General features: G+C 53.9%; 65 protein-coding genes and 1 tRNA gene (2 of these 66 cut by a window edge). 47 read left to right on the top strand and 19 right to left on the bottom strand.

The genetic code is table 11. From position 1 onward, the window contains the following. The 29 genes from LF95_RS14870 to LF95_RS14740 all read left to right on the top strand — a co-directional run. Positions 1–143 carry the 3' portion of a GPO family capsid scaffolding protein gene (locus LF95_RS14870; RefSeq protein ID WP_073955811.1) on the top strand. 643 nt of this gene lie to the left of the window's left edge, so the window shows 143 of its 786 coding nt (coding positions 644–786); the start codon falls outside the window, past its left edge; it ends in the stop codon at positions 141–143. A gap of 40 nt (positions 144–183) precedes the next feature. Then, positions 184–1,191, top strand: a complete 1,008-nt coding sequence (locus LF95_RS14865) for a phage major capsid protein, P2 family (RefSeq protein ID WP_073955810.1) — start codon at positions 184–186, stop codon at positions 1,189–1,191. Continuing rightward, positions 1,191–1,850 (top strand): phage terminase small subunit, encoded by a 660-nt coding sequence (gene gpM / locus LF95_RS14860; RefSeq protein ID WP_073955809.1) that lies wholly within the window; start codon positions 1,191–1,193, stop codon positions 1,848–1,850. Before LF95_RS14865 ends, gpM begins: the two co-directional genes overlap by 1 nt. A 101-nt stretch (positions 1,851–1,951) precedes the next feature. Next, on the top strand, positions 1,952–2,410 hold the full coding sequence (locus LF95_RS14855) for a head completion/stabilization protein (RefSeq protein ID WP_073955808.1): 459 nt from the start codon (positions 1,952–1,954) through the stop codon (positions 2,408–2,410). Then, entirely contained in the window at positions 2,410–2,610 is a 201-nt protein-coding gene (locus LF95_RS14850) for a tail protein X (protein WP_073955807.1), read from the top strand. Before LF95_RS14855 ends, LF95_RS14850 begins: the two co-directional genes overlap by 1 nt. 2 nt (positions 2,611–2,612) lie before the next feature. After that, positions 2,613–2,807 carry an HP1 family phage holin gene (locus tag LF95_RS14845; protein ID WP_073955806.1) on the top strand — a complete coding sequence of 65 codons (195 nt, stop codon included), beginning with the start codon at positions 2,613–2,615 and terminating at the stop codon, positions 2,805–2,807. Continuing rightward, positions 2,807–3,019 carry a hypothetical protein gene (locus tag LF95_RS14840; protein ID WP_073955805.1) on the top strand — a complete coding sequence of 71 codons (213 nt, stop codon included), beginning with the start codon at positions 2,807–2,809 and terminating at the stop codon, positions 3,017–3,019. Before LF95_RS14845 ends, LF95_RS14840 begins: the two co-directional genes overlap by 1 nt. After that, positions 2,943–3,509 carry a transglycosylase SLT domain-containing protein gene (locus tag LF95_RS14835; protein ID WP_371440826.1) on the top strand — a complete coding sequence of 189 codons (567 nt, stop codon included), beginning with the start codon at positions 2,943–2,945 and terminating at the stop codon, positions 3,507–3,509. The genes LF95_RS14840 and LF95_RS14835 overlap by 77 nt, the downstream gene beginning before the upstream one ends. Positions 3,510–3,511: 2 nt before the next feature. Then, positions 3,512–3,898, top strand: coding sequence for a hypothetical protein (locus tag LF95_RS14830; RefSeq protein WP_073955803.1), 387 nt, complete (start codon positions 3,512–3,514; stop codon positions 3,896–3,898). Positions 3,899–3,944: 46 nt separating this feature from the next. Further along, positions 3,945–4,079, top strand: coding sequence for a hypothetical protein (locus tag LF95_RS23650; protein ID WP_256359961.1), 135 nt, complete (start codon positions 3,945–3,947; stop codon positions 4,077–4,079). After that, the gene (locus LF95_RS14825) at positions 4,063–4,488 is read left to right on the top strand and encodes a phage tail protein (RefSeq protein ID WP_073955802.1); all 426 of its coding nucleotides are present in this window, start codon (positions 4,063–4,065) and stop codon (positions 4,486–4,488) included. Before LF95_RS23650 ends, LF95_RS14825 begins: the two co-directional genes overlap by 17 nt. Next, positions 4,488–4,952 carry a phage virion morphogenesis protein gene (locus LF95_RS14820; protein WP_073955801.1) on the top strand — a complete coding sequence of 155 codons (465 nt, stop codon included), beginning with the start codon at positions 4,488–4,490 and terminating at the stop codon, positions 4,950–4,952. Before LF95_RS14825 ends, LF95_RS14820 begins: the two co-directional genes overlap by 1 nt. Positions 4,953–5,028: 76 nt before the next feature. Beyond that, entirely contained in the window at positions 5,029–5,490 is a 462-nt protein-coding gene (locus LF95_RS14815) for a phage baseplate assembly protein V (protein WP_073955800.1), read from the top strand. Next, positions 5,490–5,783 (top strand): PAAR domain-containing protein, encoded by a 294-nt coding sequence (locus LF95_RS14810; protein ID WP_073955799.1) that lies wholly within the window; start codon positions 5,490–5,492, stop codon positions 5,781–5,783. Before LF95_RS14815 ends, LF95_RS14810 begins: the two co-directional genes overlap by 1 nt. 3 nt (positions 5,784–5,786) lie before the next feature. Further along, the gene (locus tag LF95_RS14805) at positions 5,787–6,134 is read left to right on the top strand and encodes a GPW/gp25 family protein (RefSeq protein WP_073955798.1); all 348 of its coding nucleotides are present in this window, start codon (positions 5,787–5,789) and stop codon (positions 6,132–6,134) included. Further along, a complete protein-coding gene (locus LF95_RS14800; RefSeq protein ID WP_073955797.1) occupies positions 6,131–7,060 on the top strand; it encodes a baseplate assembly protein in 930 nt (309 codons plus the stop codon). Before LF95_RS14805 ends, LF95_RS14800 begins: the two co-directional genes overlap by 4 nt. Then, entirely contained in the window at positions 7,057–7,671 is a 615-nt protein-coding gene (locus tag LF95_RS14795; RefSeq protein ID WP_073955796.1) for a phage tail protein I, read from the top strand. The genes LF95_RS14800 and LF95_RS14795 overlap by 4 nt, the downstream gene beginning before the upstream one ends. Next, complete coding sequence (locus LF95_RS14790; RefSeq protein ID WP_073955795.1) at positions 7,672–9,840, top strand: phage tail-collar fiber domain-containing protein; 2,169 nt, start codon at positions 7,672–7,674, stop codon at positions 9,838–9,840. It abuts the gene before it with no gap. Next, positions 9,837–10,220, top strand: coding sequence for a hypothetical protein (locus LF95_RS14785; RefSeq protein WP_073955794.1), 384 nt, complete (start codon positions 9,837–9,839; stop codon positions 10,218–10,220). The genes LF95_RS14790 and LF95_RS14785 overlap by 4 nt, the downstream gene beginning before the upstream one ends. Further along, positions 10,217–10,714: a hypothetical protein gene (locus LF95_RS14780; protein ID WP_143182055.1), complete on the top strand. Its 498-nt coding sequence runs from the start codon at positions 10,217–10,219 to the stop codon at positions 10,712–10,714. The genes LF95_RS14785 and LF95_RS14780 overlap by 4 nt, the downstream gene beginning before the upstream one ends. Beyond that, positions 10,714–11,361, top strand: coding sequence for a hypothetical protein (locus LF95_RS14775; protein WP_073955792.1), 648 nt, complete (start codon positions 10,714–10,716; stop codon positions 11,359–11,361). The genes LF95_RS14780 and LF95_RS14775 overlap by 1 nt, the downstream gene beginning before the upstream one ends. Before the next feature lie 8 nt (positions 11,362–11,369). Next, positions 11,370–11,978: a DUF4376 domain-containing protein gene (locus LF95_RS14770; protein ID WP_073955791.1), complete on the top strand. Its 609-nt coding sequence runs from the start codon at positions 11,370–11,372 to the stop codon at positions 11,976–11,978. A gap of 26 nt (positions 11,979–12,004) precedes the next feature. Then, the gene (locus LF95_RS14765; RefSeq protein WP_073955790.1) at positions 12,005–13,177 is read left to right on the top strand and encodes a phage tail sheath protein; all 1,173 of its coding nucleotides are present in this window, start codon (positions 12,005–12,007) and stop codon (positions 13,175–13,177) included. A gap of 45 nt (positions 13,178–13,222) precedes the next feature. Further along, positions 13,223–13,738, top strand: a complete 516-nt coding sequence (locus LF95_RS14760; protein WP_073955789.1) for a phage major tail tube protein — start codon at positions 13,223–13,225, stop codon at positions 13,736–13,738. Positions 13,739–13,807: 69 nt separating this feature from the next. Beyond that, a complete protein-coding gene (locus tag LF95_RS14755) occupies positions 13,808–14,122 on the top strand; it encodes a phage tail assembly protein (RefSeq protein ID WP_083607700.1) in 315 nt (104 codons plus the stop codon). Positions 14,123–14,160: 38 nt separating this feature from the next. Continuing rightward, positions 14,161–14,298 (top strand): hypothetical protein, encoded by a 138-nt coding sequence (locus LF95_RS22985; protein WP_168173709.1) that lies wholly within the window; start codon positions 14,161–14,163, stop codon positions 14,296–14,298. Positions 14,299–14,315: 17 nt separating this feature from the next. Beyond that, positions 14,316–16,778, top strand: a complete 2,463-nt coding sequence (locus LF95_RS14750) for a phage tail tape measure protein (RefSeq protein ID WP_073955788.1) — start codon at positions 14,316–14,318, stop codon at positions 16,776–16,778. Between the two features lies 1 nt (position 16,779). Continuing rightward, positions 16,780–17,199 (top strand): phage tail protein, encoded by a 420-nt coding sequence (locus LF95_RS14745; RefSeq protein WP_073955787.1) that lies wholly within the window; start codon positions 16,780–16,782, stop codon positions 17,197–17,199. After that, positions 17,196–18,176, top strand: coding sequence for a contractile injection system protein, VgrG/Pvc8 family (locus LF95_RS14740; RefSeq protein ID WP_073955786.1), 981 nt, complete (start codon positions 17,196–17,198; stop codon positions 18,174–18,176). The genes LF95_RS14745 and LF95_RS14740 overlap by 4 nt, the downstream gene beginning before the upstream one ends. Here the strand turns inward: LF95_RS14740 and LF95_RS14735 are convergent. Both LF95_RS14735 and LF95_RS14725 read right to left on the bottom strand, forming a co-directional pair. Further along, entirely contained in the window at positions 18,169–18,819 is a 651-nt protein-coding gene (locus LF95_RS14735; protein ID WP_073955785.1) for a hypothetical protein, read from the bottom strand. The two genes, LF95_RS14740 and LF95_RS14735, sit on opposite strands and share 8 nt — an antisense overlap. Positions 18,820–19,286: 467 nt before the next feature. After that, entirely contained in the window at positions 19,287–19,733 is a 447-nt protein-coding gene (locus tag LF95_RS14725; RefSeq protein ID WP_073955783.1) for a helix-turn-helix domain-containing protein, read from the bottom strand. 106 nt (positions 19,734–19,839) lie between these two features. Between LF95_RS14725 and LF95_RS14720 the strand changes: the two genes are divergently transcribed. Further along, entirely contained in the window at positions 19,840–20,355 is a 516-nt protein-coding gene (locus LF95_RS14720; RefSeq protein WP_073955782.1) for a hypothetical protein, read from the top strand. A 3-nt stretch (positions 20,356–20,358) separates the two neighbouring features. After that, positions 20,359–20,598, top strand: coding sequence for an ogr/Delta-like zinc finger family protein (locus tag LF95_RS14715; protein ID WP_073955781.1), 240 nt, complete (start codon positions 20,359–20,361; stop codon positions 20,596–20,598). A gap of 191 nt (positions 20,599–20,789) precedes the next feature. Here the strand turns inward: LF95_RS14715 and LF95_RS14710 are convergent, their stop codons facing one another. The 4 genes from LF95_RS14710 to LF95_RS14700 all read right to left on the bottom strand — a co-directional run bounded on the left by LF95_RS14710 (position 20,790) and on the right by LF95_RS14700 (position 23,387). Beyond that, positions 20,790–21,185: a type II toxin-antitoxin system HicB family antitoxin gene (locus LF95_RS14710; protein WP_073955780.1), complete on the bottom strand. Its 396-nt coding sequence runs from the start codon at positions 21,183–21,185 to the stop codon at positions 20,790–20,792. A gap of 216 nt (positions 21,186–21,401) precedes the next feature. Continuing rightward, entirely contained in the window at positions 21,402–21,596 is a 195-nt protein-coding gene (locus LF95_RS22825) for a hypothetical protein (protein WP_143182053.1), read from the bottom strand. Positions 21,597–21,845: 249 nt separating this feature from the next. Beyond that, entirely contained in the window at positions 21,846–22,505 is a 660-nt protein-coding gene (locus tag LF95_RS14705) for a hypothetical protein (protein WP_143182052.1), read from the bottom strand. 363 nt (positions 22,506–22,868) lie between these two features. Beyond that, positions 22,869–23,387: a hypothetical protein gene (locus tag LF95_RS14700; RefSeq protein WP_073955778.1), complete on the bottom strand. Its 519-nt coding sequence runs from the start codon at positions 23,385–23,387 to the stop codon at positions 22,869–22,871. A 400-nt stretch (positions 23,388–23,787) separates the two neighbouring features. Between LF95_RS14700 and LF95_RS14695 the strand changes: the two genes are divergently transcribed. From LF95_RS14695 to LF95_RS14675, 5 genes are read left to right on the top strand one after another with little or no spacing between them, the layout of a single operon-like run. Continuing rightward, positions 23,788–24,057 carry a hypothetical protein gene (locus LF95_RS14695; RefSeq protein ID WP_073955777.1) on the top strand — a complete coding sequence of 90 codons (270 nt, stop codon included), beginning with the start codon at positions 23,788–23,790 and terminating at the stop codon, positions 24,055–24,057. A 1-nt stretch (position 24,058) separates the two neighbouring features. Further along, positions 24,059–24,322 carry a hypothetical protein gene (locus LF95_RS14690; RefSeq protein WP_073955776.1) on the top strand — a complete coding sequence of 88 codons (264 nt, stop codon included), beginning with the start codon at positions 24,059–24,061 and terminating at the stop codon, positions 24,320–24,322. Position 24,323: 1 nt separating this feature from the next. Beyond that, positions 24,324–24,620: a hypothetical protein gene (locus LF95_RS14685; protein WP_073955775.1), complete on the top strand. Its 297-nt coding sequence runs from the start codon at positions 24,324–24,326 to the stop codon at positions 24,618–24,620. Beyond that, positions 24,617–24,907, top strand: a complete 291-nt coding sequence (locus LF95_RS14680) for a hypothetical protein (protein WP_073955774.1) — start codon at positions 24,617–24,619, stop codon at positions 24,905–24,907. Before LF95_RS14685 ends, LF95_RS14680 begins: the two co-directional genes overlap by 4 nt. Further along, positions 24,885–27,548 carry a toprim domain-containing protein gene (locus LF95_RS14675; RefSeq protein WP_252509774.1) on the top strand — a complete coding sequence of 888 codons (2,664 nt, stop codon included), beginning with the start codon at positions 24,885–24,887 and terminating at the stop codon, positions 27,546–27,548. Before LF95_RS14680 ends, LF95_RS14675 begins: the two co-directional genes overlap by 23 nt. 29 nt (positions 27,549–27,577) lie before the next feature. Here the strand turns inward: LF95_RS14675 and LF95_RS14670 are convergent, their stop codons facing one another. Then, on the bottom strand, positions 27,578–28,138 hold the full coding sequence (locus tag LF95_RS14670) for an aldehyde dehydrogenase (protein WP_143182051.1): 561 nt from the start codon (positions 28,136–28,138) through the stop codon (positions 27,578–27,580). A gap of 247 nt (positions 28,139–28,385) precedes the next feature. Between LF95_RS14670 and LF95_RS14665 the strand changes: the two genes are divergently transcribed. Genes LF95_RS14665 through LF95_RS14655 form a run of 3 tightly spaced genes read left to right on the top strand, consistent with a single transcriptional unit; the run spans position 28,386 to position 30,261 of the window. Then, positions 28,386–28,574 (top strand): hypothetical protein, encoded by a 189-nt coding sequence (locus LF95_RS14665; RefSeq protein WP_073955772.1) that lies wholly within the window; start codon positions 28,386–28,388, stop codon positions 28,572–28,574. Then, on the top strand, positions 28,571–29,653 hold the full coding sequence (gene xerC, locus LF95_RS14660) for a site-specific integrase (RefSeq protein ID WP_083607699.1): 1,083 nt from the start codon (positions 28,571–28,573) through the stop codon (positions 29,651–29,653). Before LF95_RS14665 ends, xerC begins: the two co-directional genes overlap by 4 nt. Before the next feature lie 38 nt (positions 29,654–29,691). Further along, positions 29,692–30,261 (top strand): hypothetical protein, encoded by a 570-nt coding sequence (locus LF95_RS14655; protein WP_073955771.1) that lies wholly within the window; start codon positions 29,692–29,694, stop codon positions 30,259–30,261. Between the two features lie 126 nt (positions 30,262–30,387). On the opposite strand, the gene LF95_RS14650 is transcribed toward LF95_RS14655, so the two are convergent. From LF95_RS14650 to LF95_RS14635, 4 genes are all read right to left on the bottom strand, one after another. Continuing rightward, positions 30,388–30,464 (bottom strand) — tRNA-Ile (locus LF95_RS14650). A 107-nt stretch (positions 30,465–30,571) separates the two neighbouring features. Beyond that, on the bottom strand, positions 30,572–32,686 hold the full coding sequence (gene rpoD, locus LF95_RS14645) for an RNA polymerase sigma factor RpoD (protein WP_073955770.1): 2,115 nt from the start codon (positions 32,684–32,686) through the stop codon (positions 30,572–30,574). A gap of 110 nt (positions 32,687–32,796) precedes the next feature. Next, positions 32,797–34,671 (bottom strand): DNA primase, encoded by a 1,875-nt coding sequence (dnaG, locus tag LF95_RS14640; protein ID WP_073955769.1) that lies wholly within the window; start codon positions 34,669–34,671, stop codon positions 32,797–32,799. 125 nt (positions 34,672–34,796) lie between these two features. Then, positions 34,797–35,252: a GatB/YqeY domain-containing protein gene (locus tag LF95_RS14635; protein WP_073955768.1), complete on the bottom strand. Its 456-nt coding sequence runs from the start codon at positions 35,250–35,252 to the stop codon at positions 34,797–34,799. A gap of 367 nt (positions 35,253–35,619) precedes the next feature. On the opposite strand from LF95_RS14635, the gene carA reads away from it, so the two are divergent. From carA to LF95_RS14615, 4 genes are all read left to right on the top strand, one after another. Beyond that, positions 35,620–36,786 (top strand): glutamine-hydrolyzing carbamoyl-phosphate synthase small subunit, encoded by a 1,167-nt coding sequence (gene carA, locus LF95_RS14630; protein WP_073955767.1) that lies wholly within the window; start codon positions 35,620–35,622, stop codon positions 36,784–36,786. 84 nt (positions 36,787–36,870) lie between these two features. Next, entirely contained in the window at positions 36,871–40,113 is a 3,243-nt protein-coding gene (gene carB / locus LF95_RS14625; protein WP_073956303.1) for a carbamoyl-phosphate synthase large subunit, read from the top strand. Positions 40,114–40,224: 111 nt separating this feature from the next. Next, entirely contained in the window at positions 40,225–40,698 is a 474-nt protein-coding gene (greA, locus tag LF95_RS14620) for a transcription elongation factor GreA (RefSeq protein ID WP_073955766.1), read from the top strand. Between the two features lie 102 nt (positions 40,699–40,800). Continuing rightward, positions 40,801–41,283, top strand: coding sequence for a GNAT family N-acetyltransferase (locus LF95_RS14615; protein WP_143182050.1), 483 nt, complete (start codon positions 40,801–40,803; stop codon positions 41,281–41,283). A 137-nt stretch (positions 41,284–41,420) separates the two neighbouring features. Here the strand turns inward: LF95_RS14615 and LF95_RS14610 are convergent, their stop codons facing one another. Next, positions 41,421–41,906 carry an Lrp/AsnC family transcriptional regulator gene (locus LF95_RS14610; protein ID WP_073955764.1) on the bottom strand — a complete coding sequence of 162 codons (486 nt, stop codon included), beginning with the start codon at positions 41,904–41,906 and terminating at the stop codon, positions 41,421–41,423. Between the two features lie 334 nt (positions 41,907–42,240). On the opposite strand from LF95_RS14610, the gene trxB reads away from it, so the two are divergent. The 4 genes from trxB (at position 42,241) to LF95_RS14580 (ending at position 49,744) form a co-directional block, all read left to right on the top strand. Then, positions 42,241–43,191 (top strand): thioredoxin-disulfide reductase, encoded by a 951-nt coding sequence (gene trxB, locus LF95_RS14600; RefSeq protein ID WP_073955762.1) that lies wholly within the window; start codon positions 42,241–42,243, stop codon positions 43,189–43,191. 380 nt (positions 43,192–43,571) lie between these two features. After that, positions 43,572–44,480: a LysR family transcriptional regulator gene (locus tag LF95_RS14595; protein WP_073955761.1), complete on the top strand. Its 909-nt coding sequence runs from the start codon at positions 43,572–43,574 to the stop codon at positions 44,478–44,480. A 1,187-nt stretch (positions 44,481–45,667) separates the two neighbouring features. Next, a complete protein-coding gene (locus LF95_RS14585; RefSeq protein WP_073955759.1) occupies positions 45,668–47,020 on the top strand; it encodes an adenylate/guanylate cyclase domain-containing protein in 1,353 nt (450 codons plus the stop codon). 2,253 nt (positions 47,021–49,273) lie between these two features. Then, positions 49,274–49,744, top strand: coding sequence for a Dps family protein (locus LF95_RS14580; RefSeq protein WP_073955758.1), 471 nt, complete (start codon positions 49,274–49,276; stop codon positions 49,742–49,744). Positions 49,745–49,844: 100 nt separating this feature from the next. Here LF95_RS14580 and LF95_RS14575 read toward each other — a convergent pair whose 3' ends face one another. The 7 genes from LF95_RS14575 to LF95_RS14545 all read right to left on the bottom strand — a co-directional run. Continuing rightward, the gene (locus LF95_RS14575; protein WP_073955757.1) at positions 49,845–51,128 is read right to left on the bottom strand and encodes an amidase family protein; all 1,284 of its coding nucleotides are present in this window, start codon (positions 51,126–51,128) and stop codon (positions 49,845–49,847) included. Between the two features lie 41 nt (positions 51,129–51,169). Then, positions 51,170–51,853 carry a DUF2848 domain-containing protein gene (locus LF95_RS14570; RefSeq protein ID WP_073955756.1) on the bottom strand — a complete coding sequence of 228 codons (684 nt, stop codon included), beginning with the start codon at positions 51,851–51,853 and terminating at the stop codon, positions 51,170–51,172. Between the two features lie 135 nt (positions 51,854–51,988). After that, positions 51,989–53,269: a TRAP transporter large permease gene (locus LF95_RS14565; protein ID WP_073955755.1), complete on the bottom strand. Its 1,281-nt coding sequence runs from the start codon at positions 53,267–53,269 to the stop codon at positions 51,989–51,991. Then, complete coding sequence (locus LF95_RS14560) at positions 53,266–53,814, bottom strand: TRAP transporter small permease subunit (RefSeq protein WP_252509773.1); 549 nt, start codon at positions 53,812–53,814, stop codon at positions 53,266–53,268. The genes LF95_RS14565 and LF95_RS14560 overlap by 4 nt, the downstream gene beginning before the upstream one ends. A gap of 56 nt (positions 53,815–53,870) precedes the next feature. Further along, positions 53,871–54,923 (bottom strand): TRAP transporter substrate-binding protein, encoded by a 1,053-nt coding sequence (locus tag LF95_RS14555; RefSeq protein ID WP_073955754.1) that lies wholly within the window; start codon positions 54,921–54,923, stop codon positions 53,871–53,873. A 39-nt stretch (positions 54,924–54,962) separates the two neighbouring features. Continuing rightward, on the bottom strand, positions 54,963–55,817 hold the full coding sequence (locus LF95_RS14550) for a putative hydro-lyase (RefSeq protein ID WP_073955753.1): 855 nt from the start codon (positions 55,815–55,817) through the stop codon (positions 54,963–54,965). A 125-nt stretch (positions 55,818–55,942) separates the two neighbouring features. Beyond that, a protein-coding gene (locus LF95_RS14545) for a LysR family transcriptional regulator (RefSeq protein ID WP_073955752.1) crosses the window boundary here: on the bottom strand, positions 55,943–56,085 show its 3' portion. It continues 745 nt past the right edge of the window; only the last 143 of its 888 coding nucleotides appear in the window; the start codon falls outside the window, past its right edge; the stop codon is at positions 55,943–55,945.

The following is a 56,085-nucleotide window of genomic DNA, read 5'->3' as shown; positions in this document are numbered from 1 at the left end:
AGGATCATGAAGCCCTTCAGGCGGAAGTCACCAAGTTGAACCAGGTCATTACCGATCTGACGGAAAAGCTAGCGCAAGAACCCGCCAGCCCGGGTCGCGCCAAAAGCACCGGTGCCGCATCCGAAAATATGACCGACTGCTGATCCGCAGCCTTCCAATCTTCTGTCACAGAACGGAATTCAGATGAAAAACAATACCCGTAACATGTTCAATGCCTATGCCGCGCATATCGCGCAACTGAACGGTATTGACGATGCCACCACCAAATTTTCTGTTGAACCGACCATTGAACAGAAAATGGAAGACCGCATTCAGGAACAGGCGGACTTCCTGCAGGAAATCAACATTGTTCCTGTTGATGAAATGTCCGGGGAAGTCATTGGTCTTGGTATCGACAACCCGGTCGCGAGCCGCACCGATACCACGAACAAGGATCGCAGTCCGCGCCCGGTAGGCAGCATGGCGCGGCGCACCTACACCGCCAAGAAAACCGATTTCGATACCTATATCACCTATAAGCAGTTGGATACCTGGGCAAAATTCCCGGACTTTCAGCCGCGCCTGCGCAACAAGGTCATTGAACAGATTGCGCGTGACCGCATGATGATTGGCTTTAACGGCCTAACGGCAGAGCCTGAAACTGATCTTGCGTCGAACCCGTTGCTTCAGGATGTTAATACCGGCTGGCTTCAGCACATTCGCAACGATGCGGGAGAGCGTGTCCTTGACGGCATCAAAGTTGGCGATGGTGGTGACTATAACAACATGGATGCCTTTGTGTTCGATGCAGTAAACGAACTGCTTGATCCCTGGTACCGCGACGATAGCGGTCTGGTTGCCATCACGGGTCGCGCCCTGCTTTCCGATAAATATCTTGGCCTGGTCAATGCTAACGACAAGCCGACGGAAAAAATCGCGCTACGCACCCTGATGTCAAATAAAACACTCGGCAATCTGCCGGGTATGGGGGTGCCGTTCTTCCCGTCACGGGGAATCCTGATTACCAAAATGTCGAACCTGTCGATTTACTGGCAGACCGGTTCGCGCCGTCGCCAGATTGCCGACAACCCGAAACGTGACCGCATTGAAGATTTCAATTCGGTCAACGAGGCCTATGTCGTCGAAGATTTTGGCGCGTGCGCCCTTCTCGACAACATCCTGTTGCCAGATGGTGCCGGGGGTTGGAAATAATGAAATCCCCTGCACGCAAACATTTTGAAACAACCCTTGCCGCAAAGCAGGCAGCCGCCCCGAGCGGGGCCGCCGCCGTCCCGGCAGAGGCTGGTATTGCGGCAAAATTCCGCGCCCTTCTCGCCAGCCATAAGGCAATCCTGAAAGCCATCCAAAGCAGGGTCGAAAAGGCAAACGTCAAGGCGGAACTACTGCCGGAATATGACAGCTATATTGACGGGGTGATGACCGCACAATCTGGCGCACAGGATGATATTCTCGTCACGATCATGTTGTGGCGGCTTGATACTGGCGACATCAATGGTGCGCTTGAAATTGCCGCCTATGCCCTGGATTCCGGCATGACAATGCCAGAGGGCTTTAATCGCAATATCGCGACCACCATCCTTGATGAAATCGCGGACAACGAACCCGCGATCGAGCAATTGCCTGCCCTGCTTAATGCGATCGAACTGACGAACGGGTTTGATATGCCCGACGAAGTCCGCGCTAAAGCCCATAAGGCGGCGGGCACCCTGCTGGCAGATACCGAACCGACCAGTGCGGTGAACCACCTTAAAACCGCCCTGCAATTCAATCCGAAATGCGGGGTTAAAACCCTGATCACGAAACTCGAAAAACTGATTGCTGACGCCGACACAAAACCGGCTGACGCCTGACCAGGTCCCCCCGGCGCGGCGGCGGCGCGAATATCGGTCACAGATTTATCTGTTGCCCCTTATTTGGCCGTCGCCCGCCTCCCCTTTGAGCGGGCAGCGCCATGACCAGCTTCATCCCATCGGGCAACCCGAATACGAACAACAGCACGATCGAGAATGACGGATTTTTTCCCGACATCGATCTTGATGACATCCGCAACCGCACAGGCCTGACCGATATTTTTACCGACATGCAAATCGCGACAGCTACGCGGGACGCCATGATCGAAACGAATTCGGTTCTGTCACAGTGGCGCACAAGCCAAGTGGCCGAAAGCCTTGCCGATGTGCCAGGCGCAACATACGGCAACACACCTGAAAAGGTTCACCTGTATCTGACTGCGATTTCTGCCCGTGTACGATCTTTTATGGTCGATACGACACGCGACTATGACAGCACAAAATCCGGCCATGATCGCGCCGATGCCCTGGAGGCAACGTCTGATCGCTGGCTTCAGGCATGGAATGAGGCCTTGTCGCGTCTTATGGCCAGAAAGCGGACTGTCGTGGAATTGATCTGATGAAAACCGTTCGGGCACAGCAAAACGATACTGTTGATCTGATTGCCTTTCGCCATTTCGGCGACAGCACAATGGTTGAAGCCATTCTTGAGGCAAACCCGGGCTTGGCCCGTTTGGGCATTCATTTGCCCCACGGCACCGAAATCAACCTGCCAGACCGCAAAGTCACACCGTCGCGTGGCGTCAACCTATGGGATTGAAGATGGATAAAACGACGATCACCGCCTACGCGGCATCGGGGTCCGGCTTTCTGGTGGGGCTATCGACAAACGAAAAACTCGCAATGCTTTCTGCCGTGGTCGCCATCGGCACCTTTATCGTCAACTGGATTTACAAGCACCTGCATTACCGCCTGGCTCTCAAAGCCGCGAACCTGAAAGCAGAAAGGAAAACGTGATGGAAAACATTATTGCCACGTCATTTGGCATGAAATTGCTGCTTGCCACCATCGCGTTCATTTGTATGCGCATAGCCCTTTGGCTTCATAACCGCGCTATCGGTTTCGACCTTTCCAACTGGCTGGAGAAAGCAAATGATCAGGCTGTTTCTGATTACTATGGCCGTTTTCATTTGGGCGTCTGCATCATGTTTGGCCTCATCCTTTCCTGACAAATACGACACGGATTTTCGCAGTGCTGCTGGCCGTTTTATGCCCGGCGTAGATTGGCGGCTGCTGAAATCGCAATGTTTTCAGGAATCACGATTTAAAACCGGGGCCATTTCGCCCGTTGGCGCTATGGGCCTTTGCCAATTCATGCCCGGTACTTGGGACCAGATTGCGGGCGAATTGGATTTTCCGGCAAATGCGTCTGCCTTCGCCCCTGAATTGTCGATCGAGGCGGCGGCCTACTACATGGGGCGGCTCCGCGCACAATGGTCTGCGCCGCGCCCCGAAACCGACAGGCACAGCCTGGCGCTGGCCAGTTACAATGGTGGCCTTGGCAACATTTTGGCAGCCCAGGCCAAATGCCAGGGCGCAAATGGCTATGAACAAATCATTCATTGCCTGCCGCAAGTCACCGGCGCACACAGTCGCGAAACCATCAATTATGTCGATCACGTCTGGCGCTACTTCAAAATCATGTTGCTGGGGGACTGACCATGCCGGGGCTCGCAATTTTGCGATTAGCCGGTGCAAACTGGAAACTGCTTGCCGGTATCATACTGGCAACCACCATCGGTTTCCTGTGGTTGCGCCTTCAAACAGTCAATGCCCAGCTTGAAGCGAGACAAGCCGATGTGCGCGAACTTCAAAACATCAACCGGTCAAACATGGCCGAAATCAGCCGGTACGAAGCGGACAAACGCCGTAATGACGCGGCGATCATCGCCGAACAGACGCGCCGCCAAAAGGTCACATCCCAGCTTGATGAATTACGCAGGGAAATTGCCAGTGCGCCGCGCAACGGGTGTGTTGGTCCTGCTGTTCACGGGCTTATTAACAGCCTGCGCAACGCCGATGCCGATCACAAAGATCACGTACGTTAAGCAGAATATCCCCGTTGAACTGACAGCATGTGCGCACCGGCCAGCAATGCCGGCCCCGCCTATTACCGATGCCAAGGTGGCAAATCTGATCGTCGATCTGATCGAAGCCCACGACGACTGTTACGGCAAAAACCGGCGCATTCGCGCATTACAGGAAGGCAGACATGAAAAAACTGACTGATGCCCGCAACTTCCTGCTGAAATCGGGTCTCGGCATTAAGGCAAAGGAACTTTTGACCTTTGCGGAAAAAGGCACGGTTCGATGCCTACAGGGCGATAGCACGACAAACACAAATTTTCAGATCAACTATGTCGCTCACCTGATCCTGACCGACTTTGCCGGAAACCCCGAAGACCTGCTTTTTCTGATGACCAAATGGGTCGATGAAAACTGCCCGGACCGTGACCAGGACGCCCTTGAATTTCATGTCGATATCATCAACACCAAGGCCGCAGATGTGTCGATCAAGGTCAATCTAAGCGAAACAACTGTTGTTGTGTCGGAAGACAACGGCACCCGCCTTGATTACCAGCGCGATGCCGATGTGCGCGATATTGATATGGCCACCTATTTTCCCGGTCTGACGTAATGGCGCAAAGCGAATTCAATGGCTTTGAAAGGTTTGATGCCTGGATAGAACAGGCCATCGCATCCCTGTCCCCGGCAGGGCGGAAACGCCTGTTACGCGATATCGCCCGGGAAATCCGCAAGCGCAACCAGCAACGCATTACCAAACAACAGGATCCCGAAGGAAAGCCCTGGGAGCCGCGCAAACGCGACAGCGAAGGTAAAATACGCGGGGCGAAAAAAATGATGCTGGGCTTTCGCAAGGCGCGTCGCATGCAAATGACGGCCACACCGCAAGGCGCATCGGTAGGCTTTACCGGCAAAACCGCTGCAATCGCAGCGGTTCATCACTTTGGCGCGGTTGATTATGTCGAGGCAGGCGGCCCCCGCATCAAATATCCCGAACGCCCGTTACTTGGCATATCAAAGGAAGATATGGCGATGATCCGCGACCGGCTGATTAACGAGATTGCCAGCGGGCACTAATCGCCAGTGGTTGTTTCATAATCATTCAACCAGTCGCACCATGACCACCCTTTGAAGCTGTGGTCATCATCGGCGCATGACAGAAAACGCCGAAATCCTGCGCATGATCCAGAATTTGATCGCTATCGGAACCATTACCGATGCCGATCACGCACGCGCATTGGTCAAGCTGGACGTAAATGGCAGAAAAAGCCAGTGGCTACCGGTGCCCGGCGTGATTGGTCAAAACCATCGTGGCACCAATCATTTGCGCAAAGGCACGCAAGTCGTTGTCGCATCTCCCAGCGGCGACCCATCTAACGGCGTCATCCTTCAGGTTCTTTATTCAGACTCTCTCCCCAGCGTATCGACCGACGGCGCGGTCGATATCGTTCAGTGGGAGGATGGCACAGTTGCCAAATACGACACCAACAGCAAAACCATGACCCTGAACAGCGTGGGTGATCTCGTATTAACGGCGGCTGGTGCCATCCGCATCAAGGCAGGCGGTAAGCTCTCGCTGGATGCCGCCCATATCAGTGCACTGGAGGATTCCTGATGCCCGCAGTGACACTGAAAGGCCACATGGGATCAGGCCACGGTTGTTGGCCACCACGCCCAAATGTCGAGGGCGAAAGCCGTTTCACGGTGCGCGGTATCCCGGTTCATTGTCAGGGCCATGCCTGGGGGGCACATACCTGCCCGTCGATCCCCGAAACACACGCTTCTATTCTGGCCGCTGGTGCGCCGCGGTTTACCGTTGCGGGTCGCCAGATTGGCCGTATTGGCGATCCGGTTGCCTGTGGCTCAACCGTCACCCAGGGCGAAGCCCGTTTCACGGTTGGGGGCTAAGACATGACCTATGGCATCAGCAACCTGACCAGCACGGCACTTACGAAACGCAATCATATCGGCCAGTCGGTTCGCGATATTCTGACCACACCTGTCGGCACCCGTGTGAAACGCCGCGAGTATGGGTCATATATTTATGATCTGATCGACAGCCCGGGCAACGCCACCGGGGCCAGCCAGCTTATTGCCGCGACCGCCGATGCAATTGAGCGTTGGGAACCGCGCCTTGACCTGCAAAAGGTCTCTGTTTCCGTGGGATTTGACGGCAAAGCCGAAGTCGCACTTTCTGGCCATATCAAGGATGATGGCGAAGCTGTCACCTATGAAGTCAAGGTAGGGGTAGCATTATGACCACCCGCTTTGACGCCATTGATCTGGGCGCACTTTCCGCCCCCGATGTTGTCAAAACAATCGATTTTGAAACCATCCTTGCCGAACGCAAGGCACGGGCAAAAGCCCTATTTGACGCTGCAGGTATTTTACCGGACTGGGATCCCGAACTGGAATCCGATCCGGTGGTCAAGCTGCTTGAGGAATCCGCCCTGCGTGAAGTGATTTTGCGCCAGCGCATCAATGATGCCGCCCGGGCCTGCATGATCGCAACCGCCACAGGGACTGATCTTGACAACATCGGTGCTCGCTATCACGTCGCCCGCCAAGTCATTACCCCCGCCGATGATACTGCGGTGCCCCCTGTGCCGGCCGTCATGGAAAAAGACGAAGCCTTCCGCATTCGTATCCTGCTGGCCTTTGAGGCCCTGAGCACCGCTGGCCCTATCGGTGCATACAAATATCACGCGCTTTCGGCGCATCCAGATGTTTACGACGTCGATATCGCCAGCCCCGAACCGGGCACCGTCATTGTCACGGTCATGTCAAACAGCGGTAATGGTATCCCAACGAATGACGTTGTTGCCGCCGTGCATGACGCTTTGAACGAAGAAGACGTCCGCCCCCTGACCGACAGGGTATCGGCCAAAGCCGCTACCACCATCAATTATGACGTTCGCGTTTTTCTTCATGTCTATTCAGGGCCTGATGCCGAAGTCGTGCGTAAGGCGTCCGAAACCAACCTGAACACCTTTATCGTGTCACAACGAAAATTGGGCGAACCGGTTACGATCGATGGCTTGCACAAAGCTGCCCGTGTCGATGGCGTCCGCAAAGCCATCATCTATTACGGCGATGGCACCACACCATTCACCGACATCGAACCGGCACATGATCAATTCGCCTTTTGCATCGGCCTGACCGTCACCGTGCTGGAGGCGGCATGACCCTTTTGCCCCCAAACGCGACCGACCTTGAACGGGCCCTGGAAAAGACAACCAGCAATATCGACGATATCGATGTGCTGATTGATACGCTGTGGGATCCCTGGACGTGTCCCGCTGCCTTTTTGCCGTGGCTTGCCTGGTCGTTTTCAGTCGATACGTGGGATCCCGCATGGCCGGAAATGGTCAAACGCCAGGTGATCGATGAAAGCTACGAAGTCCATCGCCGCAAAGGCACACGCGGGGCCGTTAAACGCGCCCTGAAGGCTTTGAACCTTGACCCGGTCAATATCATCGAATGGTTCGAGAAAAACGAACCAGGCCTGCCCTACACGTTTGAAATCGAATTCGGCTCCGGCGGCGGACTTTCTGCCGATGACCAGGACAAAATTTATCAAACAGTGATGGCCACCAAAAATGTGCGTAGCCATCTGGCCGACATTCGGCACGTCGTCGAACCAGCCAGCGCCTTGGGAATCACCTGTGCCGCCAGCGCCTACACCGTCACCGACGCGGTGCTGGATTGTGCGGGCACATCGGCAATCAGCCACGCCGCCCTTTCTGGCGTGACCTGTGTCTTTCGCGCCGCGACTATTGATATGAGGATCGACTAAATGAGCGAACTATCGCTATCCCCTATTCTAACATCCGCTGGCCTTGCCGCTGTCGCCGCCGCCCACGGGCAAGGATTGCAGGCGAAAATTACGCATATTGCTCTTGGCGATGGTGGTTATGCCGTCCGCGATGCCAGTAATGCACCGCTGGCCGCAGCCCAGGCCCGCACCGCCATGCAGTCAGAACAAGTACGCGTTACCGTCTATGCGGGTGCCATTCCCGGCCCGCAACAAATCGTGGTCGAAGCACGCATCGATGCTGGGAAACCCAATTTCTGGGTTAAGGAAGTGGGCTTTTTCCTTGAAGACGGGACGCTGTTTGCAATCTGGTCCAGCGACAGCCTCAATCTGGGCTTTCGCGGTGATCTCGTACCTTGGGTGTTTCGCTTTGCCCTTGCCTGGACGCAATTGCCAGAAAATGCCGTCACGGTTGAATTTTCAGGCGATGCTGGTTATTCGGATTTGTGGGGCCGCCTAAGCAACCACATAACATCCAAAGACCCGCACCCGACCCAGATTGAACCGGCATTTCGCACCGATTGCGAGCCCTGCCTGCTTGAATTTGCTGAACCTGGTGAAAACCTTCCTGCACCGTTTGTGTTTTCGCGGGGCGGTAAATCTGCGCCCTATATTGATGCGCTCGGGAACCGGAGATGGACGGAACCAGATGACCAGGCTGACGATTATGATCCGGTCACGCTGGAATACCGTGGCAAGCGCATCGACGCTTATACCACTACCACTTATCTGACGCGCCAAATGTGGTCTGGCGCGACGCCCGGCATTATTGGTGAAGGCGGGGTTCTGCCCACGGGGTGGCATCTTTCAAATACCGGTGACATACAGACAGAAATTGTCGGCATTGGGTATGATAAAGGTTTCAAGTACCTTGATATTCGCTTTTTCGGCACGCCCAATACTCCTGTTTTTAGGTTGGCTAACCCTAACGTTGCCAAAAGCGCGCAAGGCGAGAAATGGACATGCCAAATAAAGGCGAAAGCAATTGCAGGTAGCTTTAACAATATCGACAAAATCGGTATCGGTATTGTGGAGGCTGTTGGTCCACACGTCGGTACATATGGCTACATGCAAAAAGAACTGGCGGAAAACTTTCAACAGATTTTTGCTACGCGCACAATTGTTGAAACTGATCCGTCGCTTTTTTGCTGGTTTGCAGTGTTTGTGCCGTCAAACAACCCAATTGACATAACGCTTCGGCTTGCCGAGCCGCAGGTCGAAAAATCAGTATTCCCCGGTCGTTTTGTTGGCGCTGATACCGGCGGAGCTTCTGTAGTTCTTCCAGCGGATGTGTTGACAATCGGGCCTATTGAAAGAAGTGAGCCTGCATTGGTCCCTAATGGTGATTTTGCATCTGACCTTTCTCTGTGGTCGCAAAGTTCAGAAAATCACTGGGTATGGCAAACAGGAAAAGCCTATCATGCCCCGACGTCCGATTATCGCCCATTTTGGATTAACCCGCTGACTAAAGGAAAACGCTATCGGGTTACATTTGATCTCGAAGTTTTTTCCGGCTCTGTGCGCTTGTTCATCGCGGACGATCCTACCGCCTACGCGGAATCCATATCGTGGAATTATATCGCGAACGGCACATATTCGTTTGACTTTACCGCAAAGTTCAGCGGCTTCGGATTTTCGCGAAATGCGACAAGTTCGGAATTTACGGTTGATAACGTCAAGATTACCGAACTGATCCCGTTTGAAGTCTGGGACAGTGATGCGGATGGCCACACGATCCTGTTGGACTCCGAAAACCCGCTTGCGGGTCAGTACGCTGGGGTCACGTCTGTTTTTGAGTTATCAGATGGTACTACCAACAACTTGTATCGGATGTATCAGGCACCCAATTCAGGAGCGCTCACTGTTTTGCCCCGAGCTAATGGGGCTGATGTTTCCGCAACTTATAAAGAAGGGGCGGGATTAGCTGAATTGATTTCGGTGACCCAATTTAACGAAGATACATTGCGCCTAACAAAGACAGGCTCGACAAATCCAAGCACATCAAAACCAACAACAATGCCTGCGGGCCTATGTCAAATGCGGTTCGGGTACAATACCTACCTCCTGGGCTGGCCGCTAATTTTAAAACGGTTTGCGGTTTATAACCGCTACCTCCCCGAAGCAGACCTCAACGCAATGGTGCAAAAATGATGCAGACCTTAAACCATGACCTGTGTCTGGTTTCTGGCACGGAATCGGCCATGATCTCTGCCCTTTCAAACAGCGCGATCAATGAACAAACCGGTGAAATCATTAGCACCAGCCAGTTTTACGATGACCAAGGCTGGATTAGTGCAACCCACGAATGGCAGCTTGTTCCAATCGGCAAGCTGCAAACCACCTTCCCTGAACTGGATGCAGAGGGGCAGTTAATTGCCCCAGCTGAATTTGATGATCGCTTTCACATGAACATTCTGTGCAACGACACGGTGTTTGCGGCATTGCAGGTATTCGACCAGGCGCATTTTGAGGCAACGGGCGAACGCCTGATCATCGAACCGACGAACCGCAAAGTGGTGTGGGCGAAATGAGTGATAAGAACAAGGCAATGGATCAGGTCTGGCGCACTGTCAATTTCATCCGAAAATCATTTCGGCTGCGCCCCCGTCATATTGACCAGGCGGACGTTGCTGCTTTGCGCGACAAGCTGGGGGTAAGCCCGGATTCCCCTTATGACATTCCGTTTAATGCCGGGTTTGATCCCGATATCCAGCCAACCGACCTTGAAATCAAAACGCACGGCACCGTTATTGCCTCACGCGACATTACCCCGCAAACCATCGTTGCCAGAATTGAAACCGTACCTTCGGGTGCGCCGGTGGTCTTTGACATCCGCGTTAATGGTGCATCAATTTGCGCTGTTAAACCGTCTTTCGCAGCCGATAGCAGCGTTTTGAAGGCCGGGACACTGGTTGCCAATCCGTTGATCAAACAGGGCGATGCCGTGTCGCTGGTTGTTACCGGCATTGGGATCGATCCTGTCGGGGCTGGATTGCGTGTTGGTTTAAAAGGGCGGGCCGCGTGATGCTGTATGCCTCGCCACAAACGCTTGCAAACCTGCAAGCCAGAGACGTGCTGATCAGTGTTGATCAATACAATGTCATCCTGACCGATCTTGCGCGGGACAATGGGTGGAATGGTACGAGCCGCTATTTTGGCCGGTTCATTGTCATGCCGGGCATCAAAGTTGGATCAACAACGGCTTACCCCGCTGTAGCCCTGAAAACCGGGGCTTTCCCGGCTGGCTCCCAGATCAGCCTGTTGATTTCAGCCGGAGCCTATGTTGTTGGGGCTGGCGGCAATTTCGCTGAACGATCCAGCGGCGTGGTCAATAGCGGCGGCCATGCAATTGAGGCTGCAAGTGCAATTACCATCGATAACCAGGGCGTCATCGGTGGCGGCGGCGGTGTTGGCGGGAACTCGGTTTATGTCGGTGGTGGCGGCGGTGCGGGATTCCTGCCTGGGGCCGGTGCTAACGAGCAAACATCCGGTTCGCCTGGCACCCTGACAACCGGTGGCGCTGGCGCTGGCAATGCCGGACGAGGGGGCGATCTGGGCAAGAACGGATCACCCGGCGACCGGGGTGCTTATGGCCTAGCGGGCAAAGCCATCATCGGAAACGTCAACATCACATGGATTAACCAGGGCGACATTCGTGGCGCTATTACGTGAGGGCTGAAATGAACAAAAAACACTATGCCGTGGTGGTCAACCATGCCGTAATCCGCGAGGAAATCGCTGGCTTTGAAACACCTATCAACGAATTGCCCCGTGATGAAGCTGGCGCACTGCTACGCCGCCCGCTAACAGTCGATGAGAGCTTTCCCGAGGGTTACGACGACGATTTTGACACGCTGGCTTGGGTCTATGACATCGAGGCGGAAAGTGTGCATCGCCGCTATGAAGCCGCCCCGCGTGATATTGGTGGCGTGGCCGCCCGGCTGAAAACCCGGATTGATGCCATCCGCGACCAGATGCTGGCGAACGGCTTTACATATGATGGCCATCGTTATCAGGCGGATGCCGCCAGCATGACCCGCATCAATACGAACGCCATCAAGGCTATGAAAGCGCAGGCCGATGCAGGTGCATTTGAAATGGACTGGATCGATGCGGACAACCAACCGGTGGCCCTGGATGCGACCCAGATGATCGCCCTTAACGATGCGGCCAGCGTGTTTTCCGACGACATCATCAAACAGGCCCGCGCCCATAAGGACGCGATTATCGCCCTGACCGATAGCAACGATGCCGCCGGTTTGCGTGCCTACGTCATCACGTTTTCCTGACCCCGCCCCTAACCCGGAGATTTATAATGGCCACCGACTATCATCATGGTGTGCGCGTCATCGAAGTATCCGATGGCACCCGACCAATCCGCACAATTGAAACTGCCGTTATTGGTGTTGTTTGCACCGGCGAAACCGCCGATGCCGATACATTCCCGCTCAACCGCCCTGCTTTGATCACCGATATCAACAAGGGGATCAGTGCGGCCGGCACAACCGGCACCCTGCCTTATGCGCTTGATGCGATCAAAGATCATGGCAACCCGCTGACGGTTGTCGTGCGCGTTCCTGAAGGCGCAGACGAAGCCGAAACCACATCAAACCTGATTGGCAGTGTTGTAAACGGCAAAAAGACCGGCATGCAGGCCCTGACCGCCGCCAAGCCGCTGCTTGGTGTGCAGCCCCGTATTCTTGGTGTGCCCGGGCTGGATAATCAAAATGTCACTGCCGAACTGGTCTCGATCGCGCAACTGACCCGGTCCTTTGCGTATGCGTCCTGCTATGGCTGCGAAACCATCGAGGAAGCCATTGCCTATCGTGATGGTTTCGGTGCGCGTGAGCTGATGCTGATCTGGCCCGATTTTGTCAATTGGGACACACAAGCCAACGCCGAACGCAACGCTTATGCAACCGCTCGTGCCCTTGGCCTGCGTGCCCAGATCGACGAGGATATCGGCTGGCACAAAACACTATCGAACGTGCCGGTTAATGGCGTTTCCGGCATCAACAAAGACGTATACTGGGATCTGCAAAGCCCCGCGACCGATGCCGGTGTGTTGAATGCCAAAGATGTAACCACCCTGATCAACAACAAGGGCTATCGTTTTTGGGGCTCGCGCACTTGCAGCGCCGATCCGCTGTTTGCCTTTGAAAACTATACCCGCACCGCCCAGGTGCTGGCCGACACGATGGCCGAGGCGCACTTTTGGGCCGTGGATAAACCCATGAACCCAACACTGGTGCGCGACATCATTGACGGGGTGAATGCCAAATTCCGCGACCTGGTCGCGCGTGGCTACCTGATTGGTGGTTCGGCCTGGTTTGATCCGGCAAAGAACAGCAAGGAAAACCTGAAGGCTGGCAAGCTGATGATTTCCTACGACTATACGCCGGTACCGCCGCTCGAAAACCTGATGTTTGCACAAAAGATCACCGATGATTACCTGGTGGACTTTGCAACGATGGTGGCGGCGGCTTAATCGCCTTTCCGATAATCAGCAACCTGCACAAAAGGAGATGGCGGAATGCTGCCGAAAAGTATCAAGAACTTTAACGTTTTCATTGATGGCGTGGGCTATGCCGGTAAAGCCGAGGAAGTCGTCACCCCGGCACTTGAACGGGTTACGGAATCCTATCGCGGCGGCGCGATGCTGGGTGAAGTTGAACTCGACCTTGGCATCGAGGCGATGAAAATCGAATTCACGCTCGCCGAATTCAGCACCGACGTTATCAAACAGTTTGGCATTGCCGATGCGTCTGGCATTGGTGTGCGCCTGCTGGCCGCCGCCAAGGCCGACGATGCCGACAGCACCGTGGACGCGATTGAAATTTCGGTCCGGGGCCGTTTCAAAAAAAGCGACATGGGCTCGTTGAAAGCCGGTGAAATGGCAAAAATGAAGGTCGAAATGCCGATCACCTATCTGACATACAGTGTCAATGGCGACGTGATTGTCGAGATCGACATGATCAACGGCATTGAAAAGATTAATGGTGAAGACCGGCAAGCGAAACTGCGCCAGGCGCTGGGTCTGACCGCGTAACACAAGACCAATCCTGATCAAGAGGCAGCGCCGGGGGGCATTCCTGCTTTTTTCTTGAAAGGGACCAACATGACCAAGAAAACCAACGATATTGCCGCAATTAGCAACAGCGCCATCAATGCCAGCTTTGACCTGGCCCTTAAATCACCCCTGCCCTATGGCACCGACAAGACGCTGGATAAAATCACTGTGCGCCGCCCGCTAAGTGGCGATCTGCGCGGCGTCAAGCTGACCCAGCTTGCCGAACTGGACACCAATGTCCTGTTTATCCTGCTGCCGCGCATTACCATGCCTGCCATCAATGAAAGCCATGTTCAGCAACTTGATGCCCGTGATGCTCTCGCGATCATGCAGGAAATCAGCGTAAATTTTTTTACCGAGTAGCGGTCCCTGACGACATTCCCACGGCGTGGGGCATCATCATGAAGGCGTTCCCGGGATCCTTTCCGCCAAACGTCTTTAACAGGCTAAGTCTTGAAGAGCTGGTCGAAACCTATGAATTGGCCGTGCAATTCCTTCAGATGGAAGCCGATGCCCTGCGCCAGAATAACCGTCCCTGATACCCGACAGGAATCGCATGGCTGATTTAAAACTCAATATCCTGATGCAGGCAGCGGATAAGATCACGGCACCTTTCCGACGAATGCGCCAATCGACCGATCAGTTGCGAAACCAGCTTGGCGAAGCCGCCAGCCGGGTGCGAGACCTTGAACGGGTATCAGGGAACATCCAGTCTTTCCGCGATTTAAAGGCCGCTGCCCGGCAAAATGCAACGGCCCTTGCGGCGGCAGAAAACCGCGCCCAGCAATTGGGCCAACAGATTGCATCAACCGATAGGGTCACACGAAAGATGCGGGCGGAATTCAACGCCGCCCGCAAGGAAGTCGCACGCCTAAGACAGGCCGAAACAACCACTTCCGCCGCAACCGCCGAAATGCGCGAAAGACTGCGATCTGCCGGGATCGATACCCGGCGCCTCTCCTCGGCACAGCGCCAACTTAGGGGCGACCTTGATGCCGCACGACGGGCGGCAGAACAACAAAGCCAGGCACTGGAACAGGCAAGACGGCGAACGAACCAACTGGCCGCTGCCCGATCCAGAATGCAAAGAACCATGCAACTGCAAGCGAACATGGCAATGGGCGGCGCGGCTGGCATGGCTGTCGGCGGCGGTGCCCTTGCCCTTGGCAGCCGCATGGCGGGTGCCGGGATTGACTTTGGCGAACAAATGTCCGCTGTCGGTGCGATTGCCCGCCTCGATCAAACATCCGAAGCAATGGCGGCGTTGCGCCAGCAAGCAAAGGAACTGGGCGCGACCACCAGCTTTTCCGCCTCCGAAGCTGCATCCGGTATGCAATTTCTGGCTATGGCCGGATTTGATGCCAACGAAGTTTTGCAAACAATGCCCGGTATGCTTGATCTGGCAAAGGCCGGGGCCACGGACTTGGCAACGACTGCGGACATTGCGTCAAACGTGCTTTCTGGCTTTGGTATGAAAGCCAGCGAGATGGGGCGGCTAGGCGACATTATGACGGCCACCTTTACGCGATCCAACGTGGATTTGACCATGTTGGGCGAAACCATGAAATACACCGCCCCCATTGCCAAAGAGTTCGGCGCGTCTGTCGAGGACGTTGCCGCTATGTCGGGGATGCTTGGCAATGTCGGCATTCAGGGCAGCATGGCTGGCACGGCCCTGCGATCCCTGTTTTCGCGTATGTCCAAGCCACCAAAAGAGGCCGCAGCGGCCATGAAAGAACTCGGCGTTTCCACAATGGATGCCAACGGCAACGCACGGGACATGGTTGCAATTCTGGCCGATGTGGCTAAGTCAACGGAAGGTATGGGAAGCGCCCAGCGCCTGGCACAATTAACCGCCATTGCCGGGCAGGAAGCCGGGGCGGCCTTTGCCACCCTGATTGATCAGGGCGGATCAGGCGCAATCACCCAGTTCATCGACATTCTGAACAATTCAATGGGCGAAACCACCCGCGTTGCCAAACAGATGGGCGACAACGCCAGTGGCGACATCAAATCATTCTGGTCCGCTGTCGAGGGCATGAATATCGCCCTGACGGACACCAATGATGCCCCTTTGCGCTCGCTTATCCAGTCTGCCACCGGTGTTGTCCGCTCCGTGACCAGTTGGGTCCAGGAAAACCCGGTGCTTGCCAGTACGCTGGTCAAGGTTGCTGCCGGTGTGGCCGGGCTGATTTTTGTCGGCGGTATATTGGCAACAACAGTGGCAGGCTTACTCGGCCCGTTCGCAATGGCAAGATTTGCCATGACGGCCCTGGGTATTCAGTCCGGTCTATTAGGGGGTGGCTTTGGCATTGTGAGCAAAGGTATCGGCCTTGTCGCGTCGGTCGCAAAGGTTGCCTTCCCAATCGTAACCGGCGGTTTGCGGGCAATGGCCGTCGCGGCAATGGCAAACCCGTTGATTGCCATCATTGGCGGCATTGCCATCGCGGCAACGCTGATTTTCACTTATTGGGAACCGATCAAAACATTCTTTGTCAATTTATGGGACAGCATCACCAGTAAGTTTTCAGGAACGTGGGAAACGATCAAAACCTTGCTGTCATTCACCCCCATTGGCCTGATCGCGACAAACTGGGGGGCGATCATGGATTTTTTCATTAATCTTTGGGATTCCGTGTTGGGCGGAGCCAAAGCCGCCTTTGACTGGATAGGCGAGAAAATCGGCTGGATATCCGACCTGTTTGGCGATGGCAAAAAGACGATCGAGGTAAAAGGCACCGGACCACAGGCCCCCAAGAACGTGCGCAATATGCGAACCAGCCCGGTTCGCACGATGGCCGTTGCCCCGGTTGCCGCTGCCATTGCCACTGGCCCTGCCGGGGCCTCGGCACAAACAACGCCGGTGCCAACGTCACAGGATAGCTATCAAATCATCATCAATCCCCCCGCTGGCAGTGATGAAAAAGCCATCGCCAAGGAAGTCCGCCGCCAGCTTGAAGAATTTGAACGGCGCAAGCAGGCCCGCGCCCGCACCGCAATGATCGACAGGACCAACTGATATGCTGCTATCCCTTGGCATGTTTAGCTTTCACTTGCGCACCGTGCCCTATGAAACATTAAAGCGCACAACGGAATATCGGTGGTCTGCCAGCAACCGTTTTGGCAAGGCACCCGCGCATCAATTCCTTGGCCCGGGCGAAGACGAATTAACCATCGATGGAACGTTGATGCCGGAATTGACCGGCGGGCCATCCCACATCGATAAATTGCGCGAAATGGCCGCAGGCGGAAAGGCATGGATTTTAACGGCCGGCAATGGCGATGTGCTGGGTAAATGGTTTATTGCCAAGATCGATGACAACCGGTCGCACTTCGTGTCCAACGGTCTGGCCCGCAAAATCGAATTCACCATCGCTCTTAAACGCTATGGCAATGACGACAACGAACAGCTTGGCAAACTGATGGACAGCAAACCATGACCCCGGCCTATCAGATCATTGCCGACAACATCGATGTGACCGCCACACTGGCGAAATATCTAAACAGTCTGCGCATCGTCGACAAAACCGGCATCGAGGCCGATGAATGCGAAATCGAACTGTGTGCGCCTGAAGAAACCATTCACCTGCCCCGGCGCGGCGTGCGCCTTCAGGTTTTGATCGGCTATGACGGCAACCTTGTCGATAAAGGCACCTTCATTGTTGACCAGGTCGGTGAAAGCGGCCCGCCCGACCGCATCACGATTTCAGGCTGCAGTGCCGATTTCCAAGGGGCCTTCAAGGTCCAGCGCGAGGAATCCTATAGCGATAAGACCCTGGGCGAAATCCTGACCACAATTGCCAAAAGGCAAAACCTTATCCCCGCGATCGAGGATGGCCTAAGCGCGATTGTGATCAGCCATATCGACCAGACCAACGAAAGCGACCTGAATTTCCTCACCAGGCTTGGCAAGGATTACGATGCCATTGCCACGGTCAAGGCAGGCCGTTTGCTGTTCACGCCGGTCGGTTACACCAAAACAATAAGCGGCATCGCCCTGCCAACCGCCAAAATCAGCCGGTCAGACAACGTTAGCCATCGTTTCGAGATTAGCGACCGCGAAAGCACCTACACCGGCGTGCGGGCCAAATGGCGCGATCAGGCAGCCAACAAAACCCGTTATTCAACAGCGGGCGAAGGCGAAAACTGGAAAACCCTGAAACGCGATTTTCCCAATGCCATCACGGCTTATCATTCCGCCCGGGCCGAATGGGCACGGATGCAACGCGGCCAGCAATCCATCAACCTGCAACTGGCAAACGGAAACCCCGCCATTCATGCAGGCCAACCCCTACAACTTCAGGGCTGGCGACAGGAGATTACAGCGGTCAAATGGATAACAGGGGAAGTCACACACGAACTGTCAGACGGCGGGTTTGTGACATCGTTCGGGGCCGAAGAACTCACCTCTATTTAAGCGTGCCATTCTCTGAAATCACAGCCAGAAATTTGAACCCCAGTTCTGTTGGGGAGTAAAAAACTAACCCAAGTTCATCCATTGTGGTCCCGAATTCTCTGCTGACCAGCCCCAAGAAAATCATAGCTTCCGTCGCCGAAGGGAGTCCCCCCGTTGAATGATGTACTTGCAGCGCCAAGTTAGCGACATCCGGCAGATAAGCCCGATCAAGAACCATTTGCATCCTGAACATATCATCAATGGTAATTTGCTGCTTGGCGGCAGCGGCATAAATCATCCCCAAGTATCTCGCCTTTTCAGCGTCGTCGATTGCTGACAATGTCCTTAATAGGATCTGACCAGCTCTATCTAAACCGCCATCTTTCTGTTCAAGTTTACGTACCCATGCAGCCCATTCCTCATGGTCAACGTCATCGCCAGCACTGAGAAATCCAATAAGAGCCCGCTCGAATAGCCTGTTATGCAAAGTCTTGGGAAGCTTAAGCACTAACTTGGCAAAGCTCGCTCCCGGAATTAATGCCAAGACGTAATCATTAAACAGGGCGTCGATGCCTCCCTCGGCTCCCTCTAAACCTATTTCAATGAAGTCGCTTTTATTGAAGGCAGATAGCATTGAAGGCTTCTCTAACCGTTTTCTCGACATGCTGATTTCCTTAAAAAACAACCACGAAATTATTCAAAACGAATAAAATACATATGAGCGGCCATCAAAAAAGCCCGGGATTAGCCATCGCAACCCAAGTGAAGATCGCCAAAAAAAAGACGGCGGACAGGAGGACGTGAAGCACGTAACTTTTCTTGACCGGTTTGGTCTGGCTGATAAGAGACATTGCGCGATCCCAGGACTGGCGACCGCGCTGTGTTGTAAAAACATTCGCACGACGCATTCTAACTACCATATTCGATACACCGGTCTCCGTACGGAGCGGGGCTGGACGGCTTACGGGAAAAAGCCACATGTCTGGTAGTGCAACGTCCCTTGCACGAAGTCGGTGGGTTGTCCCGCCCACCGGCTGCCCGTTTATTTAAAAAACTGAAATACCCGTGCAACGTCAAGCTGCAATTCGCGATTTTTCAAAACCCTATCCCGAATAGGGATAGCTCGCCTGCTCAAAGGGCGAGGCGCATTAAACCCATCAATTCCGATAGATTAAGACGGCCATTGTGGTCCCGCAGCTTATCGGGCTCGGCTTCCAGGGCATCATAGACGGCAAAGCACAATTGCGCTTTCACACCCGGATCAACCTTACGGCGATTTGCCGCCATAAACTCGTCCACGGCAACCATCACATCAGCCATCAGAGCACGGTTAAAATCGGGAAAAGAAAACAAAGAGTTCGGGGTTTCGCCCAGCGTATTGCATAACCGGATCAAGGCAGAAAAGTCCGGTTCGCGGCGGTCCTTTTCATAACCGTACAGGGTTTGTGCGCTCGACAGCCCGGCAGCATTTGCCGCAGCCTCACCAGACATACGGAGCCTTTCTCGCGCCTCGCGCAATTTTTTTCCTATTTTCGGCTCACCTTGCAAATCGCAGCATTCCTCTGTTTTTTCCCACATAACCCGACCTTTCCCTTATCGACCACCAACAAAACGCGCTTGTATTTATTATTCATTTTGAATAATAGTTGAATTATTCCTATACACCACCTGGGGGCGAATTACCGTGGCCGTCGCTAATGCTATCGAACAGGAAAACTTCGGAGAGGCGCACTCGGCTATTCTTCGCAGATATGTTGGGGATGGCCGCCGCCACGACAATGGCCTGCGCCTTCAATTGTCGGACCTGGCAGAAAAAACACCGTTCAATCCGCGTACTTTGAAGTCATGGAAAAACGGGGCAACCTGCCCCAATCTGTCGGACTGGCGGCACCTTGCCAGCGCCTTGGGGCCACATTACGTCAACGACGTTTTGCGCCATGCCGGGTTTGGCAATGCCACCCCGCTACAGTTTTCCGCTGCAACCACCATCAATGGCAACCGCGCGCAGTTTGAACTGGCCCAGCGCATGGCATCGCTTTCATCCGCGATGCTCGACGGGCATATCGACCGGATCGAACGCGGCCAGCTAATCCCTGAATTCGAGCAACTCGTTTCCCTTTTGAACCTGTTTGTCTGGGGCCTGAAACAGGCCCCGGGCAAAGCGCCGGGGGGCGCATCAGCAACCATCACAAAGGATTAAACGATGTCAGCCCTTGGCAACAATTCCATGAAGTGCCCGCATTGCGGGTCTGCATGCGGCACCGTAAAAACCCGGCAAGTCACCAGCCTGTATCGGGAAATAACCCTGTCCTGCAAAAACCCCGACTGCCTGCACGTCTTCATCGCCGATATGACCGCGATCCGCACATTACGGCAAAGCCTGAAACCGGCACCGGGCATCAACCTTGCCTACAGCACCAGCTTATCGCCGGTGCCGGCGTAAAACGGCAACAACAGGGGGACACGATGCAAACACACAAAAATAAAGCCCGCGCCATTTCCGGCACGGGCTTCTCTGAAAATCGCGGGCTGACAACGTTAAGCACCAACTCCGGCCTTCATTGTTTTCTTCTTCGGTTCACCGAAGAAGATCCGGCACATATCAGCACATCAGATTTGTATCGAGAACATTCGTTAAACTGCGGTTCGCCGCTTAACTTCCTGCTCTGCCAACTCGTTGAAAAACGCAGAACGGTTTGTGCTAATGCGATCGATCGCCTCCAAAAGATAAGAATCGATCGTGATGTTTGTACGAACCATTTGCCCTGGCATTTTTGCCGGTGCCAGAACCTTGGCTACAAAATTTTCGGAATTTTCCTCGCTCAAAACCACATTTTCATATGGCGTAGGCTCAGGAATGTTCATGTTTTCAGCGCGCATCACATCCAGATAAGCGGGGAGCACGTCACGAGCTTTACTGTACGCTCCATCAAGAGTGGAAGCGACGGAAATGCATCCTGGCAAATCCGGGAAGGACACGGTGTACCCACCTTCATCCTTAAAGATGAACGCCGTATAGTTGCGTTCCATATATACCTTCCTTCATTTCGAGAGACCTTTATCTGTAAAGATCAATCCAATGAATTATCTGAACAGGCAGGGCCTCACAGCAAGAACATCAGTCAAACATATGAGGATGATGCCGAGGCTAGCGCACACACCATACGCCGCCGTTTACCTGTTATGAAATGCAGCATTAAACTTTGTGCGCGAATTAGCGAACTACTTGCTGCATATATTTTTTTTTCAAGAAAACGAGATACCAGCAGCTTTTTCATATTCCGCAAGTGCCGTTTTAGTAACTTCACTTACAGGATGATTCACACAAATCGGAAAGGGATGCCCTGGTTTGACAAAGAAAAAGGATTCTTTGTCTTCTTTGCGAAGCTCAAACCCATTGAGCAAGAGTTTCGAAATTACAGTATCGCTGCCTACAGCCATGACCAGAGACCCTCATTTTATTGCCCAAAAATGTTTTGTATCTCATTTCCCTATGTTCTCCTCAAAGCCCTACCACGAAATCTTAGTCTTTGTTTTCATGCTAAGGCAGACATTCACAATGAATTACAATGTGTAATATGCACACTACTGACGCATATGTCAACAACTAATGTGCAAAATGCACACTCATCGCGAAAACAAGGCGATCACACGACCTGGATCAACGAACTCAGCCCTTCCGTAAGAACGCTACCGCTTCAACAAAATCTCGGCAAATCGTTCTCGCTGACCCTTCAGGTTCTCAACGGCCTTTTCCAGCTCTTGGCAACTATATTGAAGAAACTGCCGAGTACTCTCCACATTCGTATAATGCGTATTCTCTGGCAGAACACCAAATCTGCCATGACCGCAAATGTCTATTGCTTGTTCAACTTGCCAGGCGGCTCCGCGCAACCAAATTGGCAACCGGTATTGGGCCTGAACAGCATTAAACAGCTTTTCCGGCCTATCCGTGCTCACTGCGTTCTCAATTTGTTTATTAGCAATCCCAGCCGTAACCGGGTCATCGGCCTTAACGTAACCAATCGCCCAAAAAGCTGTATCGACAACAGTTTTCCGGCAATGTTCGTAAGCCAGAATAAGAGCATCCACGTCCGCCAACTCCACTTTAGCCTCAGCTTCTCGACTTTCATGAAGCTGGTACCGGGTCATCACAATGACAGCGACACCACCGGCCAGCCCCAAAAACCCGGCAGTAAGCGTTTCCCATTGAAGGGAACGAACCGCGTTACAAGTGGCACTCGTGCAGCCAGCAACCCACTCACCGCCATACACGCCGGTAATGACGAGTCCCAACGCCACGATCAATGCCAGGATCAACGGCCAGCCGTAGCTCAATATCAGTTTCAAAGCTCAATCTCCCAAGACGTAACCCCGCGAAAAGGCTCATTTCTTGGCGTGTCCAAGTCAAGAAAAACGGCAACAAACTATCCGAAATGGGGATACCTGAATAGGTTAACGACGAAAAACACCGGGCGTATCGTTCATCCTATCGGTGGGATAAATCCGCCGCGGGAGAGTATGAATCCTCTGTTCAAGACGGTGGTTAGCCGTCACGTTACTCGCGGCTATTTTTGTGCCCGGAATCCGGGTGCATCTCGCATATGGCGGGAGGGCGGTGGATACAAGACCCGAAAGGGAAATAAATCCACCTGCCTCTTGACAGGTTCTTACCCTCCCGCCACCAACGCGGTCGTAAGCAGCAGCAAAAACTCACAGCAGAACAAACAAAATAATAATCATAAATATAGCCGCCAAAAGAACCCGACCAATGAGAAGGGTTCTTTGATCGGGTTCTTTGCGGTGTTTAGCTTCAGTGCGTTCACTTGCAACCTCGGCATTTCGTTCGGCAATGCGGGCATTAAATGCTCCCCGATCAACGTCACGCTTCCGTTTAGGTGTGGTCTGGACATTTATTGTCCTCCTGGGAGCAATTATCTCCGGAAAAACAGACGCTGGATCACGCACTTCGCCAGCATCATCAATTATCGCCTCTATTCGATGGAGGCTAAAACTGCGCATATCCCTTCGCACCCAGCAATACGCCCACAACAGACCTTCCTTAAATCCTCTTGCTGTTACCCAACGACGGGACTTTTGGCCCGTACTATCAACATAGTCGATCCCGAAAGCGACACCCTCAATTTCGCTAGGCACGGCGTCGAACGAGAGCAAAGCAGGCTTCCCCTTAGCCTGTGCTTCCCGGATCAACGCCTTGTAACCATCAGACATATCCCAAATTCCCCTAGAAAAAACCTGTCCAATCCAATCTTTTTGCCCGCACAGGATGAGTCAAGAAAAACGGCCACAACCTATCCACAATGGGGATACCTGGATAGGTTGACGACGGAAAACACCGGGCGTATGGTTCATCCTATCGGCGGGATAAATCCGCCGTGGGGGAGTAGAAACCCTCTGTTCCTGACGGCCAGCCGTCACGTAAGTTACGGCTATTTTTGTGCCCGGAGTCCCGGTGCACATTCTCGCTTATGGCGGGAGGGCGGTGAATACAAGACCCGAAAGGGGAATAAACCCGCCTGCCTCAGGACAGGTTTCTACCCTCCCGCCACCAGCGCGGTCGTAGAAAGCCGCAATGGTGGTGTTGTGAAACGCTATCCTGAGGGCTTTTGATATGACCGACAAATCTATCTCCTTTGACCAGCTTGAAACGGTTGAGCAAGCAGCGATGCTGCTCAATCAGTTCTATGACAGCTTTGAGGGCATCGCGCTGTTGCTTGAAGCTGGGCACAAAGAACAGGCCACCGGCATTGCCCGCATGGCCTGCACCGCCTGCCTTATGGTCACTCCCCCGCTTGAAAATACCATCGCCGATCTTGACGGCCCTGTTGATACAAACCAGCGCCACCCCAACGACTGGCCGCAAATCAACGGGGGCAAATGACATGCTGTTTAACAACACACAGGCTGTCGTAAGCCAGGCCTGCCGCCTTGCCGCCGATACATATGCCTATCAGGCGCTTGAATATGCCGGTGCCGCCGTTTCTTGCCGCAAAACCATCGAACTGATCCTTGACTGCATCGAAATCGGTCAGTTGGGCAATGACGCCGAAACCTTTCTGAACATGGCGGCGGTTTACGAACCGAAATACCGCCACGGTCTGGATTTCTGCCTTGATGTGCTTTCTCAAATCAAGGGAGGGCACTGATATGGACAAAGCCAGCGAAAAGGCCCTGGCGGATGTTAACCGCGTTCTTTGCCTGGACCTGAAACAGGCCGAACCTTGGGCACTGGTCGCGATTTGTGTTTCAGAAATTGAACGTCGCGACAATCGCATATCGGAACTTTCCATCGCCCTGAACGAAGGCATTGAAGTGGCACAGTCCATCTTCAACGCCTATCCGCGTTCTGACATTTCGCACGAGGCATACCGGGTGCAGGTCACGCACTGGGCCGAGGATTTTATCGACGAATATGGCGAACTGCTGGAAGGGGACAAATCATGACCCCGACCAGTTCAGGAATGACCCGGCAAGACATATCGAACGCGGCCTTTACCTGGGCAGCGTTTGGCGCGGCGGAATCCCTTTTGCACGGTTTGGCGCGTAACCCGAATAACGGGCAGCAATGTGCGCGCTACCTGCTTGATTTTGTGATCGAGGGCGGCATTGCTTTGCCGCCCCGGCATTTCATCGACAAAACCGTCGATCTTTATCCGTGGCTTGCACCGCAAAAAGAACGCGCCCTGCGCCTTTTGACCACCCTGCAGAATGAGCGCGATCAACATGCGTGAAATGACCGACGACGTAAGGCAAGAAGTCATTTCACGCCTAAAAAGTGATTACGGCTTCAAACAGGTTCATGACTGGTTGCGGCAAGGGCGCTGCCCTGCCTGTAACCGGCGTGAAATGTTTGTCAAAATATCCAGCCCGTGGGTGATTAAATGTGGCCGTGAAAACAAATGCGGCCACACCGCCCATGTCAAAGACCTGTATCCTGATGCGTTTGGCAAATTCAACGAACGCTATCCGGCGACCACCGAAGACCCAAACCGTACCGCCGACCGCTATATGGATTTTGTGCGCGGGCTTAACCCGGCCAAAACAAAGGGCTGGTATCGGCAGGGCGAATTTTACCACGCATGGGGCGACCGCAAGACCGCGACCGTGGTTTTCGACATCAGCCGCGGCGAAAACATTTTCATGGAACGGTTGATTGAAACCGTCCGTATTACCGACCCGAAAACCAAAAAGGTCGATGACCGCCGCGCCAATTTTGGCAGCACCCCGTATAAGGGCCGGTGGTGGGTGCCGCCCGGGCAAACCATCGAGGATGGCGACGAGCTTTGGATTGTCGAGGGCTGCATCGATGCGGCCACCCTTGCCGTTCATGGCAAAAAGGCCGCCGCTATCCTGTCGGCCTATAATGTGCCCGACAAGGAACTGGAAAAGCTGAAGGGCAAATCGCTCACCTTGGTGTGGGCGATGGATAACGACCCGGCGGGCAAACGGCACATTCGCAAATGTATTGCTCATGTCGATAAGAACTATCTGACCTTCACCAACAAGGCCGCGCTGATCCCGCAAGCGGATCGCAAAAAAACAGACTGGAACGACGCCCATCTTGCCAATGCCCTGAATGACCGGGACATTGAACGCTACCGGTTTCATGGCGATTTGTTCCTTGCCAAAAGCCCAATGGAAAAAGCCCTGCTGGTCTGGGAACGACACAAAAGCCGCAGTTTCGCGGTTGAGTTCGACACCCGAACCTACTGGTTTTCGGTCATTGCCGAAGTTTACAACGCACAGATGACATCGGCGGCAGAGCGTGGCATGAGCCGCGAGGAAGCCGAACCGGAAGCCGTGCGCAAGGCATCACGCCTGGAAGAGATTGCAAACTGCACCTTCAAATTCCTGTATTTTCAACAGGACAAGCAAACCGACGATAGCTGGTATTATACCCGGGTGGAATTTCCGCATGGTCGGCATACGATCAAAAACACTTTTTCCGGGGGCCAGGTCGCAACGGCCAGCGAATTTAAAAAGCGACTTCTCTCGATCGCGCCGGGTGCGCTTTATGCTGGCAATTCGCAGCAGCTTAACTGGCTGGTGAAACACTACCTGGACAACATCAAGATCGTCGAAACGACTGATTTCATTGGTTATGCCAAGGAACACGGCATCTATGTTTTCAATGACCGGGCCGTTGCGGCCGGCAAGGTTATCGAAATCAACGACGAAGACTTTTTTGAAGTCGGCAAAACCTCGATCAAGTCCCTTAACCAGTCGCTGCAACTCCACATAGGCAATGCGACCGACTATGACGATAAATGGCTCGGCATGGTCTATTCGGCCTATGGCGCAAAAGGCTTGATCGCGACCGCGTTCTTTCTTGGCAGCCTCTTTGCCGAACAGATCAGAGGAAAGCAAAAATCCTATCCGTTCCTTGAAATTGTGGGCGAAGCCGGGGCGGGTAAATCCACCCTGATCGAATTTTTATGGAAGCTGGTCGGGCGGTCTGACTACGAAGGTTTTGACCCCAACAAATCCACCCTTGCCGCCCGGGCACGTATTTTTTCACAGGTTTCAAACCTGCCGATCTGCCTGATTGAAAGCGACCGCGAAGACAGCGCCAAGGCCAGGCAGTTCGATTGGGACGAACTGAAAACCGCCTATAACGGGCGGGCCAGCCGGGCGCGTGGTGTGAAAAATGGTGGCAACGAAACCAGTGAACCACCCTTTCGCGGATCAGTTGTGATCAGCCAGAACGCCGCCGTAAATGCGTCCGAAGCCATCATGCAGCGCATCATTCACACCCATTTCGATACCAGCGGCCACACACCGGCATCTAAAATCGCCGCTGACGCACTTGCCGCCATGCCGGTGGAGAATGCCAGCTTTTTCCTGATCAAGGCTGTCACCCGGGAAAAACAGATATTGGACGCGGTTTTTAATCGCACCGCTCATTGGGAAACCGAATTAATGCGTTTCCCCGATATCCGGTCAAACCGTATCGCCAAAAACCACGCCCAACTGATCAGCCTGGTCGAAGCATTGGCCGAACTGACCAACATGCCCAAGGCATGGCACGAAGACGCAATAGACGAATTAAAACTTGCCGCTGTTAACCGGCAAAGGGCCATTTCCGCCGATCACCCGGCGATCGAGGAATTTTGGGAGGCTTATGACTTCCTGGGCGATGAAAAGCTGAACCACGCGATGAACCTTGAAAACACCATCGCGATTAATCTCAACCACATGCAGTCAGTCGCGCATCACAACAATCAGCAAATCCCGCCTCTGCAAGACTTAAAAAAGCTGCTGCGCCAATCCCGCTCACGCAGCTTCCGAGAAATCAAGGCGGTGCGCAGCCACAACAAGGCCTTTCCAAACAAAACCGTCAAATGCTGGATATTCAACAGGGAGGGGAAGTGATGAATTTAGATTGTAGTCAACTGAGCCGATCAAACTTCATCGGCATAATTTTCCATTACGTTAATAAATCGCTGAATTTCACCTCGAGCCTTTTTCAACACCCCCTCTCGGGGCTTATCCAAAGTCGAAAGCAAAAGCACCTGACTGCGTGCTTTTCTGTACATATCGATATTCTTCTTTGTAGCGAGATCTGCTGGGAGCTTTGGCATTGCCTCAAACGCATCGTTTGCCACCCGCTTAACCAGTTTAACATCGCCATTCTCGTACAATCGCTGAATCTCGCGCCCCATTTTCGTTGCCGGATCAATAGCTTCAAGCAACTGGTGTACCTCAAAACAATCCTGCAAATATCCCGCTGCCGATACCGCAGTTTTATGGCGAATGTCGTAAGTCGCCCCACGGTAGGCCCACATCGCACCAGCAATTGCAACAATGCCTGTGAGCAAAACCTCCCACTGAATACGAAATGTACTGTCACTGAACAATTTCCAAGCATCTTGATGTGCAGCATCAAAGCCCGCTGCCGCCCCAACAAAAAACAAACAAACAAGCCCGATAGCGATCACCAACGCCAAAATCGTATTTTTCATGTCGCCCCCCAAATTTATTTCCAGCTTAACCAAGGCATAAAAAAATGGGAAGGAGCAACAAGATGACAAGTTGCCCGATTTTCTCCCCCTGCCCGTTAGCAACTGATCCTAGCGCGATCGAAGTTGATCACGGTGTATGCCCCCTTTGCAGCACGGTCTTCAAACAGCAAAACGGAAATACGCCACTGCCACCTACCCCACTCGAAATCGCCATAGAGGAAGCCATTAAAAAACAGGGAGCACAGTCATGAGTAAAAAAGCAACCGTTACCCAGGCTGCTGTTCGCAGGGCGATACAGGCGGCCAAGGAATGCGGGCTACAGGTTTCAGAAGTTGTTGTTTCAGGCGATAGCGTGAGCGTTCGGTTTGGTGAAATTGAAGAAATCCGCATTCAGGATGCACCGGCCCTGAAAGAATGGCCGAAGGAAGCACCATGAAATTAAAGCTGCCGGGCCTTTGGAAAGAAAAGCTGCCTTCTGGCAATGTGCGCTATCGCGTATTGGCCGAGGGCAAGCGCAAGAAAATTCGCCTCCATGTCGCGCCGGATCATCCGCAATTTCTGGAGCACTACCACGCAGCGCGTGCTGGCATCCAGTTGCCACCTGAAAGCACAGCGGTCGAACGAACGATCAAGGGATCGCTTGATTGGCTGGTCGCCCGGTATCTGGAGCATCTTTCGGAAATGGTGGATAACGGCCAGGCATCAAACCTGACATTGATGCAGCGGCGCAGCCTACTGAAAGAGCTTACCGCCATGACAGCGGAGAACGGGGACCGGTTTGGCAGCTTTACCCTGCACATGCCCCAAAGCCAGATGATCCGTATTCGCAACAGCATGATGGCGACACCGGGAAAAGCGGCCAACATGGTAAAGGCGATCCGCGCCCTTTACCGCTGGGCATTTGAAATTGGCCTGACCGAACATCACCTGGCCCGGGATGTTTCGGCACCGCGCCTGAACAGCACCGGGGCCACGCCCTGGACGGTTGCTGACCTGCAGCAATATCGGAAAGTTCACCTACCTGGTACGCCGGCGCATTTGTGCCTCACCCTGTTTATGTTTACCGCCTGCCGGATTAGCGATGCCTATCGCCTGGGGCCAGGCAACGAAATTGAAATTCAGGGGCAAACATGGATCGGCTGGCAGCCGAAGAAAAAGGGATCGGCCTTTGTCGAAATCCCGATGCTGCCGCCTTTATACAAAGCCACCCGGGCTATTAACGCCGATAACGAGGCCTATTTGATGACAGAATACGGCAAACCGTTTCGGTCTGCCGAGGGGTTAAGGAATCGCTTCAAAAAATGGTGTGAGGAAGCTGGCCTTGGCCATCTTTCCAGTCATGGCATCCGCAAGGCGGCCGGCACATTGCTGGCCGAGGAAGGCTGCACGACCTATGAGATCATGAGCATTCACGGCCACAGCGAAGCAAAAACATCGGAAATTTATACCAGGGCCGCCAACCGCAAAAAGCTGGCGCAGTCAGCAATGAGCAAATTGACGTCTATGGACTGGTGAAAAACAATTCAGCAACTTTAAAAACCTTGAGGCCACCAATGACTAAATCACAGAAGTTAATCACTGAGTTTGAAAAAATGGCTGTCCCTCATTCATGGTTATTAATGTCACAAGAACTGCATTTGCAAGCAAACACAATCTTCCGTCAAAAGGGACGCACTTTCATAGTCGAGACGGATGTCGATAGTAATACGCACCAGGCAACAGACACAGCGAACCGTACTGCTTTTTTGCTGGCCGGATTTGCGATTGAAAACGTTATTAAATCATTTCTGGTTTACGAGAATCCAAATTGGATCGCTAACGGGCAGTTGAACAAAGCACTCAAAGACCATTCGTTGACAAAATTGTCGCAAAAATCTCTCCTTTTACCTTGGAGAAAAAAAGGAATTGGCCTGCTTGAGGTCTTTGAAGAAGGACTAAATAGCTGGGCTCGCTATCCCTGCCCTCTTTACGCGGAACAGATCAAAGTTCCACGATTCTTTACAGCCTCGTTATGGTCTTCCTACAATCAACAGATGGATCGCTATTATATAGAAATCGCAAAACTTTTATCTAAGCATTGGAAAGGACCGCACCAATTTAGCGGTTCATATCACTCTGAATGAACGGGCTTGATCGACAGCATCGAAGAGAAGTTTTCCAGCACAATCAAAGGACTTTTCCCCACGGCCCTTATTTTTGTGGGGAAAACTTACCATAACAAATTGATAAATAATGATAATTTAGAAAAATGGTAGGCCCGGAGGGACTTGAACCCCCAACCAGACCGTTATGAGCGGTCGGCTCTAACCAATTGAGCTACGGGCCCCCAAGACAAAAGTCCGGGCAAAGAAAAAGGACCGCACCCTTAAGGTGCGGTCCCGAAAACTAGCGATTTTGGCGCAAAGGTCAAGCCTGTATCGCCGTGTTTCTGCTTTAATAATCCAGGAACGACCGCAACTTGCGCGAACGTGACGGATGTTTAAGCTTGCGCAGCGCCTTGGCTTCGATCTGGCGAATACGTTCGCGTGTCACCGAGAACTGCTGACCGACTTCCTCAAGCGTATGGTCGGTATTCATGCCAATACCAAAACGCATGCGCAAAACACGTTCTTCACGCGGGGTGAGCGATGCCAGAACCCGGGTGGTGGTTTCACGCAGGTTAGCCTGAATCGCCGCATCAAGTGGCTGAACGGCGTTTTTATCCTCGATAAAGTCGCCAAGATGGCTGTCTTCCTCGTCCCCGATCGGGGTTTCAAGAGAGATTGGTTCCTTGGCGATCTTGAGAACCTTGCGCACTTTTTCCAACGGCATTTGCAGTTTTTCGGCCAGTTCTTCCGGGGTCGGCTCGCGGCCGATTTCATGAAGCATCTGACGCGAGGTGCGGACCAGCTTGTTGATGGTTTCGATCATATGGACCGGAATACGAATGGTCCGGGCCTGGTCGGCGATGGAACGGGTTATCGCCTGACGAATCCACCAGGTCGCATAGGTCGAGAATTTGTAACCACGGCGATATTCAAACTTATCGACAGCCTTCATCAGGCCGATATTGCCTTCCTGAATAAGATCGAGGAACTGCAAACCACGGTTGGTATATTTTTTGGCAATCGAAATCACGAGACGCAGATTGGCCTCGATCATTTCCTTTTTCGCGCGTGCCGCTTCGCGTTCGCCTTTATTGACGACACCATAAACACGGCGGAATTCGCCAATCGGCAAACCGACTTCAGCGGAAACGCCGCCAATCCCCTCGCGGAGCTGGGCGATTTCATCGGGGTAACGTTCGATAAACAGCTTCCAGCCCTTGCCGGAAAGCGCACCAACACGTTCCATCCAGTTCGGATCAAGCTCGTTGCCCTGATACTGTTTGATGAAATCCGGACGTTTGATCTTGCAGCGGTCGGCAAAGCGCAAAAGCTTGCCTTCCAGGCCCAAAAGACGGTTGTTCAACCCGGTCAAATGGTCCAGCAGTTCTTCAATACGGAAGTTGTTCAAATGAACATCTTCCATCAGATCAACCATTTCCTGCTTGAGCTTGCCATAGCGCTTTTCAGTCGCCGCCGGAACCGACTCACCCTTGTTCATCGCGGCCAGGCGCTGTTCCTGTGCCTTGTGCAGCTTCTCATAGGTCTTGGCGATTTTCTCGAATTTTTCAAGAACCTGCTCGGTCAGTTCCTCTTCCATTTTGGAAAGAGAAACGTTGACCTGTTCGTTCTCGTCATCTTCGTCATCATCATCGTCGCCAGAACGGCCTTCACCGTCCTCGTCGTCTTCCCCGTCTTTATCCTTATCTTCCTCGTCGTCATCATCGTCACCGGCGGCAACCTTACGTTCGCGCGCCGGAGTGGCCGACAAGGGCTGCTCGGGGGATTCAACTTCCTTCTCGTCTTCTTCGTCTTCATCATCAGACGATTCAAGCGGCGAGAATACGGCTTCGACATCATCCTCTTCGCCTTCGCCCTCAACCTCTTCACCAATCGCGGCCGCATCCGGGCCCCCGCCATAGGTGGTTTCAAGGTCGATCACGTCACGAAGCAGAAGCTTGCCTTCCTGCAACTGGTCGTGCCAGTTAACAATAGCCTGAATGGTCAGCGGGCTTTCGCAAATCCCGCCAATCATCATTTCGCGGCCAGCCTCGATACGCTTGGCAATGGCAATTTCGCCTTCGCGCGAAAGCAACTCGACACTACCCATTTCCCGCAGATACATGCGAACCGGGTCATCGGTTCGGCCCACATCATCTTCGGAAATATTGCCTTTGGCGTCAGCATCCTTCTCGTCATCAGGCGAGTCGCTGTCATCCCCGTCTTCATTCTCGACAACATTGATGCCCATCTCGTTGAGATTGGTCATCACGTCTTCGATCTGTTCAGAGGAAAAATGCTCTGACGGCAGGGCAGCATTGAGCTCGTCAACAGTGATGTGCCCCTGCTCTTTGCCCTTGGCAATCAGCTTCTTGATCGCTGTTTTATAAGTATCGAGAAGAGGTCCGTCTGCGTTATCAGAAGAGTTTTTTTTCTCTTCGGCGCTCGAAGTCTTAGACGACATCTATTCCCCGTTTCCCGCTTTGGCACAATCGCGCCACGTTATCCCGCACGCTGCCCAAGGCAACGCAAATCACAAATAGCCCGATCACTGATCCTGCAAAATCGCAATGATCAGTCGTCGAGCTTGAACACATTTTCCCGGCGTCGGGCCAGATCATCGCGTCGATGCGAAAATCTTTCCCATTCCTCATCGCTGACATCTGCTGCCAACTGTCGGACGGCATATTTCGCCTCTTCGTCCGCCAGGGAGCTTACAGCCATCGAAAAAACCTGTTCCCAACCCGCTAGGGCCCTAGTAAGCGGCGTTTCGGGCCTGGCGAAAGCGGCATGAGCCATAACGTCGCTCTCAACCGCCCGCAAGACTGTTTCCGACAGCCCGTCGCGCTTCAAGTGGCCCTTAAGTGTTTCAGAGTCAAGTCCAGGATCACCATCAAGCAGCTTTAAGACTGCACGCCGCAGAATGTCAAGATCGGAGTCAATACAAACGTAAACTCCGAGCCGTTCGCCGATATGATCAAGCAGTGCCGGATGGTTGATCAGGGTTGCAACCAGGATACGATCCATCACCAGGCGGCGATTGCCCGTTGCTGGCCGTGCCATTCCCGGTACTGCTTTACCGGCTGGTTCCCAAACATAGTTTTTATTTCCGCGTTTGCCATAGCTGGCGGATTTTTTATTTCCACCCCGCTGCGGTCGCGGCGCATTATCCCGAGTCCCGCGAAACATTTTAAAAGTCCGGTCGCGGAACATCGACTGATATTGATGCCGCACCGATTCATCACCAATCACGGCAATGCGTGCGCCAATTGCGGCCTCAAGGGCCGCCCGGCGCTCTGGCGTATCAATCGGTTTCCCGGCAGTATCAAGCCGCCAGACCAGTTCGGCAAGGGGCACCGCCTGATCAAGGATTTTACGAAACCGCGTCATGCCATCCCCGCCCTGAATCAGGCTATCGGGGTCCTCCCCCTCGGGCAGGATGGAAAACAGCAATGATTTTCCCGGGCGCAAAATCGGCAGGGCCCGCTCGGCGGCGCGCACGGCGGCCCGTTTGCCCGCCGCATCACCGTCCAGGCACAGGATCGGCTCGTTGGTCATTTTCCAAAGCTCGCCAATCTGTTCTTCTGTCACCGCGGTGCCCAATGGTGCCACCGCCCCGCGATACCCCGCCCGATGCAGGGCAATCACATCCATATAGCCTTCGGTGACAATAATTTCCGCGCCATGCTGCGATGCCTCGCGTGCCTGGGGCAGGCCATAAAGCAACTGGCCCTTATGAAACAAAGGTGTATCAGGGCTATTCAAATATTTTGGCTTGGCATCGCCCATCACACGGCCACCAAACGCCACGACCCGACCCCGGCGATCCAGGATCGGAAACATCACCCGGCCGCGAAACCGGTCATAGCTTTGCCGGTTTTGATCTTCGGGCTCAATCAAAAGCCCGGCCTCGATCATGGTGCGTTCGTCAATATCCTCGCGCTTAAGCGCGGCCTTTAACGCCCCCCGATTATCCGGCGCATAGCCAAGGCGGAAATCATGGATGGTTTTGTCATCCAGCCCGCGCCGATGGAAATAATCCAGCCCCTCGCGCCCTTCGGGCATGCGCAGATTGCGTTCAAAAAAAACGCAGGCGGCTTCCATCACCTCATAAAGGGTTTTGGCCTTTTTCTCGCGTTCCTGGGCCTCGCGGGAGGGTTTGGGCACATCCATGCCCACCTGGTTGGCCAGAACTTCAACCGCCTCGACGAAGGTAAGCCCCCTGGTATTCATCACAAAACTGATGACATCGCCATGCGCGCCACAGCCAAAGCAGTGATAAAAACCCTTTTGCTCGTTCACGGTAAAGGAAGGGGATTTTTCGTTATGAAACGGGCACAGACCGGAATATTCCCGGCCGCGTTTAATCAGCTTCACCGATGACCCGACAATATCTGCCAGACCAACGCGCGCCCGCAGATCGTCAAGAAACGACTGGGGAAAGCTCATACCGTGCCCATCCGTGAAAGGTTACAGCCAAAAGAAAAAGATTGCGATCAATCGTAAAGTTTAAGCATGAGAAAAGCCGGACGCAAGGCATCCGGCTCGTCATCGCATGTCGAAAGGCTGTTTGGTTAACCCAGCAGTCTTTTGGCGACCACACCGGCTTTGCCAAAATCCATACAGCCATTATATTTTTCGCGAAGGGTGGCCATCGTGCGGCCCATATCCTTCAGGCAGGTCGCCCCCATGTCGGAAACCGTTTCCTTGACGGCAACTTCAATTTCCGAATCATCCATCTGGCGCGGCAGGAACCGTTCGATCACATCAATCTCGGATGCTTCCTGGGCGGCCAGTTCCGGCCGGTTGCCCTTGGTATACATCTCGATGCTTTCGCGGCGCTGCTTGACCATCGACATCAGCAGGCTCTGAATTTCGGCGTCCGAAATACCATCGGTGTTGCCTTCGCCGCGTGCGGCAATATCGCGCTCTTTCAAGGCAGCGAGAATAAGGCGGATTGTTGTAACCGAAACGGAGTCTTTTGACAGGACAGCTTTTTTCAAAGCCTCAGTGAGCTGCGCTCGCAGCATGGCGTATCTCTGATTCTGTGGAAGAAAGGAGTGAACATACCCCAAAAGTACAGTTAGCGCAAAGAAAACATCCCACACTAAAACACTGATAACAAAAGATAAATAAAAGTTTTGATCGCTTCTTGACAGCACCATATCCTTCCCGTAGACATCCGCCAATTTGCCCGACGGGATACAAGCCGATTTCGCCTGCAGTATAAAATGCCGATGCCTTTTTGGTTGCAGCACTTTTATGCTGGGTTTTTTCGCGTATCTGCATGGCTGCCATGATGGTAGTCAGGGCTGTTTTTATCGGCTTGCCGGTAAGTTTATATACTATACAAAGACTCCGTGTCTCACCGTGGATAGATCGAAAGGACATTCGCCAATGTCAGCGCCCACGCACACCCCGCCTCCTGGTGCCACTGCCGTTCTGGTTCTTGCCGATGGTTCAGTTTTCTGGGGACGCGGTATCGGCGCCCGAGGCGAGGTAGTTGGTGAAGTTTGCTTCAACACCTCGATCACCGGTTATCAGGAGATCATGACCGATCCTTCCTATGCCGGTCAGATGATCACCTTCACCTTCCCGCATATCGGCAATGTCGGCGTCAACGACGAAGACATCGAAAATGCCAGTCCGGTCGCCCTTGGCTGCATCCTGCGCCAGGACATTACCGAGCCGTCAAATTACCGCGCAAGTGGCCATTTCAATGACTGGCTGGCCAATAATGGCCGTGTCGGCATTAGCGGGGTCGATACACGCCGCCTGACCAAACGCATTCGTAACGAAGGCGCGCCCAATGGGGTGATCTGCCACAACCCGGATGGCACCTTTGACGTGGACGCCCTGATTGCCAAGGCCAATCTCTGGCCCGGTCTTGAGGGCATGGACCTTGCCAAGGAAAACAGCTGCACTGAAGGCTATGAATGGGAAGACACCCTGTGGTCGCGCACCGGCGGGTATGGCAAGCTTGGCAATGCCAAACACCATGTCGTCGCCATCGATTACGGGATCAAACGCAACATTCTGCGCAACCTGGCCTCCCAGGATTGCAAGGTTTCGGTTGTGCCGGCCACAACCGGGGCCGATGAAATTCTGGCGATGAACCCGGATGGCATTTTCCTGTCCAACGGCCCGGGCGACCCGGCGGCCACCGGCGAATATGCCGTGCCGACCATCAAAAAGCTGATCGATAGTGGCAAGCCGGTGTTTGGCATTTGCCTGGGTCATCAAATGATGGCACTGGCCCTTGGGGCCAAAACCAAAAAAATGGAAGTCGGCCATCGTGGCGCCAACCATCCGGTCAAAGATACCACGACCGGTGTGGTTGAAATCACCAGCCAGAATCACGGCTTTGTTGTTGACAAGGACACCCTGCCCGACAATGTCGAAGCCACGCACTTTTCGCTGTTTGACGGATCGCTTGCCGGTCTGCGCGTAGAAGACAAGCCTGCCTTTGCGGTGCAGTACCACCCCGAAGCATCCCCCGGCCCGCATGACAGCCACTATTTGTTCAAACGTTTCGTCAGTCTGATTGAAGACGCGAAATCCTGATCATTGCTGACAACAGCGACCTAACGGACATTCATGATGCGGCCCGCGCCAGGCGCGGCCGCAACGCCAAAAGCGGAAAAAGACATGCCGAAACGTACAGACATCAAATCAATTCTTATCATCGGTGCCGGCCCGATTGTGATCGGCCAGGCTTGCGAGTTTGACTATTCCGGGGCACAGGCCTGCAAGGCGCTCAAGGAAGAAGGTTATCGTGTCATTCTGGTCAACTCCAACCCTGCGACCATCATGACCGACCCGAACCTGGCAGATGCCACCTATATCGAACCGATCACCCCGGAAATGGTCGCCAAGATCATTGAAAAGGAACGCCCCGATGTGCTGCTGCCGACAATGGGCGGCCAGACGGCACTCAACACGGCGCTTAAACTTTCCGATGATGGCACGCTGGACAAATACGGCGTTGAAATGATCGGCGCGAAAAAAGACGTGATCCGCAAAGCCGAAGACCGGCTTTTGTTCCGCGATGCGATGGACAAAATCGGCCTGGAAAGCGCGCGTTCCGCCCTGGTCCGCACCTTTGAAGAAGCCGTCGAAGCCGTTGAACATACCGGCCTTCCGGCCATTATCCGCCCCAGCTACACCCTGGGTGGTGAAGGCGGCGGGATTGCCTATAACCGCGAAGAATTTGAACAGATTGTTCGCAACGGCCTCGCCATTTCGCCCAGCCACGAAGTGCTGATCGAAGAATCTATTCTGGGCTGGAAAGAATATGAAATGGAAGTTGTTCGCGACCATGCGGATAACTGCATCATCATCTGTTCGATCGAAAACGTCGATCCGATGGGCATTCACACAGGCGATTCAATCACCGTCGCCCCGGCCCTGACGCTGACCGACAAAGAATACCAGATCATGCGTGACGCCTCCCTGGCGGTTCTGCGCGAAATTGGCGTTGATACCGGCGGGTCAAACGTACAGTTCGCCGTGAACCCGGACGATGGCCGCCTGATCGTCATTGAAATGAACCCGCGTGTGTCGCGCTCATCCGCGCTGGCCTCGAAGGCAACCGGCTTCCCGATTGCCAAAATCGCAGCCAAGCTGGCGGTTGGCTATACGCTGGACGAACTTGATAACGACATTACCGGCGTGACCCCAGCCTCGTTCGAGCCGACCATTGACTATGTCGTCACCAAGATCCCGCGTTTCACCTTTGAAAAATTCCCCGGCGCACAGGCGCTTTTGGGCACCGCGATGAAATCGGTGGGTGAAGCCATGTCGATTGGTGGCAGCTTTGCCGAAAGCCTGCAAAAAGGCCTGCGGTCGATGGAAACCGGCCTGACCGGCCTGAACGAAGTGAAAATCGAAGGCGCACCAGACAAAGCCGCCATTCGCGCCAAGCTGACCCAGCCCATTCCGTTCCGCATTCTTTATGCGGCCCAGGCGTTCCGTCATGGCATGACACTCGAAGAAATCCAGTCGGCAACCAAGTTTGACCCCTGGTATCTGCGCCAGCTTGAAATGCTGGTGAATGAAGAAGAAAAAATTCGCGCAAACGGCCTGCCGGAAAGCAAAAACGAATTGCTGCGCCTCAAGAAACTCGGCTTCTCGGATGCGCGCCTGGCCGAACTGACCGGCAAGGAAGAAGACGACGTCCGTGCGATTCGTCAGGGCCTGGGCCTGCGCCCGGTTTACAAACGCATTGATACCTGTGCGGCGGAATTCCCCTCACGTACCTCCTATATGTACTCAATCTACGAGGGTGACAATTTCAACGAACCGGAAAACGAAGCCGAAGTCACCGACCGCAAAAAGGTGATCATTTTGGGCGGCGGCCCAAACCGGATTGGTCAGGGCATCGAGTTCGATTACTGCTGTGTGCATGCGGCCTATGCGCTGCGGGAAGTTGGCATCGAAGCGATCATGGTCAACTGCAACCCGGAAACGGTTTCAACCGACTATGACACCTCGGACCGCCTGTATTTTGAACCGCTGACCGCCGAAGACGTGATCGAGCTGTGCCAGCTTGAACAGTCCAATGGCGAACTTCTGGGCGTGATCGTGCAATATGGCGGCCAAACCCCGCTGAAACTTTCGGCAGCCCTGGAAACAGCAGGCATTCCGATCCTGGGCACCAGCCCGGACAGCATTGACCTTGCCGAGGACCGTGACCGGTTCCAGGAACTGATCAACAAGCTGGGCCTCAAACAGCCCGCCAATGGTATTGCACGTTCGGTTGACCAGGCCGTTGCCATTGCCGAAGGCATTGGCTACCCGGTTGTGATCCGTCCCAGCTATGTTCTGGGCGGCCGGGCAATGGAAATTGTCCACACCACCGAAGATCTGCTGCGCTATATGGCCGAGGCCGTGCAGGTTTCAGGCAAAAGTCCTGTTCTGATCGACAGCTTCCTGCAGGATGCCATCGAAATTGATGCCGATGCGGTATCGGACGGCGAAAATGTCTTTGTCGCCGGGATCATGCAGCATATCGAGGAAGCCGGTGTTCACTCCGGTGACTCGGCCTGCTCCCTGCCGCCCTATTCACTGGGCCAGGACATGATTGACCGCCTGAAGGCACAGACCATTCAGCTTGCCAAGGCGCTGAATGTGGTTGGCCTGATGAATGTGCAATATGCCATCAAGGGCGATGTGATCTACCTCATAGAAGTCAATCCGCGTGCGTCGCGGACGGTACCTTTTGTTGCCAAGGCCACCGGCAACCCGATTGCCAAAATCGGCGCCCGGGTCATGGCCGGTGAAAAGCTTGCCGACTTCAAGATCAATCACGGCCCGTTCAAGCATATTGCAGTCAAGGAAGCCGTTCTGCCCTTTAACCGTTTCCCGGGCGTTGACACGCTGTTGGGCCCGGAAATGCGCTCTACTGGCGAGGTTATGGGCCTTGATACCGACTTTGGCCGCGCCTTTGCCAAGGCACAAATGGCGGCCGGCCAAAAACTGCCGCGTGAAGGCAAGATCTTCATTTCGGTCAAGAATTACGACAAACCTGCTGCCATCGAACTGGCCCGCGATGCCATCGCCCTTGGCTTCTCGATTGTTGCAACCCGAGGTACTGCCGAGACCCTTAAAAAAGAAGGGCTGGACGTTACCCCGGTCAATAAGGTACAGGAAGGTCGTCCCCATATTGTGGATATGATGAAGAACGGCGATATCAACCTGGTGTTTAACACCACGGAAAGCAAACAGGCTGTGGTCGATAGTTTCTCGATCCGTCGCACGGCGCTGACCAACGATATCCCCTACTACACAACCATTGCCGGCGCCCGTGCAACCTTGCGGGCGATCGACAACCTGAAACGCGGGGCGCTTGAAGTGCAGCCCGTTCAGGCATATCTTGGGGATGACTACTAAGGTTAACGGCTTTTACCGTAACCAGAAGTAAACGAGTTTAAACCGCCCGGCGGTCCAGGCCGGGCGGTTGATTTTGTAATGTCGACTTGTAACGAATAGGCTGTGAGCGCGATGGAAAAAGTACCAATGACCCCGCAAGGGCATCAGCGCCTCGAAGAAGAACTGAGACACCGTAAATCGGTTGAACGCCCTGAGATCATCAAGGCGATTGCCGATGCGCGTGAACATGGTGATTTGTCGGAAAATGCCGAATATCATGCGGCACGCGAACGCCAGAGCTTTTCTGAAGGACGCATTGCCGAGCTTGAAGATGTTCTGAGCCGCGCCGAAGTCATCGACGTTCCCTCTTTGGCGGGAAATGTCGTTAAATTCGGCGCAACCGTCGAGCTTGTCGACGAAGATACAGACGAAGAAACCACCTATCAGATTGTCGGTCCGATCGAAGCCGACATCAACAAAGGCCGGATTTCCACCACCTCCCCGATTGGCCGCGCACTTATTGGCAAAGCGGTTGGCGATTCCGTGGAAGTCACCGTTCCCGGTGGGACCAAGGCCTATGAAATCCTGAAGGTCGAGTTCGTCTGATCACGCTGATCATTCGGTTATGGAACGGCCCGATCGTCTCGGGCCGTTTTTTTGTGTCTGAATAACAGCCACAACCAAGCGGCTGATGAAAAACCCCAAATCATGAAGAACAATCCCAACATCATCATAAAGGCCGCCACCCCGGAGGACTGCGACAAGGTTGTCGCTCTTTCCAACGCGCTGCATATCGAGCTTGACGGCGACGAACCGGCCCATAGCACCAACAGCATCCACGCCATGATGTTTGGCCCCAATGCCATGATCAAAAGCCTGATTGCCTGGGCAGGCAACAGGGCTGCTGGACAAGTGGTTTTTCAGCCCTTTTACAACCCGGATTATTCAAAACCCGGCCTATGGATGTCAGAGCTTTATGTAACGCCTGACATGCGGGGTCAAAAGGTTGGGGAAAAGCTGGTATCAGCCCTGGCACATTATGCCGGACAAAATGACTATGTTTCGATCTGGTGGTCGGTTTTGCTACGCAATGAAGGTGCCTGCCGTTTCTACGAGCGCTTGGGCGCACGTAATTCCGGCGCACTGCAATACGAGATTGATGGTACGGCCCTTGCCACCCTGGGCGGGTAACACACCGCCTAAATCGCCACCCTACCCCGCCCAGGCAAAAGGCAAATGGCACCTTTGGCAACCAACCATAAAAAATGCCGGGAACATGCCCGGCATTTCGTCAATGGATCGCGATGATGGATGACCCCATTCGCGGATCAATCCTCGACATCAATATCAATCGGCACGCCCGGCACGTTCTTGGCGGTGCGAATCGACAGGGCCGATTTTACGTGATTGACGTTTTCGGCAACGGTCAATTCGGTGGTCAGGAATTTTTGATATTCATCCCAGCTATGGGAAACAATTTTCAACAGAAAATCCATATCGCCTGCCACCATGTGGCATTCGCGGACTTCGGGCCATTCGGTTGCGCGTTTTTCAAAGGCACGCAAATCATGTTCTGCCTGGCTGGCAAGCCCCACCAGAGCAAAGACCGTCACGTTATAGCCCAGGGCCTGTGAATCAACGTCGGCATGATAGCCCTGAATAAACCCGGCTTCTTCCAGTGCGCGAACACGGCGAAGACAGGGCGGGGCCGAAATACCGGCACGACGTGCCAGCTCGACATTGGTCATACGGCCATCTTCCTGTAGATCGCGCAAAATTCTGCGGTCGATCTTGTCGAGTTTGACCCGTTGCATCTATTCCTCGATTCTGTGCGCTGATACACCCCGAACGAAACAATATTACAGCGGGGCCGAAGGCTGGCAATAATATATTCGGGTCCATTTTGCAACTTTCCGCAAACGTAAAGCCGATACCACGCACGAAAATAATAAACTTTTGGTATAAAAACCGCGCAAAACAAAACCACCCGACGTGCACCAGCCCCAAAGGCATAACAGCCATCTCCCGGAACGCGCAAAAAAGCCCGGCTTGTTGCGTTCCGGCTGTTGCACTCGCCAGCCTTCCTCCATATGTTCGTGTCCCAATTCCAAATATTGTTTCACAACATCTGGCAATGGCGAATCTCATATGGCCCAGGAACACCACGTAAACGTCCTTATCATCGGGTCCGGCCCGGCTGGTTATACTGCAGCAATCTATGCCGCCCGCGCAAACCTTGCGCCCATGATGGTGATGGGTCTGCAACCCGGCGGCCAGTTAACCATTACCACCGATGTTGAAAACTATCCCGGCTTTGCCGATGTCATTCAGGGTCCGTGGCTGATGGACCAGATGAAGGCCCAGGCCGAACATGTCGGCACCACAATGGTGCATGACCTGATTGTCGATGTCGATTTCTCCAAGCGTCCCTTTGTTTGCAAGGGCGATTCCGGTGCCACCTATATCGCCGATAGCGTCATTATCTCCACCGGGGCGCAGGCCCGCTGGCTGGGCCTGCCGGGCGAAGAAAAGTTTAACGGGCGCGGCGTTTCGGCCTGTGCGACCTGCGACGGGTTCTTTTATCGCAACAAACCGGTCACGGTCGTGGGCGGCGGCAATACCGCCGTTGAAGAAGCCCTGTATCTGGCCGGGATTTGCAGCAAGGTAACCCTGATCCACCGCCGCGATGAACTGCGCGCCGAAAAAATGCTGCAGGAACGCCTGTTCAAACATGAAAAGATCGAAGTGGTCTGGGATAGCGTGATCGAGGATATTCTGGGCGGTGACGGCCCGATGGATGGCGTGGAGGCCGTCAAAGTTCGTAATGTCAAATCGGGCGAAACGCTTGATATTCCGTGTGATGGTTTCTTTGTTGCCATTGGTCATGACCCGGCGACCAAGGTTTTCCAGGGCCAGGTCAATATGGATGACGAAAATTACATCCTGGTCGAACCCGGCACCACACGCACCAATATTGCCGGTGTGTTTGCCGCAGGCGACGTGACCGACAAAATTTACCGCCAGGCGGTAACGGCAGCCGGTATGGGCTGCATGGCAGCACTGGAAGCTGAAAAGTTCCTTGCCGAACAGGCAGACTGAGAACCGCTTCACACCCGTTCGCGTCCCCCCTGACAAAAGGCGGAACGCGCGGTAATATGACTTTCGGAAAAGGCCAAAGACAGCGATATGTCTTTGGTCTTTTTCACATTTTAGGGCACGATCATAAAACAGGCTGTTCAAATGAATAGGGAACAGACGGAAAAACAGCAGCGTTTTTCGCACCGGGTGATGTGAAAATTGCCCGAAACGTGAATGCTTGCTTGCACAACCCGTCCAAGCCCTCATATTACTTTGATGACGGCCTTGTAAAAGCGGCAATGGCATCCGGTTAACCAGCTGGAAACCAAATGCTTTTAAAAACGGGACTTAATCAGGGGGCCATCGTGCCGACCAAACGGTGGTGACAAAGGAGCAGGTCAATGGATTGGGACAAACTGCGTGTCTTTCACGCTGTGGCCGAAGCAGGAAGTTTTACACACGCAGGTGAAAACCTGAATTTGAGCCAATCTGCGGTCAGCCGCCAGATCAGTGCACTTGAAGAAAGTGTGAAGGTACCTCTTTTTCATCGTCACGCGCGTGGCCTGATCCTGACGGAGCAGGGCGAGTTGCTGTATCGCACCGCGCACGATGTTTTTGCCAAACTTTCGATGGCGGAGGCACGCATCCGCGAATCGAAAGAACGCCCGTCTGGTCCGCTCAAAATTACCACCACGGTGGCCTTTGGCTCCATCTGGCTGACGCCGCGCATTAACGAGTTCCTGGAACGCTACCCGGAAATCGAACTCTCAATGGTCCTGAATGACGAAGAACTCGACCTTGCGATGCGTGAGGCGGATGTTGCCATCCGCATGCAGCCGCCCCGTCAGGCCGATCTGGTCCAGCGGCAATTGATGACCCTGCGATATCATATCTTCGCATCCCCCGAATATATCAAAACGCATGGCCTGCCCAAAAAACCCGAAGACCTGAAGGACCACCGCCTGATCATTTATGGCGAGGATGCCCGTCCGCCGGTCTCGAATGTGAACTGGATGATGAATGCCGCCCTGCAATACAAACCCGACATGCGGCCGATTCTGAAACTGAACAATATTTACGGCATTTATCGCGCCACCGAATCCGGTTTGGGCATTTCTGCCCTGCCCGATTATCTGGTCCCGGCGGATAGCAAACTGGTGCGTATCCTGCCCGAGCTTGAAGGCCCCAGCTTTGATGCCTATTTCGTCTATCCTGAAGAATTGCGCCACAGCAAACGAATCGGTGTGTTCCGCGACTTCCTGATCGACAAAATCAACGAGGTAAAGGCACGGCTCGCCGCAACGGCCTGACCCGCCACACCAGCACAACCCGATGCAAAACCCCGGCAGTTCGCAGAACCTGCCGGGGTTTTGCCTGTTAAAGACAAATCGCTTTAAAAACCTGCGTTAAAAACCGTTTCTTGTCGCGGCTGATATCGCCCCGGACGGCGGGTATATAAATGACCGCGCAACCAATAACCGGCTATCAAAAACCGCGCTCGATACCTTCGACTTTTAATCCTGTTTCTTTTGCGATAATCGCCGACCATCCTTTGCGTTTTCTGCCGCGACGCACCATTAAAACACGCCCCCTGTCATAAAGGCTTCATTTTACTGCCACTTTTTTGCCATGCGCCTTACGCATGGTTGAATTGTATCTTTTCTATTTTTAAACGAAACAGCAGCCTTCTATATTCTCACCTGTGGTTGTTGCTTCGCGCAACACCCAAGACTTTTTTCATCTTTTTTTATCCCCGTTCCGGGGCGTCCTGCCAAAACGTTATTTGGCTGGAATCCAAGCGATTCCACGTCTCCCAGACGTTAAAGCCTCCCTGTTGAGACTTAACGGCAGCCCGCCAAGGCTGCCGTTTTTTTTGCTCACACGCGGTCTTCTTTCCCGTCAAAGAAATGGAACATAATGGTTTCCGCGCTTTAGCTAAATTTTAATCACGATAAAATCTTTTAATTTCAATTGATTAATTAAAATTGGGAACCTATTCGAGAAACATGCGTTTTACGCATGGCAGAAAGAGCAATTTGTCAGTGGTATTCACCGGTTAAATCGCTATTTTGACTCTCGAACCGCAGCGGTGAACGCCGCACCGCGGTACAGAGTTTTCTCCCTGACCGTTTTTTCGGTCTTAGCCGGGCGCCCTGCCCGGCTTACCCAGGGCCCTGAGAGGGGTCCTACGTCTCCCAGACGTGAAGCCTCCCTGATAAACTTGCCGGGCACATTGATGCCCGGCTTTTTTTTGTCCAAAATCCTCTTAATGACCGGCAGACGTCTTGAAGGCCCTTTTACCGCAAAGCCCATTTCCATCTGCACACGCTGTCAAATATTCTTTCCCAGGCAATGACCGCGAAACATTGCATTTCCTTACCCTTTGCCATCCGCACAGAGCCCGCGACACGCAAAGGTGAAGGCCCGTGTATAGCTCTGACTTGGCAGCCTCTGTCACAGCGATCACTATGACCCGGTAAAATCGCGGGGCACATTCATGAAAAACAATTTCGCAGAATTTCTGTTTGGTCGGGCACCGGAAAACAGTCTTCCCGAGCGGGTCAACACCGCCATCGTCAATCAACAGCGCAAAAGCGAACAGCTGATCGGCTGGGTACAGTTACTACTGGTGACAATTTTTGCCACCCTTTATGCCCTTGCGCCCAAAACCGCCATGAGCGACGGATTCCATCCAGTCCCCTGGGCCCTTGGCCTGTATTTCATCATTACCTTCAGCCGGCTGGTTCTGTCCTATCGCATCGATCTGCCCGCCTGGGTTTTAACCCTTTCCGTCATTGCAGATATCAGCCTGCTGATGGTGCTGATCTGGAGCTTTCACATCCAGTACATGCAACCGGCCAGCTTTTATCTCAAGGCACCAACAATGATGTATGTGTTTATCTTCATTTCACTGCGTGCCCTGCGGTTTGACCCCCGCTACATTCTGCTTGCCGGGGCCAGTGCCGCGCTCGGCTGGCTGGCGCTGGTGTTTTACGTGCTCTGGAGCGAAGGCGGGCACAGCATGATCACGCGCGATTATGTCACCTACCTGACCTCAAATTCGATTCTGATCGGGGCCGAGATCGACAAGATCATTTCCATTGTTATGGTCTCGAGCGTGCTCGCAATTGCCGTTCTGCGCGCACAACGTTCCTTCAAACGTGCCGTGAGCGAAGAAATCGCCGTGCGTGACCTGTCACGCTTTGTCTCGCGCGAGGTCGCAGACCGCATCACCCATGCCGACCAGCAAATACGACCCGGCGACGGCGAAGCGGTTCACGCGACCATCATGTTCACGGACATAGAAGGCTTTTCGACCATTTCCGAAAAACTGCGCCCGGCGGAACTGGCCCGGATGCTCAACGAATATTTCGCCGCCACCAGCGCCATTATCGAAAAATTTGGCGGGGTGATTACCCAGTTTCAGGGCGACGCCATGCTGATCACCTTTAACGCCCTGAAGCCCGATGCCAACCATGCCGAAAGTGCGGTCAAAACCGCCCTGGAAATTCAAAAGCTGTGTGAAACCCGAAATTTTTGCCACGGCAGCAAACTCAAAACCCGTTGCGGTATCAATACCGGCGATATCATTGTGGGTGCCATTGGCAGCGAAAACCGACTGACCTTCACCGTGCATGGCGACACCGTCAATATCGCAGCCAGGCTGGAACCACTGAACAAACAATATGGCACCTACATTCTGGCATCAGAGGTAACAGTGGCCCACTGCAAGGACCATTCCTTCGCCGGGATCTGGACGCGACGAGGCGAGGTTACCGTGCGCGGACGCACGCATCCCACCCCGATTTTCAGTACGGACCATCATGCCTGTCAAAGCGAGACAATCTGACAGCTTGCCACGGGGCCCCTTAACGACACAGCAGACAAAAGAAAACGGGGTGGGTCAGGGAAACCCACCCCGAAGGGGACAGATGGTCTTGGGGAGACCGACCGAACACGGAACAGACCGTGGGGGATGAATAGCTGGAGGGGAGCCGCTATTCCGGTCCCGGTGGTTGGTGAGGGAGGGCACCACACCGGTACGTCGTGTTCGGTAAGGATGAATATGCCCCGTGAATACGGCAGGAAAACCGGGCAGTTAGGGCCATTTCATGCCGTTTTGAGGCATTATTATGCCGCAACATCACACGGAAATTTCGCAACTATCCGCAAGGCTAAAATGGCTTCACAACTCTGCGATCACCTGCTTTCAATACATCTTTTGTCCATAACACCCAAAGGCAAAAGAAAAGCGAAGCAGGTGGGGGAACCTGCTTCGCCATTTCTTGGGGACAGATGGTCTTGGGGAGACCAGCCGAACACGGAACAGACCGTGGGAGAGTTGAATAGCCGGAGGGGAGCCGCTATTCCGGTCCCGGTGGTTGGTGAGGGAGGGCACCGCACCGGTACATCGTGTTCGACAAGAATGAATATGCCCCGTGAATACGGCAAGAAAACCGGAAACCTAAGGCCATTTAGCGTCTTTTATCGCCCGATAATGCCACATTCTCCACAGGTTCAGTATCGGCACCACATGTCCGCGTATCCTTGGCAAACGGATCGCCACGCAAAAGAAAACGGGGTGGGTCAGGGAAACCCACCCCGTTTGGGGACAGATGGTCTTGGGGAGACCGACCGAACACGGAACAGACCGTGGGGGATGAATAGCCGGAGGGGAGCCGCTATTCCGGTCCCGGTGGTTGGTGAGGGAGGGCACCGCACCGGTACATCGTGTTCGGTAAGGATGAATATGCCCCGTGAATGAGGCAAAAAAACCGGAGGCTTAGGGCCATTTCATGCCCTTTTGGGGCATTTTTGTGCCGCGACAGCATGATAAGATTTCACAATTATGCGCAAGGATAAATCAACTTCACAAAACCGCGATCGCATAGCTGGCACGCCCTGTTATCGGCGCCCCTCAAAGGTAAAAGAAAAGCGAAGCAGGTGGGGGAACCTGCTTCGCCATTTCTTGGGGACAGATGGTCTTGGGGAGACCATACGGACGCGGAATTAATGACCTTGGGGGTGATGGCTTTCTTGGGGGGACATGCCATCAGGTCGCCGACATATGGTGAGGGAGGCACCAGGCCGACTGTCATCGCGTCCGACAAGTATGAATATGCCCGGTGATTGCGGCAGGAAAAATGGTCACTCTGGGCCATTTCGTGACACTTTGCGGCATAATTATGTCACCGCCTCCTCGATATCCACGACAACCCCAACGATAGACACAAAAAAACGAGACAGGTCGGGGGAACCTGGCTCGCTTTTTTTGGGGGGACAGATGGCCTTGGGGAGACCAGTCAAACACATGAGCACAGGGCCTGTGGGGTGCAGAACGTTGTTGGGGACAACGGCGTCAGGCCAGGCAAATTACGAGGGAGGGGCGCATTGCCTAGTGTGCTGCGTTCGACAAGAAAGACTATGAACGCCGATTACGGCATGAAATCCTGCCGCTTAGGGCAATTTCAGGGCGAATTAAGGCAAGTCGAACAAATTTTGAATCTTTTGTAAAACCCCGATACAAGAATACCCTCAAAAAAAAAGAGGGCGGGACTACCCGCCCCCATTTTGGGGTCTAATGGTCTTGGGGAGACCTGTCAGCTTTTAGCAGCTATTGGCTCTCGAACGGGGGGACGAAGAGAGCAGGCCGGATACGATTGAGGGGGAAATAATGTTCCGGCAATATGTGCTGCTGACAAGAGCGACACTGCCTGACGAATAAGGCTGGAAAGCAGGCCTGATATGGCAATTCGGAGGCAAATTACGTCATAAATATGGCGAAACCCATTTCCAGAAAGCAAAGCCCGCAGCCTTCCATTTAAGGTCTACATCTTATCATATTGATTTCGGCTGTCAAAACAGGTGCGATATACAAAATGATTCAATAAAGACCAGACCTGCCAGGAAAACCGGCATCGCCAAAATTCATCCGCGAAGCTCGCGCGATACCTGTCAAACGCACCCTTCCCGGCCTTGATAGGTTTTATCTATCCTGAAAGATTAAAGGACTGATTGGCATTATTTTTTGTTCTGCACCATAATAACGCCATCACCAAAAACATCATGTGTCACACCCATATTCAGACACCAGGAGAACATCATGCAGATTGACATTGGTATTAACGAACAGAACCGTACCGACATTGCATCGGGTCTTGGCCGGGTGCTGGCAGATTCCTATGCGCTGTATTTGAAAACCCACAATTTCCACTGGAATGTCACCGGCCCGATGTTTCAGACCCTGCACACCATGTTTGAACAGCAATATACCGAACTGGCAGCCGCCGTTGACGAACTGGCAGAGCGTATCCGGTCCCTCGGCGCATTTGCACCGGGCAGCTTTTCGGCCTTTGCGGAATTAAGCTCGATTGCGGATGAAAAAGGCGTTCCCGCCGCCAAGGAAATGATCAAGCAACTGGTTGAAGGCCACGAAACGGTGATTAAAACCGCACGCGCCCTGTATCCGCTGTGCGATGAAGCCGACGACGATGCCACCGCCGACCTTCTGACCCAGCGCATTCAAACCCACGAAAAAACCGCCTGGATGCTGCGTTCGCTGCTTGAAGGCTGATCACGGCTTGCAATTGCCCCCCCGCGACAAAAAGACAAAAAGACAAAAAGCCGCCCGGTATTGTGCCAGGCGGCTTTTTTCTTATGCCAAATAATGCAGCTCAGGACTGCAACAGCGCATCAAATTTGTGGGCGGCCTCCAGCACGGCAAAATCCTGGCCATGTATGCCCGCAATCATCAGCGCGGCGGGCGCATCTTCCCCGGCAACCGGCACCGGAAGCGAAATGGCACAGGCATCCACCAGATTAAGATAGGATGTATTGCGCAACATCATCGCGTTGAGCCGGTCAAAGTCCGCCTCGACCTCGCTAATCTTGGGGGCCATCATGGCAAGGGTCGGCGCGATCATGACATCAACATCCGCCAGAGCCGTATTAAACTGCGCAATCACGTCTGTCCGCCTGGCATAGGCATCGCAACGGTCTTGCAGGCTTAGACTGTCGGCAAAGCGCATGCGGCTTAACACACGCGCGTCCCCACAGGTTTCAAGTTTGGCAAAGTCCTTCGCATAAATGTCATGGGCTTCGGCTGCGACCAGGATCTTGTTGAGCACCGCATTCTCGGCCACAAATCCCAAATCAATTTCCACCAGTTCATGCCCGGCAGCGCGCAATGTGGCGCAAATCGCAGAAAAATCCCGTTTCACCCGGTCATCCAGATCATTGGTAAAGGCATTGACCGGCACACCAATGCGCAAGGCCCCGCCCTGACCGGCCGATGCGGGCGGCACGGCGATACCGGCCATCACTTCAAAGGCCGCAATCGCGGTTTCAAGGTTGCGTGCCAGCGGCCCAGCGGTATCAAAACTTTTTGCCAGCGGATGAATACCATCGCCCGGCATGCGCAAACGGCTGGCCTTAAAGCCATATAACCCGTTTATGGCAGACGGAATACGGACCGATCCGCCGGTATCCGTACCCAGGGCAATATCCACCAGACCCAGCGCGACGGTCAACCCGCCGCCCGATGTTGACCCACCGGGAATGCCATCAGGGTCAAACACATTGCCTGGCGTACCGTAATGCGGGTTCAGCCCCACACCGGAATAGGCAAATTCGCTCATGGTGGTACGGCCAAAGGGCACTGCCCCCGCCGCCTTTATACGGGCGATGATTTCGCAATCCCGCGCCGCCGGGGCACGGTCCTTCAGCAACCGGGAGGCCGCCGATGTGACCTTGCCCACCTCGTCATACAAATCCTTAACCGAAACCAGCAGACCTGCCAGCGGCAAAGGCTTGGGCGCGTTTACCACCAGGATTTCGGCATGGGCGGCATCGCGCAGGATGCGCTCGCGATCAAAATCGGTAAAAATCTTGCCCGCAAGGTCGCCAAGCTGATCAACTTTATTGATTGCCGCCTGTGCCTTTTCAATAATCGCACCCATCTTGCGACCTCCCTTGTGCGTTTGCGTTATTCTTCACGGTTTTAGGCAATTTCCGGCAGTTCAACAATATCGTAAACATGCTCGATTGTGCGGTTCAGCACCGGGTCCACCATTGCCATTTTAAACGCACAGGCCGGGCGCACCCCGCCCTTTGCGCCAAAGGTACCGCACAACATGGCCGCCGCCTTGCCGTTTGCGCCCGCCGCAACCAGCCCGGCCCCGTCAATCAGGTCGGCCAGCGGGCGAATGCTGGCAATGGTGCCTTCCTGATAAAGCAGCCAGTCATCCCCCGCCCCTTCCCGGATCCAGGATTTCAATTCCAGCTTTTCAATATGGTCGGCCACTTCGTCGTAACGCCACAAGGTACGAGCAATCGGTTTGGCACAAATCTGTTTAGACAGGGCCACCGAATGGGCCTCAAGCGCGCGGTCGGTATGATCCGACGCCAGACCAAGATACAAAACGCCGTCTTTGGCAACGATCAGCGGTTCCACCTCGCCCGATGTACCATTGCCAACAACTTCAATTGTGGCATCGCGGGTCAGCATGGCAGATGCCGTGCGATAATAAAGCGGCACCGATGAAGGTGGTTTAACGCCAATCGCGGCAAGTTCATCGATATGATGCTGGATCGCGCTCGCATCACGCCCGGTCCATCCGGCAACGGTGCAATGGGTTATGTCAAAATCCTGTTGTGCGCCATCAATGGTAAAATCTATCAACATTGCGATATTCCAGTTTTGGTTATTGGGACTGTAAAGCACCCGGCCGCCAAACGCGGCCCCCTCTAAGGGGCGCCGCGTTTGGCCAGGCAACAGCCATGTTTCAGAACGAGTAAGGAAATAAACGGTGCTGCCGTTTTAAAAATGATCGGGCAGAAACAGCGCGATGGACGGCACAGCCACCAGCAGGGCAATCATGGCAACCATCACCAGGACAAAAGGCAGGGTTCCCACCATCACCTCGCTCAGGCGGCCCGATTTACGCGCACTTTGCACAACATAAAGATTCAGGCCGACCGGCGGCGTAATCAGGGCCATTTCGATCAGGACGATCAGCAAAATGCCAAACCAGACCTTGTCAAACCCCATGCCCGTCATGATCGGCACCACAATGGGAATGGTCGCCACCATCAGCGACAGGGTTTCAATAAAAAAGCCCAGCACAATATAAAGGCCGATAATCACCATCAGCGTGCCCATCGGGGAGAGATCAAGCCCGACCAGCATCTCCTTGAGCTCCCGCCCAAGCCCGGCGGCGGTCAGACTGAAATTCAGGAAATAGGCCCCAATGATCACCAGCATGATCATGGCGGTAATCCGCACCGTGCCTTGCAGGCAGGTATGGATCATTTCTTTTGAAACACCCCGGTTAAAGGCCGCAATCAAAAAGGCGATTGCCACCCCCACCGCGGCTGATTCCGTTGGTGTGGCCCACCCGGCATAGATCGAGCCGATCACCACCAGAAACAACACCACAATCGGCACAAGATGGCGCAGGCTGGCAAATCGTTCTTCCCAGCCAAAAGACCGGCTGGAGCCGCCGAGGGTCGGTTTGATTTTGCACAAAATCGCCGTCATCACCATAAAGGCAACCGCCATCATCAGGCCGGGCACCAAACCTGCCAGAAACAGGCGGGGAATGGAGGTTTCGGTTAAAAAGCCATAAACGATCAGATTGATCGACGGCGGGATCATGATGCCCAGGGTGCCGCCTGCGGCAATGGCCCCGGAAAACAGCCTTGGATCATATCCCAGTTTTTCGGCCTGGGGCATGGCGACCGTTGCCACGGTTGCCGCTGTTGCCACCGATGACCCCGACGTTGCCGAAAACATGGTGGCCGTCCCGATATTGGCGTGAATCAACCCTCCCGGCAGCCAGGAAAACCATTTATCCAGGGCTTCATAAGTACGTTCTGCAATGCCACCGCGCACCAGGATTTCGCCCAGCAGAACAAAAAACGGTATCGCAATCAGGGTCGATGAATTCGATGAAGACCAGACAACCTGCCCCAACCCGCGGATCAGCGGAAACGGGGAAAAGAACTGGTCCACACCGAAACCAAGCAAAAACAGCACGATCCCGACAGGAATGGACAGGGCCAAAAAGCCCAGAAGTGAAGCTGTAACCGCATAAATCATGATTCCAGCTCCACTTCGGAACGGGCCCCGACAAGGGCATCGGCCTCGTCAAACCGGCCCTTGACCAACAGGGCCAGTGTCAGGATCACCAGGACACAGCTAAAGACGGCAAACCATATCCAGCCAGAGAGCCAAATTGATTGCGGAATCCACAAAGGTGTTGCCAGAACGGTATTGGCACTGGACCCCCGTTCGATGGTTTTGGCCAGCACCGGCCAGCTTTGCACCGCAATCACAACCGCCGTTGCCGCCAGGGCGACAATCGCAATCAGATCCAGCAGGGCGCGGCCCCGCTGTTGCAGGCGCAGACGGATCAGATCGATCCGCACATGGGCAAGCTCGCCCAGGGCATAAGACATGCCCCAACTGGCAACACCGGCCATCACATAGCCCGATATTTCCTCGGCACCGCCAAATGAAATACCGGCTTCCCGCAAGATGATGTCAGCAAGGATCAGGATCACACAGGCCACCAGAACGAGGCCGGCAATAAACCCGATCATGCTGTTGATACGGCGCAAACGCGCAATCAATAAGGCTATCACGGCTGAAGGTTCCCCAATCAGAGCGTCAGAGCAAAGGTTTCATAAGACGGCCTTGATCAGCTTGCCGGCACAGTCACGCCAACGGTTTTGCCAACACTGTCATTCCAGCGTTTGACCCATTCAGCCCCGGCGCGTTCGCCCCATTCCGGCAAAACCACCGTGGTCAGAATTTCCTTTGCCTTGGCAAGGTCGGCATCCGAGGGTTCCACCAGCATCATGTTTGCCGGTTTGCCCAGCGGGCAGTCACCCTGGCCCGTCAGGCAGGCAATGTCGGTTTCATAGGCACCGGCGGCAGCAGCCCAGGCCGGTTCTTCGAACTTGGTTTTAACTTCAGTGGTCAGCAGTTTTTGCAGGTCTGGCGACAGGCTGTTCCATTTGTCCATATTCATTGCCGTCACCACCGGGTCCCAGCCGCCCAGCGGAATAGCATATAAATGATCCGACACTTCCCACCAACCAGCACTGTATCCCGAACCGGCACCGGTAACAGCACAATCAATCACACCGCGTTCCAGCGCACCGGGCACCTCGGAAAATGCCACATTGACACCATTGGCCCCCAGGGCCTGCAGGAATTTGGTGGTCATACGGCCAGAGCCGCGCACCTTTTTATCTTTCAGGTCAGCCAGCGATTTAACATCCCCCTTGCAGAAAACCACCTGCGGCGGATAGGGCGCAATTGCCAGCACCTTGGAATTAAAACGTTCCTTGAAAATATCATCCACCATCGGGCGGGCGGCATCCACCATCGCCTCGGCCTCGGCGGCGGTTGTTGCCACCAGCGGCACATCCAGCCCTTCCAGTTCCGGGGCATCGCCCACGGCATAATCGCCCACCGTCATACCCACATCAAAAACGCCATCACTCAGCAGGCGAAACACATCCCCGCCCGAAACACCCATCTGGTCATGTGTGGTCATCTGAACCGTGATTTCGCCATTGGAAGCCTTGGGCAATTCCTTGGTCCAGAAAGGCTGTTCAAACTGTTTGTCCAGCGGCAGGCTGCTCCAGCTGCCAACAACGGACAATTCTTCGGCAAAGGCGGGCGATGCAAGGGCACTTGCCCCCAGCGCCGTTGCGACGAGCACGGAAGAAACGGTCTTTTTCATCGATTGATCCTCATCTGATATAAAAGTTTATTACTTGTTTCAGGCGGTTTGGGTGGCATGCAGGGTAAATTCTGCGGCTTCGGCCAGAACATCCGTCACCAGCATCAGGCCGGGCTCGTGGGTAATCGCAAGGTCCGGTTGCGCATTGCGAATGGCCATTTGCGGTGTCACACCACAGGCCCAGAAAACGGGAATATCCCCGTCATTCAAAACCGGTTCGTCGCCAAAATCGGGCTTCATGATATCGGCAATGCCAATGGCCGAGGGGTCGCCCAAATGCACCGGCGCACCATGCGCAAGACGGTAGCGGTCGGAATACAAAACGGCACGAATGGCATCGGATGGTTTGAAAGCACGCATCGAAACAACCAGCGGCCCATGAAAACGGCCCGCCGGGGATGTGGCAATGTTGGTCACATACATCGGCACATTACGACCCGCATCAAGATGGTGCAGCGCGATGCCCGCCGATGTAATCGCTGCTTCAAACGAAAAAGAACAGCCCAGTACAAATGTCACCAGATCATCCCGCCACACGGCGTTAAGATCGGTCACACTTTGATAATCGCGACTGCCACGAAAAACCCGGTACCCCGGCAGGTCCGTGCGAATATCCAGATCAGCCCCCAGGGCGGGAATATGGGGCGATCCCGGTTCCGAAACACCGATGAGCGGGCACGGTTTGGGGTTTTTCATACAAAAAGACAGAAAATCAGCCGCGTCTTTTTGCGGAATAATCGCAAGATTGCCCTGCAGATACCCGGCGGAATAGCCTGTCGTCGTTCCCCGATGATTCCCGGAACGGATCGCATGCCGCAAATCAAGCGGCTTGACTGTGGATATCGACCCCTTCACGTCTCTCGAGGAACAGGATGCGCTTTTTTCAGCATTCATTTTATCTGTCCTGTTCTCAGCCTCGCCAATAACTGTGAGAAACAGGAACGATCTTGTCAATAAATCATTTAAAGAAAAAAACGATCTATTTTACAGATCAGAACGATCATGTTGCTCCAACACAATCAGAAGTGATCAAACAGCCTTGCAGCCTCGATCACGGCCTCGCCAATTTCGCGGTTTCGTTCCGGGTAATATCCCACCACAAAATGAAGGTCGCTCAACGTGGCTTCGGGCTGGACGGATATGGCCTTAATGCGCTCATTCC

Origin of the sequence: Thalassospira sp. TSL5-1, assembly GCF_001907695.1 — a bacterium.
In the GTDB taxonomy this organism is placed as follows: domain Bacteria; phylum Pseudomonadota; class Alphaproteobacteria; order Rhodospirillales; family Thalassospiraceae; genus Thalassospira.
Note: the sequence above shows the minus strand (reverse complement) of the source record. Positions and strands in the feature narration are given on the sequence as shown.

Bases quoted from the DNA above. Each gene is read 5' to 3' on its own strand.
- LF95_RS14865 (WP_073955810.1), top strand. From the start codon at position 184: ATGAAAAACAATACCCGTAACATGTTCAATGCCTATGCCGCGCATATC.
- gpM (WP_073955809.1), top strand. From the start codon at position 1,191: ATGAAATCCCCTGCACGCAAACATTTTGAAACAACCCTTGCCGCAAAG.
- LF95_RS14855 (WP_073955808.1), top strand. From the start codon at position 1,952: ATGACCAGCTTCATCCCATCGGGCAACCCGAATACGAACAACAGCACG.
- LF95_RS14850 (WP_073955807.1), top strand. From the start codon at position 2,410: ATGAAAACCGTTCGGGCACAGCAAAACGATACTGTTGATCTGATTGCC.
- LF95_RS14845 (WP_073955806.1), top strand. From the start codon at position 2,613: ATGGATAAAACGACGATCACCGCCTACGCGGCATCGGGGTCCGGCTTT.
- LF95_RS14840 (WP_073955805.1), top strand. From the start codon at position 2,807: ATGGAAAACATTATTGCCACGTCATTTGGCATGAAATTGCTGCTTGCC.
- LF95_RS14835 (WP_371440826.1), top strand. From the start codon at position 2,943: ATGATCAGGCTGTTTCTGATTACTATGGCCGTTTTCATTTGGGCGTCT.
- LF95_RS14830 (WP_073955803.1), top strand. From the start codon at position 3,512: ATGCCGGGGCTCGCAATTTTGCGATTAGCCGGTGCAAACTGGAAACTG.
- LF95_RS23650 (WP_256359961.1), top strand. From the start codon at position 3,945: ATGCCGGCCCCGCCTATTACCGATGCCAAGGTGGCAAATCTGATCGTC.
- LF95_RS14825 (WP_073955802.1), top strand. From the start codon at position 4,063: ATGAAAAAACTGACTGATGCCCGCAACTTCCTGCTGAAATCGGGTCTC.
- LF95_RS14820 (WP_073955801.1), top strand. From the start codon at position 4,488: ATGGCGCAAAGCGAATTCAATGGCTTTGAAAGGTTTGATGCCTGGATA.
- LF95_RS14815 (WP_073955800.1), top strand. From the start codon at position 5,029: ATGACAGAAAACGCCGAAATCCTGCGCATGATCCAGAATTTGATCGCT.
- LF95_RS14810 (WP_073955799.1), top strand. From the start codon at position 5,490: ATGCCCGCAGTGACACTGAAAGGCCACATGGGATCAGGCCACGGTTGT.
- LF95_RS14805 (WP_073955798.1), top strand. From the start codon at position 5,787: ATGACCTATGGCATCAGCAACCTGACCAGCACGGCACTTACGAAACGC.
- LF95_RS14800 (WP_073955797.1), top strand. From the start codon at position 6,131: ATGACCACCCGCTTTGACGCCATTGATCTGGGCGCACTTTCCGCCCCC.
- LF95_RS14795 (WP_073955796.1), top strand. From the start codon at position 7,057: ATGACCCTTTTGCCCCCAAACGCGACCGACCTTGAACGGGCCCTGGAA.
- LF95_RS14790 (WP_073955795.1), top strand. From the start codon at position 7,672: ATGAGCGAACTATCGCTATCCCCTATTCTAACATCCGCTGGCCTTGCC.
- LF95_RS14785 (WP_073955794.1), top strand. From the start codon at position 9,837: ATGATGCAGACCTTAAACCATGACCTGTGTCTGGTTTCTGGCACGGAA.
- LF95_RS14780 (WP_143182055.1), top strand. From the start codon at position 10,217: ATGAGTGATAAGAACAAGGCAATGGATCAGGTCTGGCGCACTGTCAAT.
- LF95_RS14775 (WP_073955792.1), top strand. From the start codon at position 10,714: ATGCTGTATGCCTCGCCACAAACGCTTGCAAACCTGCAAGCCAGAGAC.
- LF95_RS14770 (WP_073955791.1), top strand. From the start codon at position 11,370: ATGAACAAAAAACACTATGCCGTGGTGGTCAACCATGCCGTAATCCGC.
- LF95_RS14765 (WP_073955790.1), top strand. From the start codon at position 12,005: ATGGCCACCGACTATCATCATGGTGTGCGCGTCATCGAAGTATCCGAT.
- LF95_RS14760 (WP_073955789.1), top strand. From the start codon at position 13,223: ATGCTGCCGAAAAGTATCAAGAACTTTAACGTTTTCATTGATGGCGTG.
- LF95_RS14755 (WP_083607700.1), top strand. From the start codon at position 13,808: ATGACCAAGAAAACCAACGATATTGCCGCAATTAGCAACAGCGCCATC.
- LF95_RS22985 (WP_168173709.1), top strand. From the start codon at position 14,161: ATGAAGGCGTTCCCGGGATCCTTTCCGCCAAACGTCTTTAACAGGCTA.
- LF95_RS14750 (WP_073955788.1), top strand. From the start codon at position 14,316: ATGGCTGATTTAAAACTCAATATCCTGATGCAGGCAGCGGATAAGATC.
- LF95_RS14745 (WP_073955787.1), top strand. From the start codon at position 16,780: ATGCTGCTATCCCTTGGCATGTTTAGCTTTCACTTGCGCACCGTGCCC.
- LF95_RS14740 (WP_073955786.1), top strand. From the start codon at position 17,196: ATGACCCCGGCCTATCAGATCATTGCCGACAACATCGATGTGACCGCC.
- LF95_RS14735 (WP_073955785.1), bottom strand. From the start codon at position 18,819: ATGTCGAGAAAACGGTTAGAGAAGCCTTCAATGCTATCTGCCTTCAAT.
- LF95_RS14725 (WP_073955783.1), bottom strand. From the start codon at position 19,733: ATGTGGGAAAAAACAGAGGAATGCTGCGATTTGCAAGGTGAGCCGAAA.
- LF95_RS14715 (WP_073955781.1), top strand. From the start codon at position 20,359: ATGTCAGCCCTTGGCAACAATTCCATGAAGTGCCCGCATTGCGGGTCT.
- LF95_RS14710 (WP_073955780.1), bottom strand. From the start codon at position 21,185: ATGGAACGCAACTATACGGCGTTCATCTTTAAGGATGAAGGTGGGTAC.
- LF95_RS22825 (WP_143182053.1), bottom strand. From the start codon at position 21,596: ATGGCTGTAGGCAGCGATACTGTAATTTCGAAACTCTTGCTCAATGGG.
- LF95_RS14700 (WP_073955778.1), bottom strand. From the start codon at position 23,387: ATGTCTGATGGTTACAAGGCGTTGATCCGGGAAGCACAGGCTAAGGGG.
- LF95_RS14695 (WP_073955777.1), top strand. From the start codon at position 23,788: ATGACCGACAAATCTATCTCCTTTGACCAGCTTGAAACGGTTGAGCAA.
- LF95_RS14690 (WP_073955776.1), top strand. From the start codon at position 24,059: ATGCTGTTTAACAACACACAGGCTGTCGTAAGCCAGGCCTGCCGCCTT.
- LF95_RS14685 (WP_073955775.1), top strand. From the start codon at position 24,324: ATGGACAAAGCCAGCGAAAAGGCCCTGGCGGATGTTAACCGCGTTCTT.
- LF95_RS14680 (WP_073955774.1), top strand. From the start codon at position 24,617: ATGACCCCGACCAGTTCAGGAATGACCCGGCAAGACATATCGAACGCG.
- LF95_RS14675 (WP_252509774.1), top strand. From the start codon at position 24,885: ATGAGCGCGATCAACATGCGTGAAATGACCGACGACGTAAGGCAAGAA.
- LF95_RS14670 (WP_143182051.1), bottom strand. From the start codon at position 28,138: ATGAAAAATACGATTTTGGCGTTGGTGATCGCTATCGGGCTTGTTTGT.
- LF95_RS14665 (WP_073955772.1), top strand. From the start codon at position 28,386: ATGAGTAAAAAAGCAACCGTTACCCAGGCTGCTGTTCGCAGGGCGATA.
- xerC (WP_083607699.1), top strand. From the start codon at position 28,571: ATGAAATTAAAGCTGCCGGGCCTTTGGAAAGAAAAGCTGCCTTCTGGC.
- LF95_RS14655 (WP_073955771.1), top strand. From the start codon at position 29,692: ATGACTAAATCACAGAAGTTAATCACTGAGTTTGAAAAAATGGCTGTC.
- rpoD (WP_073955770.1), bottom strand. From the start codon at position 32,686: ATGTCGTCTAAGACTTCGAGCGCCGAAGAGAAAAAAAACTCTTCTGAT.
- dnaG (WP_073955769.1), bottom strand. From the start codon at position 34,671: ATGAGCTTTCCCCAGTCGTTTCTTGACGATCTGCGGGCGCGCGTTGGT.
- LF95_RS14635 (WP_073955768.1), bottom strand. From the start codon at position 35,252: ATGCTGCGAGCGCAGCTCACTGAGGCTTTGAAAAAAGCTGTCCTGTCA.
- carA (WP_073955767.1), top strand. From the start codon at position 35,620: ATGTCAGCGCCCACGCACACCCCGCCTCCTGGTGCCACTGCCGTTCTG.
- carB (WP_073956303.1), top strand. From the start codon at position 36,871: ATGCCGAAACGTACAGACATCAAATCAATTCTTATCATCGGTGCCGGC.
- greA (WP_073955766.1), top strand. From the start codon at position 40,225: ATGGAAAAAGTACCAATGACCCCGCAAGGGCATCAGCGCCTCGAAGAA.
- LF95_RS14615 (WP_143182050.1), top strand. From the start codon at position 40,801: ATGAAGAACAATCCCAACATCATCATAAAGGCCGCCACCCCGGAGGAC.
- LF95_RS14610 (WP_073955764.1), bottom strand. From the start codon at position 41,906: ATGCAACGGGTCAAACTCGACAAGATCGACCGCAGAATTTTGCGCGAT.
- trxB (WP_073955762.1), top strand. From the start codon at position 42,241: ATGGCCCAGGAACACCACGTAAACGTCCTTATCATCGGGTCCGGCCCG.
- LF95_RS14595 (WP_073955761.1), top strand. From the start codon at position 43,572: ATGGATTGGGACAAACTGCGTGTCTTTCACGCTGTGGCCGAAGCAGGA.
- LF95_RS14585 (WP_073955759.1), top strand. From the start codon at position 45,668: ATGAAAAACAATTTCGCAGAATTTCTGTTTGGTCGGGCACCGGAAAAC.
- LF95_RS14580 (WP_073955758.1), top strand. From the start codon at position 49,274: ATGCAGATTGACATTGGTATTAACGAACAGAACCGTACCGACATTGCA.
- LF95_RS14575 (WP_073955757.1), bottom strand. From the start codon at position 51,128: ATGGGTGCGATTATTGAAAAGGCACAGGCGGCAATCAATAAAGTTGAT.
- LF95_RS14570 (WP_073955756.1), bottom strand. From the start codon at position 51,853: ATGTTGATAGATTTTACCATTGATGGCGCACAACAGGATTTTGACATA.
- LF95_RS14565 (WP_073955755.1), bottom strand. From the start codon at position 53,269: ATGATTTATGCGGTTACAGCTTCACTTCTGGGCTTTTTGGCCCTGTCC.
- LF95_RS14555 (WP_073955754.1), bottom strand. From the start codon at position 54,923: ATGAAAAAGACCGTTTCTTCCGTGCTCGTCGCAACGGCGCTGGGGGCA.
- LF95_RS14550 (WP_073955753.1), bottom strand. From the start codon at position 55,817: ATGAATGCTGAAAAAAGCGCATCCTGTTCCTCGAGAGACGTGAAGGGG.